Origin of the sequence: Klebsiella sp. JB_Kp031 (assembly GCF_040064295.1) — a bacterium.
Lineage (GTDB): Bacteria > Pseudomonadota > Gammaproteobacteria > Enterobacterales > Enterobacteriaceae > Klebsiella > Klebsiella quasipneumoniae.
On the sequence record NZ_JBEAJW010000029.1, the window covers coordinates 57,672 to 114,239 of the forward strand.

The following is a 56,568-nucleotide window of genomic DNA, read 5'->3' on the forward strand; positions in this document are numbered from 1 at the left end:
CCGACAACGGCTGGCCGGCCTTTATTCCCGCGTTTACGCCGCCGATCCCGGCCAGCAACGATCCGTTTGGCCAGCTGACCCACTATTTCACCCGCTACCGCGATGCCCTGCTCAACGCCGGCCATAGCGACGAGGTGGTGAACCATTGCCTCTCGTGGACCACCCACACCTGGCAGTGCGTCCATATCGCCCCCACCGACGAGCAGGCCCGCGAGGAGATGCTGCAGATCATGGGCTGGTACCAGCAGGCCATCGACCGGGAATATGAGTACAACAAGCGAGCGGAAGAGTTTAGCGGCGTTACGCTGCACCGCCATCCGGACTGTTTCAGCGAAGAGTGGATCAAAACCTGGTGCCTGTACGGCAGCCCGGAGACCGTCGCCGAGGAACTGGAACGCCATCAGCGGCTGGGCATCGGCAACATGCTGCTCGGCTTCACCAACGGCCCGCTGACCGAGGAGCGCCTGCGCCTGAGCCAGCAGTCGATCACGTTGTTCGCGGACCAGATCCTGCCGCGCTTTCGCTAATCCAACCGGGAGATCCTGCTATGAATAAGCCTGCTTTCTCACGCCCGCCGCTGCTGATCGGCATCGGCGGCACCACCCGCCCGGGCTCCAGCACCGAGCGCGCCCTCGCCGCCGCGCTGGCCCACGCCCGCACGCTCGGCGCGCAGACCCAGCTTTTCGGCGGCGCTGAACTGGCGGCCCTGCCGCCGTTTAATCCGGAAGTGACCACCCGCACGCCGCAGGAGACGGCATTTGTGGAAGCCGTGCGCCAGGCCGACGGCATTCTGCTGGCCTCGCCGGGCTACCACGGCGGGGTGTCTGGTCTGGTGAAGAACGCCATCGACCTGCTGGAAGATTTGCGCGGCGACAGCCGGGTCTATCTTGATGGCCGGGCGGTGGGCTGCATCGTCACCGCCGCCGGCTGGCAGGGTTGCAACACCACCCTCGGCGCCATGCGCGGGATCGTTCACGCCCTGCGCGGCTGGCCGACTCCGCTGGGGGTGACCCTCAACACCGCCGGCGTGTCGCTGTTCGACAGCGAGGGCCGCTGCACCGACGACGCGGTCCAGCGCGCGCTGGCCACCGTAGCCGAACAAGCGCTGGCCTTCGCCCCCGCCGCCCCCTTACGGAGACATGCCGATGCCTGCGCTCAGTCTGTCGCTTAGCGTTGCCGAAAAAGCGCGGCTCACCGCCGGGATGGGGATGTGGTCCACCCACCCTATCCCCCACTCCACGCTGGGTTCAGTCACCCTGTCCGACGGCCCGATGGGGATCACCGGCGGCCGGGTTGACGAGCGGGATATTGCCCTGCTCAGCCCCTGCGGGCTGGCGCTTGGCGCCAGCTGGGACCGCCAACTGGTCAGCCGGGTTGGCGGCGTCATCGGCGAGGAGGCGCTGCGCACCGGAACACAGGCGCTGCTGGCGCCTAACCTGAACCTGTTGCGCAGCCCCCTTGCCGGCCGCGCGTTTGAGCTTTTCGGCGAAGACCCGCGGCATATCGCCGAGCTCGGCGCGGCGTGGATCGACGGCGTCCAGCGTCAGGGGGTGGGCTGCATCGTCAAGCATATGGTCTGCAATGATTCGGAAACCGATCGGCGGACCATGAACGTGGTCGTCGATGAAGCCACCCTGCGCGAAGTCTATTTCTGGCCGTTCGAAGTGGCGGCCAGCCGCGGCGTCTGGGGCATGCTGACCGCCTATAACCGGGTGAACGGGATCTATTGCGCCGAGCAGCATCAGGCCATCAGCCAGTGGCTGAAGCGCGATCTCGGCTGGGACGGGCTGGTGATGTCCGACTGGTTCGGCACCCAGAACGGCCCGGCCAGCTTCCGCGCCGGGCTGGATCTGGAGATGCCGGGCCCGGCCCGCCATATGGGCGAGCGACTGCTGCCCGCGCTGATGGATACCGACAGCGACGCCCGGCGGCTGGACGATGCCGCCGTCCGGCTGGCGCGGCTGGCCGAACGGGTCAGCCATCCCCTGCCCTGGGATGGCTCTGCCGCCGCCGAGGCGCAGCGGCGTCACACCCTCGAAGAGGCGGCGGCGGCGGGGTTTGTCCTGCTGCACAATCGCCAGCGGCTGCTGCCCCTCGCCGCGCAGGCGGGACAGCGGCTGGCGGTGATTGGCCCCAACGCCACAACGCCCTGCTTCCAGGGCGGGACCTTTGCCAGAGTGGCGCTGATGCCGGGGCTGATCTCTCCTCTGGAGGCCATTCGCCAGCGCTTTTCCGCCGCTGGGGTCGAAATAAGCTATGCCCAGGGGGTGGAGAGCGATTACCGCATCCCACCTCTGCATCATTTGCCGCTGCGCACCGCCGCCGGCGAGCGCGGCCTGGACGTTGCCTACGCCACCGCTGACGGGGGCGTGGTTCATCAGGAGGTGCGCGACGCCTCCTCGCTGATCTGGTTCCGCGATATGCCGGGCGTCGGCGACATGCTGCGCCTGACCGAACGCACCACCGTGACGGTAAGCTGCCAGTTCACCGCGCCGGTGAGCGGCCGCTACGGCTTCTGGATCGGCGGCACCGGGGAGATCGCCCTCCAGCTGAACGGCGAGCGCGTGGCGACCTTCAACGGCGAGGCGCTGGAGGGGGATATCATGGGCAAGCTGATGCAAGCCCCGCATACCCGTCTTGAATTTCCGCTGCAGGCGGGGGAAAACCTGACCTTCCGGGCCGAGATGGCGCTGGGCAGCAGTATCGCCCACGGCATCTGGTTCGGCTGCCAGCCCCCGCAAACCATCGACCTGCTGCAGCAGGCGGTCGACCATGCCCGGGCGGCCGACAGCGTGGTGCTGGTGATAGGCGAAACGGCCGATGCCGGTCTGGAGAGCATCGACCGGGACGCTACCGCGCTGCCGGCGCATCAGGTTGCCCTGATCCGCGCCGTCTGCGCGGCGAACCCACGGACGGTGGTGGTACTGAATGTCGCCCATCCGGTGGATACCGGGTGTCTGGCTGACGCGGCGGCGGTGATGGTCGTCTGGTATCCTGGCCAGGAGTTTGGCCCGGCGCTGGCCTCGGTGCTGGCCGGGGATCGTGAGCCTGGCGGTCGCCTGCCGGTCACCTTCGCCCAGCGCCTGGACGACTATCCGGTACGCAGTCTGACGCCGGACGCCGCGGGGGATCTCTGGTATCACGAGCGCCAGCAGGTAGGCTATCGCTGGTTTAACGCCCGCGAACGCCCCGCCGCCTGGGCCTTCGGCCACGGTCTGGGGTATGCTGATATCACCCTGAGCGCCGCTGCGCTGACAGGCGACAAGGTGGACGCTCTGCAGCTGAGCTGCCGGTTGGAAAACCGCGCCGCCCGCGCCGGGAAAGCAGTGGTCCAGCTCTACATGCGGGGGCCGGAGACGGCCTGGTCGGCGCTGGCGGAGTTTGCGGCGGTCAACGTCCCGGCGCACGACGAGGCCGCCCTGACCCTTGTCCTGCCGCGTCACGCGCTGCAGCGCTGGCAGGTGCCTGCCCAGGAATGGCACCTGGCCAGCGGCCCCTGGCAGCTGGCGGTGGGTTTCGCCAGCGACGATATCCGGGCAACCTTTGACTTCGTGCTAACTCCCGACGGGAAAATCAGCCACCGGGGCTAAGCCCGGACCGATGGCAAAGAGGGTCGGCAACGTGCCGGCCCTCTTTTTTTGTTCCTGCGCCAGCCGGTTCGCGATAAAAAAACCGCCCGGCGGCAGCGTACCGACGGGCGGGATTAAAATCCTCGGGCGGTCTGTGTCAGAAGTTCCAGTACATCGAGGACTGCCAGAGGACCGCCGACTCATGCTTCGGCACCAGCGTCGGGTTATCCTGCCAGGTGATACCGTTGATCCAGTAAATACCTTTCGTCACGCGCAGGGCGTGCGACAGGGAGATGGCGTTGATGCTCTGCGGCGCCTCCATTCCCGCCTCGCCGACATAATCGCGGAACTTCTTACTGATAAAGGAGCGGGTGTAGCCCAGCGAGGTCATATCCTGCTCTCGGCCGGGAAACAGGCCGATGTCAAAGAAGGTCACCTGGAAGTCGCTGGTGTAAGCATTGCGATCGTCCGGAGCATAGTCCGCTTTCACATCGAGATACAGCCCCAGCGGAAGCCCCTTTTTCGGCTGGGTCAGCTGCATGGTGTTGGCGACGTAGAACGCATAGTTACTGCTGCTGTCGCCGGGCTGGTCAAAATACTGGTAGTGCGAGGTGTTATAGATAGCCCCGGCGCGGAACCACAGCGAGCGCTGCGACTCGCCCGCCGCCTGCTTAAAGCCAAACTCGTTTACCAGGATCGGGTTGGCGCCATCGACGTGCCATTTCAGCCCCGAGGGGTTCTGCTCCACGTCGTCGAGGTGTCCGGCAGGCGACATACTGCGGCTGACGGCAAAGTTGTTATAGAATTTCTTATCGCTGTCGCGGACGATGGCGGTGAAGGTCGGCGTCGGCGCATTGAGGCTGATCCCCACCTGCACCGGTATCACGCTGGTCGGCCCCAGCGCGGCTGAGGAGGAGTTGCCCCCCAGCACCATGCCGTAAAACTGACGAATTAACGGATAAAAACCATACTGCAGCTCCAGCTGGCCGTTTAATAAGGGCTGGTTCACCGCCAGCACCGCAATATTATGCAGTTCCGGATAGCTGTCATGATAATTCGAGGTCGCCCACTGGGGAGAAAAAGTAAATTGCGCGTCTTTGCTAAAACCAATTCGACTTAAATCATAGGTGACGTTCAGCGACATATTTTGTGACCAGGTAAAATTCTGCCCGGCATATTGTTGCGGGTCGGCGGACTGGCCTTTCAGATCGTACATCACCATCGGGTTCCAGCTTAACTGGACACCCCAGCCACGGTCGGCCAGCGCGCTGCGAAAGCCGCCAATATCGCCGATGAGCGATTCGCAGGTCGACGGAGGGCTGACAACCTGCGCTGAGCGGGTATTCAGTTTATCCAGTTGCTCACAGGTCCAGGTATCGGCCAGCGCGGTGCTGGAGAATATCGCCAGCGTCAGCGCCGAAAGTGGAAAAACTATTTTCTTACTTACGTCGGTACAGCAGAGACTCATAATAAACCCTCATTTTTATTTTTTGCAGGTAAGATGCGCCATATCGTGAAAAATAAATTGGTCACAATATGTTTATTAACAGGGATTAATTAGGCTGAAAGTTAACGCTAAATAAGGTGTACGCTTTTTCTAAATAATGGCCTCCCCTTCCCGCCGGAAGACCGGCGGGCGTGTGGTAATGATGTCGTCAGGTGAAATTAACGAGCCAGAGCGCGGCGGCCCCCCATCCGGGCGCTGGCGATACCCGTCGCGCCGGCGATAGCCAGCGTCAGCAGCGCAAACAGCAGCAGGCTGTCCTGCATGCTGCCGGTCATGCCATTCAGCAAGGTCATCAGAACCGGGCTGATGAACATGCCGAGGAAAAAGAAGGTGTGCCAGATGCCGATCCCCGTCGCCCGGTGCGGCGCCGGCAGGGCTTTCATCATCCAGGCCAGCATCAGAGGGATCAGCATTCCGTTACCGACCTGCGCGACGAACGCTGCCGCCACGCCGGCCAGCGGATTGTGGGCCACGGCGATAAACAGCAGCCCGAGGCCAAAAATGGCGTAAAAAAGGAAAAACTGCCTGTCGACGCGCTGCCTGGCGTTGCGGCCATACAGCCAGGCGCCCAGCGGCACGCCGACGCCGGCAACGGCGGTAGCGATGCCAATCTGGCTGCTGGAGGTCAGCCCGAGCTGACTGAACACCTGGCTTATCTGCAGCGGTTCGAGAAAATAGAGGATCGCGCTGGCGAGGGTAATCAGGCCGATCGCCGCCATTTTGCGCCGTGGAAAAGCGACAGCCTCCTCGCCAGCGACACTGTCCACGCGACGGCGCGTCGCTGGCTCTGCGGTGAACAGACACAGGCCGATAAAGACCGGGATCGCCAGAACATACAGGTAGATCGGACCATACCAGCCCAGGGTTCCCAGCAGGCCAGCCCCCAGCACGATCAGCGTCGACAGTATCGACCCTATGCCGCTCTGCACCGCCAGCCATTTGCTACGCGCCTCACCGGTAAAGTAGTCGCCAATCAGCGCATTGGCGGTGGTAAGAATAAAGGCGTCGGCAATACCCATCACCAGCCGCGCCAGCAAAATGGCATACAGATCGTCGAGCATCACCGGCAGCAGGCCAAACCCTGCGTACAGAGCGGTGGCAGCAATCAGCAGGCGGCGACGGCTCAGGCGATCGCCTACCATCCCCGCCAGCGGAGCCAGCAGCGCCATGCTCGCCGCCGGTATGGTGATGATCATCGGCACCAGCAGCTGGGCGTGCGGCTGCGCGGCAAAATGACTGAACAGGAGCGGCATCACCGGCAGCATGGTCAAGGTCCCCATGATCGGCAACAGTGCCGCCAACATCAGTAACATCGCCTGTACGGCCCCCGCCTCGCGCGGGGTTGCTGAAACTTTGTGCATCACCATCTTCCGCTCTCCGTCACTGCTCTTTATTTAGAATATGAATTACAGTTCTATTTTTTATCGGTAAAGAAAGGCGTTTTACGCCCCGGCTTAATGGCTGGAAACGCATCAGCGAACTCAGCACATATACCGTTCTACCCTACCGGATGCAGGTGGCATGGACTGCGATTGCTATCACAATTAATACAATGCATTCACATTAAATTAACATAATCATCGACGCCTTCAGGCGTCGACAATCGCCACCGCGCGAATAAACCCGGCCGAGCCGCGGCGGATCTTGTAGGGAAAACAGCTCACCCAGAAGCCGTGGTCGGGAAGCTGCTCCAGGTTACTCAGCTTCTCCATTTGCCCATAGGCGATCTCCCTGCCGGCTTTATGCCCCTCCCAGATCAGCCCGGCGTCGCCGCTGGCCTGAAAGCGTTCGCGGGTAAAGTGGAAGGGTGCATCCCAGCTCCAGGCGTCGGTGCCAACCACCCGTACCCCCTGCTCCAGCAGCCACAGCGTCGCCGCCCGGCCAATGCCGCAGCCGCGCTGCAGGTAATCCGGCTGGCCGTAGCGGGCGCCGGCCGCGGTATTGATCAACACAATATCCAGCGGCGACAGGCAATAGTCTATTCGCGCCAGCTCGCGCTGCAGATCCTCCGGCTGCAGGATCGCCCCGTCGGCGACATGGCGAAAATCCAACCGGACGCCGGGGCGCAGGCACCACTCCAGCGGCAGCTCATCGATGCCAAACGCCGGTTCGCCGCCGTTGGTGGTCGAGCTGTAGTGCCAGGGGGCATCCATATGGGTGCCATTGTGCGGCGTCACGGTCAGGCGCTCCGAGGCCCAGGCCTCCTCTCCCGGCATCTGCGCTTTTTCCAGCCCCGGGAACATCGCCGCCATTTCCGGCCATCCCTGCTGATGATCCTGATACTCAATGTTCGGCAGCAGCGGCGGCGGATCGGTCCAGGGATTGTTGTCCAGGGTGACGGAGAGGTCGACCAGCCGACGCCCCTGTAAAAGATTGATCATGGTTTACTCCGTTAACATCACAACGTGTTGATCCAGTACGCCAAACAGCGGCCGGCCATCGGGGGCGTGGGCTTCCATCGTCACCCGCTCCCCTGGGGATAAAAACGGCGTGCGCGGCTCGCCGAAGGCCAGCATCTCTATGGCCCGCACCTCGGCGATACAGCTGGCGCCGCGGCTGGCATCCGGCCCGGACACCGTGCCGGAACCCACCACCGTCCCGGCGCGCAGACGGCGGGTCTGCGCCGCATGGGCAATCAGTTCGCCAAAATGGAAATGCATCTCGCTACCCGACTGGCAGCCAAACGGCTTGCCATTGCGGGTCACCTGCAGCGTCAGCGCCGCCCGCCCGTGCTGCCAGGCCTGCCCCAGTTCATCCGGGGTAAGGGCCACCGGTGCAAAGGCCGAGGCGGGTTTGGCGTGAATAAAACCAAACCCGGTCTGCATCTCGCGCGGCGCCAGCGCCCGCAGACTGATATCGTTAAGCAAGACGATCAGTCGGATACAGCTCAGCGCCTGTTGCGGCGAGCAGCCCTGCGGCACCTCGTCGACGACTACCGCGAACTCGCCCTCAAAGTCGAGGCCATCCTCGACCCGGCGGCAGACTATCCCGGCGTGGGGGGCAAGAAAGTCGTCCCCGCTGCCCTGATACATCAGCGGCGTCTGGTCGGCGCCGGCAATCGGCGGCAGGTGAAAGGCCCGCTGCATACGCTCGCCATGGCTCAGGAAGGCCGAACCGTCCAGCCACTGCCACGCCCGGGGCAGCGGCGCCAGCAGGCGCCGGGGATCATAGGGCTGCGCCGCCGGATAGCGGCGCGCATTGAGCGCCTGATAGCGCGCCTGCAGCGCAGGCCACACCCGCGCGGCCTGCTCCAGCGCCTGCTGAAGCGTCGGAGCGATGTCCGCCGCATCGGCCATCAGCGTCAAATCGCCCGAGACCACCACCAGGCAGCCGTCGCGTTCACCGTTATCTCGTGTTGCCAGTTTCATGACCTGCCTCCTCCAGCAGACATAGCCAGCCGTCGGCGTCCACGTCGCCAGCCAGCGGACTCAGACGTTGGCCAGCGCAGGCGCCCTGCACGCAGAGGCCGCTGTCCGGCATAAAAATCGCCCCGTGGGCGAAGCAGACCAGCCGGTCGCCCCGGGCGTTGAGAAAAGCGTCCTGCCGCCAGTTCATCGGGGTATCGAGATGCGGACAGCGGTTGCGCCACAGATAGAGCGTTCCCTGATAGCGGCAGGCAATCACCGTCGCCTGCCCGCTGCCCGTGGGGTCAAATCCCCGCGCCTGGCCCTCAGCCAGGCTGTCGGCACGGCACAGGCGAACCATCAGCGGGCGTTATCCGGACCGGGGGCCCACTTCTCGCGATACCCCAGCAGGAAATATTGCGAGTTATCGGCCCCCGGCAGCGCTTCGCGCGGCTGCCAGTGGTCATCGTGCTGATCCATATCGGCGTCGTATTCGATATGACACCCGAGCGGGCTGTTGAAATACCAGAACCAGTTCGATCCCAGCTGATGGCGCCCCGGTCCCCAGAAGGTCTGATACCCCTTCTGCTGAAAGCGGCTGCCGGCCATCATCAACTCGGTGGGCCCGCCGAGGTGGAAGGTAAAGTGTTCAATGCCGGTCATAAACGGCGGGGCCTGGATCAGAAACAGGGTATGGTGATCCTGGGTGCCGGCGGGTCGCAGGAAGGGGCCGACGTGGGTGAAGCGATCGGTACAGACAAAGCCCAGCCGTTGATAAAAAGCTTCCGCACGCGCGGCGTCCGGCACAAAATAGACCACATGGGAGAGCGAACGCGGCTCCGCCGCCATGTCGGCGCTGGCCCCGGTCTGATTGACCGGCCGCCCGGCGCGATCCCCCGGAGCGTTGATTTTCTCACCTTCCCGCTGCAGCGGCTGGCGCTGGCTGACGCGAAACCCGAGGGCAAAGCCGGCATCATCGACGCAGCGCAGCACGCCGTCGGCGCCAAGTTTCACCTCGCGATCGCGGCGCAGCGTCTCGGCAATAGCCTCAAGCGTGGCGCTATCCGCCACGCCATAGACGGTTTCCCGCAGCTGGCTGCCGCTGGGCAGCGCCGCGGGCAGCGACGGATCGTCACGTCCCCGCAGCAGCACCCCGGTGCCATCCAGCGCGCTAAAGAAACCGTTCTCCTGCTCGCGTAAACCGTAGTCAATAAGAAACTGTCGACAGCCCGCCAGGTCATCGACGCCAAATACCAGATAATCCGGACCAAGAATATTCATCGCGGTTGTTCCTTATGCGTGTTCAGGCCACCCGGCCGCCGAGGGCTTCCGCCACCCAGTCAGCGATGTAGTGCCCGGCGTTAATCGAGTTGTCGAAGCTGGAGTGCTGCACACCGCCCTCGCGGTCAGTAAAAATTTTCAGCTCGCGGCGCGGACTGTTCACCAGCTGGTCGTAGGTGCGCTGCGCCCATTTCACCGGGATCTGCGAGTCCTTTTCACCATGGGTGACGAGGAAAGGCACCCGTATGCGGTCGAGAATGCCGTCGAGATGGACGTTCTCCGCGATGCGCATAAAAGCGTCGATATCCTCACCCCCCCACACCCAGCGCACGTGCTGCCAGTAGTGTGGTACCGGAAAATCCCCTTCGCGTTCGCGGCGGCGCTGCTGCACCTCTCGCCAGTCGTGATTGGCGCCCCATACCACGCCGCAGGCGAAGCGCGGCTCAAACGCCACCGCCCGCGGGCAGTAATAGCCGCCCAGCGAGACCCCTTCCATGCCGATGCGCCCGGCATCCACCTCCGGGTGCTGTTCCAGCCAGTCAACGATGCGGCTGGCCCAGTGCTCGCTGTCATAGCGGGCCTGCATGTCGTGAAGACGTAGCGCTTCGCCGGTTCCCGGCTGGTCGACCACCAGCGAGGAGACGCCGCGCCGCGCCAGCCACTGCGGCAGCCCAACCAGATATTTCATCTCTTTGGTGGAGTCGAGACCGTTGACCTGCACCAGCAGCGGCGCGCGGCCGGTCATCCCTTCGGCGCGGACATAAAGCGCCGACAGGGTTTTGCCCTCGTAGGGGATAGTCACCCGCTGACAGTTAGCATGGGTATGGTGCAGCCCGGCGGCAAAGACATCGAGAAAGCGGCGGTACAGCGCCTCGCGGTCCGGCGCGCCATGCGCCTGCAGGCGCTCGCAGGTCAGGTAATAGTTGGCCGCCCGAAGATACTTCTCGCCTGCCGACAACCGCCGTCCCCGCGCTTCATCTTCGCCCGCCAGCGCGCATAATTTATCGGCCATGCGGGACCAGGTTTCCCGGAATGCGCGGGTGCCTTCGGCGTCGGGATGCTCGGACGCGGCCAATAGCGGCGCGCACATCTCTTCGATCTCACCGATGCGGGCGCCCATCTCGATGGAGAGATCCACCGACAGGTTCCAGACATAGTTTTTAGGGAAATAGCGAAACATAGGGTCATCCTTCAACATTCAGTCGCAATCGCTGTAGCGCAGGCACTGTCACATAAAGCACCTGCGGGCGACCAATCATGTCTCAGGATGTCAGGTATCGACGGGAACAATACCAGTGGGTTAGCGTGCGCTGGCGACGATTTTCGCTTTCAGCCAGCCGAAGATAGGATCGTTATCCAGCGAGCGGTGCCAGCCGATAAATTCGCGCATCACCGGCAGCGTCACCGGGACCGGGAAAAGACGCAGCGGCAGCATCGCCGCGTACTGCTCCGCCAGCCGCCGGTGCAGCGTGGCGATCCGCGAGGTGCCGATCAGCAGCTGCGGAACGCAGTGGTAGCTGTGGGTCACCACCTCGATACGGCGGCTGAGCCCCGACTCGGCAAACAGATTGCCCTCCAGCCCCGGCTGTCGCTCGCGGCCAAAGACCACCGACACGTGCCCCAGCTGTTGCCAGGCATCGAGGGTCAGCGCCTCGCCGGTGTGGGGATTGTCCGCCCAGGCCAGGCAGACAAACTCTTCGTCAAACAGCGCTTCGGCGGGATGGTCGGCGGCCATAAAACGCTCCGGCGCCACGATGATATCCAGCTCGCCGCGGTTGAGCATGCCGGTGGACTGGGCGTCCGGCGAGAAAAACTCAAAGGTCATATTCGGCGCCTGCAGGTGTACCGCCTGCAGCGCATCCTTCAGCATCACGTTGATCACGTAATCCGAGGCCATAATGCGGAAATGGCGCTTGCTGGTTGCCGGCTCATCCACCGGCCGGCGGGCAATGGAGGTCTGAATTTTCATCAGCACGTCGCGGACCGGCTCCCGCAGCTCTTCCGCCAGCGGCGTGGGCCGCATCTTTCTGCCCACCTGGGTGAGCAGATCGTCCTCAAAGTAGGTGCGTAGCCGGTTGAGCACCCCGCTGGTGGCAGACTGGGTCATATGCAACCGGCCCGCGGCGCGGGTGATGTTCTGTTCATCAAGTAACACATCCAGTGCCACCAGTAAGTTCAGATCAAGATGTTGGTAACGCATGGGTCCCCCGGCGAGAAATGGCGTGCTTATCCTGTGGCTTGATTTAACTTTTCTGCAACTTTTTGTTTTCAATTTCCACGGCGATATCGTTTTTTGCGATAGCGATCATTCTTTATCGCGATTAGTCAGCGCGCCGCTGGCCTGGTTAACGTCCTCTACTCTGTACCCTGGAGAAAACAGCTACGATGAACATCAATAACGTATTAATCGTTGGCGGCGGCATCGGCGGTCTGTGCACCGCCATCGCCCTCCGCCAGGCCGGCGTCGCCGTCGATGTCGTAGAGATCCAACCGCAGTGGCGGGTCTACGGCGTCGGTATCATTCAGCAGAACAATGTCGTGCGGGAAATGCAGCGGCTTGGGGTGCTGGAACGCTATCTGGACGCCGCCTGGCCGTTTGACAGCGTCTCAGTGCACACCCTGAGCGGCCACCAGCTGGCCAGCTTTCCCGGCCAGCGGCTGGCGGGTGAACAGTTCCCGGCCAACGTCGGCATCTCCCGCCTGGCCCTGCACAACGTCCTCTGTTCCACCGCCCGGGAGCTGGGGGTCCGACTGACCACCGGCGAGAGTATTGACGCCTTTCGTCAGGTTGACGATGCCGTGGAGGTGAGCTTCAGCCGCGGCGGCCAGGGGCGCTACGATCTGCTGGTAGGCGCCGACGGGATCTACTCCCGGGTGCGCGGCATGCTGTATGGCGAGCGCTATCGTCCCCGCTTTACCGGTCAGGGCGTTTGGCGCTACAACTTTCCGCGTCCGCCGGAGGTGGACCATCTGATGTGCTTTATGGGCGAGAGCTGCAACTGCGGGCTGGTGCCGCTGGGGGAAGATCTGATGTATCTGTTTATCACCTCCCACGAAGCGGATAACCCCCGCTACGCCCGCGATCAGCTGGCGGCGGAGATGCGCCGCCGTCTGCCGCCCGGCGCGGGGTTGCCGGGCAGCCTGCACGCGCATATCGTTAACAACGACGAGGTCGTCTATAAGCCGCTGGAGGAGCTGTTCGTCGACGATCCCTGGTATCAGGGACGTGTCGTACTGGTGGGCGACGCGGTTCACGCTACCACCCCGCACCTCGGTCAGGGGGCGGGCATGGCGATTGAGGATGCCATCGTGCTGCGCGAAGCGCTGCAGCAGACCGACAGCGTCGCAGCCGCGCTGGCGCATTTTGACGCCCGCCGCCGGCCGCGCTGTCAGCAGATCTGGGCCGCCTCGCTGCAGGTGGGCGAGAGCGAGATCCACCGCGATCGCCATTTTGACCGCCAGCAGGCGATCGGCGATATGATGACCCTGACGGCGAAGCCGATATAAGCCCTGCCCGGCGCCCTCCGCCGGCCACGCTGGCGGATTATTCCCCTGTTCATTGGCCGGCACGATCGCCATCGCATCCCCCTTTCACCAGGCGCTGATCTGCCTGCACAAACTCTCCACCATCACGATTGCGGAAAAAACCATTAAAGCGAATCGCTAACGACCGCGCCGCCAGGCGAGCTGTCCACACCTGCGGCGCCTAACCCTGTGGATAACCTGGAGGCAGTTGTCCGGCAGCCGCAGCCCGGGCGGGCTACCGGCTGCCGTTCGTTTTTTGAACAGGGAAACCGCCCCCGCCGGGCAGCGCGCTTAGGGCGAAAACCGCCACCACGGCGGAGGAAAGCGCCCGCCCCGCTTAATAATTCCACTTCGGCCGCGCCACCGTGTTTTTCTTCAGCAGATCGCGGAACGCTTTCAGATAGGGTTCATTACTGCGCCCGCGCTTACAGATGGCCGAGAACGGCGACTGAAAGCCAAACTCGTTGGGCAACAGCACCCGCAGGCGGTTCTCTTTGATCCACGGCCAGGCGTAATGCTCCGGCAGATAGCCAATATATTTCCCCGAGAGGATCAGCAGCAGCTGGGCGTCGACGGTCTCAACGGTGGCGCTGCCTTTGCTGAAGCCCCGACGGCGGAGATCGCTGGTGTTCCAGTAGCTGCGGGTCACCAGCGGGCACTGGCTGATCTGCTCTTTATCGAGCTGGCGGCTGAAGAACATCGGGTGCAGATCGCTGCAGTAGAGCCAGTGCTGCTCGCGGTACAGCGGCTCGCTGATGATGTTATGCACCTGCGAGTTGTAGCTGCCGATGGCCAGGTCGATATGGTTGTTCAGCACCCCGTTCAGTTGCTCCGCCGGGGTGCGAATAATCAGTTTGATATGCACATGGGGAAATTTGTCGCTGAAGCTACGCAGAACCACCGGCAGCGAGAGCGCCGTTTCGGTCTCGATGGAGTCGAGCGTCGAGATGCACAGGGTGCCGCTGTGCTCCCCTTTAAGCAGGGCCGACTGCCGCTCCAGCTCATTGAGTTCGCTCAGCACGCGGATCGCCTGCTGTAAAAACTGCTGACCTTTCTCGGTCAGGGAAAAGCCGCCGCGCCCGCGCTGACAGAGGGTGAAGCCGAGCTGTCCCTCCAGTTGCGACATCGCATTGCTGATGGCGGAGACCGAAATGCCCAGCTCCTGCTGGGCCCGGCTGTAGCTCTCCAGGCGCGCCACCGCCTCGAAAACCTGCAGCTGGCGAATATTGAGGCTGGCGTCATTATGCATCGTATTTAGTTCACCAATAAATGAACTGAGTATTTACGCCAGACGATGTAAAGTCCAGCGCGGGTTGCGCACTATCTCTCCTGTTACGTTTCATCCGTCAGATTCAGGAGCAGACATGGATAACCTCTTTCACCAACCGCAGGGTGGCAATGAGATGCCACGCTTCGCCGGCCGCGCCACGATGATGCGCCTGCCGTTTATCGAAGATTTACAGGGACTTGATGCGGCGTTTGTCGGCATTCCGCTGGATATCGGCACCTCGCAGCGCTCAGGTACGCGCTACGGACCACGCTATATTCGCGCCGAATCGGTGATGATCCGTCCGTACAATATGGCGACCGGCGCCGCGCCGTTCGACTCGCTGTCGGTGGCCGACATCGGCGATGTGCCGATCAATACCTACAGTTTGCTCAAATCGGTGCAAATTATCGAAGATTACTACACCGGTTTGAATAGTTATCCGCTGATCCCCCTCACCCTCGGCGGGGACCATACCATTACCCTGCCGATCCTGCGGGCGCTGACCAAAAAACATGGGCCGGTGGGGCTCATCCATGTCGACGCCCATACCGACACCAATGATGAGATGTTCGGTGAGAAAATCGCCCACGGCACCACCTTCCGCCGCGCCGTTGAGGAGGGACTGCTCGACCTCAAACGGGTGGTGCAGATTGGCCAGCGCGCCCAGGGCTACGCCGCCGGCGACTTCCAGTGGGGCGTTGACCAGGGCTTTCGCCTGGTGCAGGCGGAGCAGTGCTGGCATATCTCGCTGGCGCCGCTGATGGCCGAAGTCCGCCAGCAGATGGGCGACGGGCCGGTGTATCTCAGTTTTGATATCGACAGCCTCGATCCCATCTGGGCTCCGGGAACCGGCACGCCGGAAGTCGGCGGTCTGACCTCCATTCAGGCGCTGGAGATCGTCCGCGGCTGCCGCGGCCTGAACCTGATTGGCGCCGATCTGGTCGAGGTCTCGCCCCCCTACGACGTGAGCGGTAATACCTCCCAGCTGGCGGCCAACCTGCTGTACGAGATGCTCTGCGTCCTGCCCGGCGTGAAGTACGCCTGAGGAAGCCGCCATGGAGCTGAAATGCTTTCGCACCCTCTGGGGAGTGACGACCCCCTGGCCGCAAACGCTGGATGAACTGCAGCGCGTCGGCTGCTGTGGTATCGAAGCCCGCGTCCCGTTGACGGCGGAGGAGCGGCGGCAGCTCGCCGACCGCCTGCAGGCGTCGGGGCTGGAGTATATCGCCATCCTCTTCAGCGGCGGTGGGGTGCTCCCCGCCCAGCATGAAACGCCGGAACAGCATCTGGCGCGCCTGCAGACCCGCTTCGCCGAGGCCAGCGGCCTCAACCCGCGCTTTGTCAATCTGCTGGCGGGCAACGATCGCTGGCCGCTGGCGCAGCAGGTCGATTTTCTCGGCAAGGCGCACGAGCTGGCCGCCGGGTTTGGGTTGACCTGCAGCTTTGAAACCCATCGCGCCACCTCGCTGTACAGCCCGTGGCTCACCCTGGAGATCGTTCAGCAACTTCCCCAGTTGCGCTTTACCGCCGACATCAGCCACTGGGTGGTGGTTAGCGAGCGCTTGCTGGATGACCCCTGCGATGACTTCAGCGCCTTTATCGACCGCGTGCATCACGTGCAGGCCCGGGTGGGCTACGACCAGGGGCCGCAGGTGCCGCACCCGGCGGCGCCGGAGTATCAGCCGGCGCTGGCCTTTGCCGAGCGCTTCTGGGAGCAAATCTGGCATTCACAGCGCCGGCGCGGCTATCAGCAAACTACCCTGACGCCGGAGTTTGGCGCCGACGGCTATCTGCACCACCTGCCGTTCACCAACGTTCCGGTGGCCGATCTCTGGTCGCTCAACGCCTGGATGGCCGCGCGCCAGCAGGCCCACTTTCAGCAGTTTTTAACGCTCACTGAACAGGAACCGCAGCCATGACCGCCGTGAAGCACGCTTTTACTGAACTCCCGACCATCGATATCCGCGATCTGGCCGGCGACGATCTCGCCAGGCGCCAGGCGGTGGCCGACGCCATCGGCCGCGCGGCGCGCGAGGTAGGCTTTTTCTACATCACCGGCCACAGCATCGACCCGGCGCTAATCGCCGGCGTCCGCGCGGCGGCGAAGCAGATCTTCGCCCTGCCGATGGAGGAGAAGATGAACTACTACATCGGCCGCTCCAAAAGCCATAAGGGCTACGTCCCGGAAGGAGAAGAGATCTACGGCGCCGGCAAGCCGGACCATAAAGAGGCGTTCGATATCGGCTTCCAGGCGGCGGACGACCATCCGCTGGTGCTCGCCGGTACACCGCTGATCGGCGCCAACGAGTGGCCCGATCTGCCGGATTTCCGCGCGCGGGTGCTGGCCTACTACGATGCGGTCTTCGCCCTCGGCCACCGCCTGTTCGACGCTTTCGCCCTCGCGCTCGGCCTGCCGGAAGGGTATTTCAAACCGATGGTGACCTGCCCGCCGGCTAAGCTGCGGCTAATCCATTACCCGTTCGACGCCAGCGTCGAAGATGTTCCCGGAATTGGTGCACACACCGACTATGAGTGCTTCACCCTGCTGCTCGCCGACCAGCCCGGGCTTGAAGTGCTCAATGAAGAAAGCGTGTGGATCGACGCGCCTCCCGTCACGAACGCCGCCGGAGAAGAGGCGTTCGTGATCAATATCGGCGACATGCTGGAAGTGCTCAGCGCTGGCACATTTGTTGCTACAGCCCACCGGGTGCGCAAAGTGCCGCAGGAGCGGTACTCCTTCCCGCTGTTTTTCGCCTGCGATTACCACACGCTGATCCGCCCGCTACCGACCTTTCTGGCCGCCGGCGAAGCCAGCGAATATCAGGAGCTCAGCATCGGAGAGCATATGTGGAGCCAGGCCCTGCAAACCTATCGCTACCTGCGCGAAAAGGTCAATCGCGGTGAACTTCAGCTACCGGAGCGCGCGCGCGGCACCAATACGTTTGGCCATTTGAAAAAACAGGCTCAGCAAAAAAACCCCTAACCACCCGTGAGGATCCATGATGACTAGCACCCTGAAAAAAATCTCGCGCCGTGTCGCGCTTACCCTCGCCGTCAGCGCCTGTTTTTCCCCTGTCACCCAGGCGGCGGAACTGCTGACCGAGGGCGTCTTTAAGGTGGGGATGGAGGTCACCTACCCGCCGTTTGAGTCCTATGACAGCAATAACAACATCGTCGGTCTCGACCCGGATTTCGCCGCGCTGATCGCCCAACATCTGCAGGCCAAACCGCAGCTGATCGACACCAAGTTCACCAGCCTGATCCTCGGCATCGGCAAGAAATATGATGCGGTGATCTCCGGGATGTACGTGACGCCGGAACGCCAGAAACAGGCCGACGCCATCCCTTACGCCCTCTCCGGCGCGTCGATCATCGCCCTGAAGGGCGGCGCGGTGCAGCCGAAAACCGAAGATGAGCTGTGCGGTGTGAAGGTCGGCCTGCAGGCAGGCACCACCTGGGTGACCAGCCTGAAAAAACACTCCGATGAGTGGTGCCTGAAAAACGGTAAACCGGCCATCACCATTCAGGAGTTCCCGACGGCGCCGGAAGCCTCGCAGGCGCTGCTGTCGAAGAACATCGGCGCCCAGCTTGAGATTGCCCCGGCGGCGCAGATCATCGTCGACAAGAGCCGCGGCCGCCTGGGGATAAGCTCTACGCGCCTGGTCTACCCGCTGCCGCTGGGGATCTACGTCGCCAAAGGTAACACCGAGCTGGCGGAGGCGATTAAGGCCACCCTGGCCACGCTGAAAGCCAACGGCCAATATGCCGCGCTGATCAAAAAATACAACTTAGAAAGCATCGATTAAGACAATAAGCACTGCGCAACAGGAGTCGGTATGGCGTTCGATTGGGGATACTTTTTTTCACTGTTTAGCATTGGAGCATTCTGGCAGGCGTGCGTGACCGTGATCGTGGTCAGCACCTTGTCCTGGGGGATCGGCCTGGTGGTCGGTTTTCTGTTAGCCTGCGCGAAGCTCTCCGCGCCGCGCTGGGTCAAGATCCCCGTCGAACTCTATATCTGGTTTTTTCGCAGCGTGCCGCTGATGGTGCTGCTGGTGTTTGTCTACAACCTGCCGCAGCTGTTTCCGGTGACCCAGCCGCTACTCGGGGTGCCGTTTATCGCCGGGCTGGTGTCGATGACCGTCACCGAAGCGGCCTATATGGCGGAGATCCACCGCGGCGGCCTGCTGTCGGTGGCCAAGGGGCAGAGCGAGGCGGGCCATGCGCTGAGCTTCAGCTTTATCGGCATCCAGCGGCTAATTATTATTCCTCAGGCGTTTCGCATCTCGCTGCCGACGCTGATCAATGAATACATTACCATCATTAAGCTGAGCTCGATTCTGTCGGTGGTCTCCTTACCCGAGCTGCTGCTCACCGGCCAGCGCTTGTACGCGCAAAATTTCCTCGTGATGGAGACGCTGCTGGCGGTGGCGGTGTACTACGTCATGGTGGTTACCGTCTTCACCTGGCTGTTCCGGGGGCTGGAGAATAGCCTCGATATTCAGCGCAAGCGTCCGCAAACCCTCAGCGAGGCGGAATGCCAGGCGCTGCGCCAGAGCCTGCCGGCGCTGACGGAGGAGATCAAAACTCCGGCCGTCAACGGCGCGCCGCCGGCGCTGGATCTGCGGGGCATCCGCAAATCCTGGGGTCAGCATGAGGTGCTGAAAGGCATCGACCTACAGGTGGAGAATGGGGAGGTGATCTGCATCATCGGCCCGTCCGGCTCAGGCAAAACGACCCTGATCCGCACCATCAACGCCCTCGAAAGTATTGATGGCGGGGAGATCATTCTCTACGGCGAGGACTACCTGAAAGGCGGAGCCATCGTCGATAAACGCCAGATGCGCGCCGGGGTGCGGCGTATCGGCATGGTCTTCCAGAGCTTCAACCTGTTCCCCCACCGCACGGTGCTCGACAACGTGATGCTGGCTCCGCGCTACCACCAGCTGCTGGATCAGCCGGTCGCCCGCGAGCAGGCCCTGGCGCTGCTCGACCGCGTCGGTCTGCTGGCCCACGCCCACAAATACCCCGGCCAGCTCTCCGGCGGCCAGCAGCAGCGCGTGGCGATCGCCCGGGCGCTGGCGCTGAAGCCGGACATCATGCTGTTTGACGAACCGACCTCAGCGCTGGATCCCGAGCTGGTGGGCGAGGTGCTGAAGGTCATTCAGTCGCTGGCCCGCGAAGGCATGACCATGCTGATTGTCACCCACGAGATGGATTTTGCCCTGTCGATTTCCGACCGCGTGGTGCTGATGGAGAACGGCGTGGTGCAGGCCGACATCGCCCCGCAGGTGATCCGCAGCCCGCTGGAGGCCCCTTCTCTGCAACGAATCCGTGAATTTATGGGAGTACGCTAAATGGCAACTGAGCAACACCTGCGCCAGCAGCTGGCCGCCGCCTACCGGCTGGCGGCGCTGTTCGGCTGGGAGGATACCCTCTACACCCACTTCTCCGTGCGCCTGCCCGGCGATGGCGAGCCGCGTTTTTTAATTAACCCCTTCGGCATGATGTTTGACGAAGTCACCGCCAGCAACCTGATCGTGGTGGATATGCAGGGCAAGGTCGTAGAGGGCGAGGCGCCGGCTAACTCGGCGGGCTTCACCATCCACAGCGCGGTGCATATGGCCCGGGAAGACGCCCACTGCGTGATCCACACCCATACCCTGCCGGGGATGGCGGTGGCCGCCTGCGAGGACGGCCTGCTGCAGCTCAACCAAATCAGCACCGAGTTTTACCAGCGCGTCGGCTACCATCCCTATGAAGGGGTGGCCTTTGACCTCGACGAACGGGCGCGCATTCAGCGCTCGCTGGGGAATAACATCGCCATGATCCTGCAGAGCCACGGCCTGCTGTCGGTGGGCCGCACCGTGGCCGATGCGTTTTACATCATGTACTACCTGAACCGCGCCTGCGAGATCCAGATGGCCACCGCCCAGCTGGCGGCCCTCAGCCCGATCCACACCATCGCCCCGCACCTTAGCCAGCACGCCTGCGAGCAGCTGATGGGCGTGGAGCATGAACGTCAACAGGTCTGGCAGGCGTGGTTGCGCCGTCTTGACCGTCTCGATACTTCTTACAAAGACTAACGCCTATGTCCGATATCACTATCGTGGTGGATTGTAACGACGCGGATTTCGCCCGCGATATCTGCGCCGCCCTGCAGCAGTTTCCCGACGTCACCGCGCTCCTGCCCCATCACCAGGCGGCGCGCGGCGCGCAGTACGCCAGCTGCTGGTTCCCTAGCCCGCAGCTGTTGACCCGCTCGCCAGGGCTGAAGCTAATCCAGGCCGCGTCCGCCGGGGTCGATCATCTGCCGCCCGCGCTGTTCGCCAGCGATATCCCGCTGTGCCGGGTGATCGATGAGGACTTTCGTCACGGCATGTTCGAATATGCCCTGTGGGGCGTGCTGTGGTTCCAGCGTTATTTTGACCGGGCGCTGGCCCACCAGCGGACCCAAACCTGGAAGCTCTATCCCCAGCGCGCCGCCGCCGACTTCCATATCGGCATTATGGGACTCGGCGAAATTGGCGGCTATATCGCCGACCAGCTGGCCCGCCTTGGCTATCGGGTCTCCGGCTGGTCGCGCAGTGAGAAGCAGCTGGCTGGCGTCACCTGCTACCGCGGCGAGGAGGCGCTCGACAGCTTCCTCGGGTCGCTTGACGGGCTGATTAACCTCCTGCCCCTCACCGCGCAGACCCGGGGTATTCTCGCCGCGCCGCTCTTCAGCCGGCTTCCCGCCGGGGCGGTGTTAATCAACTGCGGGCGTGGAGAGCATATGGTCAATGAGGATGTGCTGGCGGCGCTGGAGAGCGGCCAGCTCGCCGGAGCGGTGCTCGACGTCTTCCCGCAGGAGCCATTGCCGGCGGACGATCCGCTGTGGCGCCATCCGCAGGTGGTGATCACCCCGCATATGGCCTCTGCGGCCCCTGCCGAGGTGATCGCCCGCCAGCTGCTGGAGAACATTCAGCGCCAGCGTCGCGGGCTGCCGCTCAAAAACCTGGTCAATAAGCACGCCGGTTACTGATCCTCACCGATACCGCCGCTGCTACGCTTAATGGGAGATCCACAACCAGAAGGCAGGAACATGAAGATTGATTTATCGGGGAAAGTCGCGCTGGTCACCGCCTCCACGGCGGGTATTGGCTTTGCTATCGCCAAAGGCCTGGCGGAGAGCGGCGCAGAGATCATCCTTAACGGGCGCAGCGAGCAGAGTGTGAACGCCGCGATCGCCCGCTTGCAAAATGAGGTGCCGGGGGCGAAAGCGCGCTCCGCCGTCGCCGACCTCAGCGGCGCCGACGGCGCGGCACAGCTGCTGCAGGCCGTGACCGGCGTCGATATTCTGGTCAATAACGCCGGGATCTACGGCCCGCAGGATTTTTACGCCACCGACGACGCGACCTGGGAAAACTACTGGCAGACCAACGTCATGTCCGGCGTGCGCCTGTCGCGAGGGCTGCTGCCGGCGATGGTCAGTAAAGGCTGGGGGCGGGTGGTGTTTATCTCCTCGGAATCGGCGCGCAATATCCCGGCGGACATGATCCACTATGGCGTCACCAAGACCGCCCAGCTGTCGCTGGCCCGCGGCCTGGCGAAATATGTCGCCGGCAGCGGAGTGACCGTTAACAGCGTGCTGCCGGGGCCGACGATTTCCGACGGCTTTGCCGAAATGCTGAAAGACGAAGTGGCGAAAACCGGCCAGTCGCTGGAGGAACTGGCGAAAGCGTTTGTCATGACCCATCGTCCGAGTTCGGTGATCCAGCGGGCGGCCTCGGTGGAAGAGGTCGCCAATATGGTGGTTTACGTCTGCTCGCCGCAGGCGTCGGCCACCTCCGGCGCCGCGCTGCGCGTTGACGGCGGCGTGGTGGATGATATTCTCTGACGCCTCTCATTCAGGGGAGTCCCCCTCCCCTGTCGCCTTTCCCGGCGCTAAAAAGCGCAAAATGTTAAAAAACAGCCGCAAAGTCGCACAAAGTGAACAGGAACATGTATTCCCAAAACTTATGATATTTGTTTTAACTATAAGTTGTGGTGTTAATGTCTCTGTTACGAAGCTTGCTTTTCTTTCTCGGCGCGGCGGTCGCAGCCGCTCTCGCGGTACTCTGCCTGTGGGTGGATATTCGGGTATTTGGCAACGACATCCCGGAGGTGTCGCTGACTGAAGTGGTGCAGGAGAGCGTGCTGGCCGTCATCGTACTGGTTCACTTCCTGCTGGCGCGCAACTACCCCCACTTACGCTACAGCAATATCCTCATCGGCGGCTTCTTCCTCGCCATGCTGATCCGTGAGCTGGATGGCCTGTTTGATTTACTTTCCCATGGCAGCTGGGTGTGGTTTGCCCTGCTGGCCACCGCGGGGTCGCTGCTGGCGCCGCTGCGCCATCTGCGTCAGACCCTGTCGCAGCTGGCGGCTTATACCCGCACGCCCTATTACGGCATGATGATCAGCGGCCTGCTGGCGATTCTGGTCTTCTCGCGGCTGTTCGGCATGCACGGCCTGTGGTACGCCGTACTGAATGAGAACTTCGCCCGGGTGGTGAAAAATACGGTGGAGGAAGGCAGCGAGTCGTTTGGCTATATGCTGTGCCTGACCGCCACCCTCGGCTACGCCTGCTACTTCCGCGGTCTGGCGCGACAGGCGCTGTCGCCGCAGGGCTGACTGCGGCCGATAACCACCGCCGGACGCGCCCGCCGGCGGTGACGCGCCGCCGCGTTAACCGCGAATTTTCCATTTCCGTTTGAGAACCTCTTTGTCCTGGCTATCCAGCCACTGGTTCACTTTCTCCAGCAGCGCCGGATTATCTTTACTCATCATATACACCTTATCGCTGGCGGTGCCGGCGAACGGCGTCTCGTTGGCGACGCAGAACACACCGGGTTCTTTGCTCTGGTAATAGTCGCCTTCGATCAGATCGGTCACCATCATATCGGCCGTTTTCTGCCGCAGCGCCTCCAGATTATCGACGTTGTTCTGTACGCGAATAATCTGCGCCTGCTTAATATGCTCATCGACAAAGCTCTGGTTTGTGCCGCCAGGGTTGACGACCACCTTCACCTCCGGACGGTCAATCTTCTCCAGCGATCCAAGCCGTGGCGCAGCCTGACAGTTGGCTAAGGCGATTTTACCGTTCGCCACCACCGGGTGGCTGAGGGCGAAGTCCTTCGCCCGCGCCGGCGTCTGCGTCACGCCGCCCATCGCAATATCGAATTTGTCCGCCTGCAGATCGGCGGCGAGCGCGGGCCAGCTGGTGTAGACGAAGCTCACCTTCAGCCCCAGCGTGCGCCCGAGATCGCGGGCCATGTCGACGTCATAGCCCTGCAGCTCGCCGGCGGCATTGCGAAACGCAAGCGGGGCGTAGTCGCCCGGCACGCCGACCTTCAGTTCACCGCTGCGCTCGATGGTTTGCATATCGCGCGCCTGGGCGCCGCAGGTCATTATCGCCAGCGTCAGCGCCAGCCCCACCGTCAGTTTCATCTCGCCATCCTTATTGTTATCGGGTTTGCGCGCCGGGGTGGCGGGCCGCTTCTCAGTCAGCACCCTCCGCCGCGCGTAACAGGGAATTCATCCTATTTTTAAATTCCGGGACATACAACCCGGCGTGGCGGTTGCCGATCGCAAATCTGACAACGAAACAGGGCTATCGCCCGGTGAATGATTTCTCATCCGCCGGGCGTAGCCTTACGCCAGCGATCGTATTTTCCAGCCTGACGTGATGTCGAAATCAGGTTCAAAAACAGCAGCAGGAAAAATCTAACTCATTGTATTAAAATAACAAAACATTTTATCTCGCGATATCCCCCCTTCCACTCTGGTCATTGTCCGTCTTATTTACTCCGCTATTTCCCCACGCTAATATCCCGGTAAAGCGATAATAAATAACATGCGCAGATTATTTCCAGACGTAAATAAATTGGTAAGTTAAATAAATTAATTAAAAACATATCCAGTGCAAATAATTCCCCCCTGACGCGGCAGAATTCATGCTCTGGCGATCTGTTTTATCGGCAATACAGAAGGAAAGAAAATGAAATTAATCTCGCTGTGTCTGGCGACATTGGTTGCCGGACTGGTTGCCGGCCCGGTTGGCGCGGCAGACGGCACGCTGAACTTTATCGGTAAGGTTGTGAACGGGGCATGCAAGCTTGAGGGAGCGGGCGACAACGAGGTCATCAACGTCAGCATGGGCGACATTCCGCTGTCGCGGCTGAAAAACAGTCAGTCTGGCACCGGGCCGGCGGTAGGTGTCGATATTCGCGTCAAAGATTGTGAGAAAGGCACCTACTATATTGTGGTGGATGGCCCCACCCCCACCGGCATGCCTGAACATCGCGTACTGGCCCTCGACGGCCGCGGCAAGCCGGCCGGCAACGTAGGAATTCTGCTCACCGACCGTACAGGCACTCCGCTCAGCCTCGATGAACGCATCGATCCGCAACACGATCCCCGCATTGAGATCCCGGTGGACGGCGGCTCCGGCACCTTCAGGCTCAAAGCTTTCTACTACACCTGGGATAAAGCCCACATGGATCCTGGCGACGGCAACGCGACGGCCCGGTTTACCATTATGCAGGAATAGCTTTCCGGTCAGGGATGAAACGTCGACGTAAAGGAAGCGATCATGAAAACTCAGGTGGCTGTTTTGCTCAGCGCATTGGCCTTTCAGGCCTGCGCCGGGATAACCATTAATGCCTCACGGGTGATCTATTCAGGAAAAGACAAAGTCGCCAGCCTGAATATCAATAACCGCAGCAGCACCCCCTATAAAGTGCAGATCTGGCTGGACGCCGGGCTCAATGCCTCGCGCGTCGGCCTGCCGATGGTGGCGACGCCGCCGCTGGTCTATTTATCGCCGCAGCAATCCGCCCAACTGCGCTTTATCTATCTCGGCAGCGGGCTGCCCGACGATCGGGAAAGCCTGTTCTGGGTCAATATCCAGGAGACGCCGCTGACCGCCGGCGACAATCATACGCTGCAATTTGTCGTCCGCACCCGTCTGAAGCTGTTTTATCGTCCACCCGCCATCGCCACCACCCTCGTCAAAGAGGTGCAAAAGCTGCAGTGGCAGCAGAGCGGCAATAACCTGCGCTTGACGAACTCAGGCCCTCTGCATATCACCCTGGTCAACGGAGCGCTGATCGATAATAAAGGCCACCTCTCGCCGATGAGAAACGTGATGCTCCGGCCCTACAGCAGCCATACCGTAATGACCACCGACAGCGCTCGCCTGTACCAGTTGAACTATATCGACGACTACGGCGCGGTAGTGCCGATCCCGCTGCAGGGCAGTCTGCCCCCGGGGCCAGGCTAGTTATACTCCAGGGCGAAGGTCACCATGCTGTTGGCCGTGCCCGCCGCCACGGTGGCGTCGGTTTGCACATACTGCGCGTTAAAATTGATAGCCTCGGCGGTCCCGGCGCTGGCGCCGGTTACCCTTTTCAGGATCGGCAGATTGCTGGCCTCATTGATCTTAACGCTGGTGCCGTCGGGCACCGCCGCGCCGGGGTTATTGCCGTAGGTCAGCTTCACGCCGACGCCGCTGGCGCTGTTGCTGACCTGGCTCAGCGCCAGGGTATCGCTCTCCACGCTCACGCCGAAAAAGCCGATGCGCACGTCGGTCGGCGTCGGACAGAACACCGGGATCGAAAAGCGCTTCGCCTGGCCGCCGGTGCTCCCTTTACCGTGAAACTCCGCCCGGTTTACCGTGCCCAGAGTGACCTGGATCGACGACGTCGTCACCTGACAGCTACCGCTGCTGCCGATGTCCACGTTCAGGGCAGCCATATCGATACTGACCGGCGCGCTGGCGACATAGCTGGCGCTGCCGCTGGCCTGCTGCTCAATGGTCATCTCCCCCACCTGCGGCAGCGACGGCGAGTTAGTATGCGTCCCGTCCGCCAGCTGCACCGTCCCGGTTTTATAGAAGGTCACCGCGATCCTGACCGTGGTTTGCTGCTGCGTCATCAGCGCCGGGAGCATCGCGCTGTCGCACACCACCACCGACTCGCCGCCCGCGGAGTGGCTGCCGTCGATAGCGCGCATCGGGCCGCCCGCGCACTGAAAGCTGAGCGAGTACCCGATGCCGTCGATGGCGCTGGGGTAGACGTGCTGTCCGTTAATCACCACCGGCGCGCCGCCGGTTTTCAGCTGCTTATAGACGATGCGTTTGGCGCTCGCCGTCGGCAGCTGCAGGTCGCAGGAAAAAGGGATCCCACTGCCGTTATCCGCCATCGCGCTGGTCATCTGGGTATTGATCGGCAGCGTGGGTAAATACTTGATATTGGGAATATTGACCGTGGTCTGACCGATATTCGCGCGGCAGGTTTCCGCCCGCACGCCGGGAAGATAACCGCTCAGCGTCAGCAGAAAGAGGAAAGGAAGTAGACGAAAAACAGATTTCATAGCCGCCTCAGCGTGTCTGGCACAGTCCGGAGACGGTTTTCACCGTGTTCAGACTCTGCTGTGGGTTATCCGGAAGATGAAAATGCAGCCTGCAGCTCTGCGACTGGTTGTTCACGACCCAGCTCACCGCCAGGGTCCCCTCCTGCGGTACACCGCTGAGGTACACCTGGCCGCCGTCAGCCACCATGCCGCCCGGCGCATTGCCGCTCTCCTCCGCCGTGACCAATTGCGCGCTGGCGCCAAACGGTAACGGCCCCTGGGCATTGCGGAGGGTAAACAGCACCCGGTTGCCAATGTGGGTCCGGTAGTTGGCCATCACCACCGCGCCGCCGCCGGGGATCACCGTCTGACCCTGCTGGTCGACGTCGGTATCATCCGCCATCGACTCCGTGTCGAGGGTAATGACATTTTTCCGGTAGGTGGTCAGAGACGGCACCACGGCATAGCCGCGCCAGTCGGTGTGCACATTGTTGCCGTTTTGCACCGCCACGCCGGCAGCCCCCGGCGCGCGGACGATGGCGAAGCTCTCGCCCACCGTCTGACCGAAGGTCACGCCGTGCGGATGCGCGACCACCGAGCCGGCGCCTCCCCAGGTCAGCTGATTACTGGCGGCGTCATGGCGATAGCCGAGCTGCGCGTTGCCGAAGCCGCCGTGGTAGTCCAGGGCGACGCTGCTGTTGGTGCCCCGCCCCTGGTTGCCGTAGCCCTGCTGAACCGAGTAGAACAGGTTCGGCCGCGTCGGCACCGCGCCATACAGCGACACCTGCTGCGAGGTATAGCCATTGCTGTCCGAGGTGGTGTTGTAGCTCACCGCGCTGTCGGACAGCGGACCGCCCAGCGGAATATTGATATTGAAAGACCAGGAGCGGTCATTTTTTTGCTGGCCGCTGGCGCGGGTGTAGTAATAGCCCACGCCCCAGGAGATCCCTTTCCAGGCGCTGTAGAATCCAAGATGCACCGTCTCATCCCGACTCTGCCGGTGCCAGTATTCCTGCGACCAGGCGGAAACCGCCAGACTGCCCAGACCGCCAAGGCTTTGTGACACCGAGATCTCTTCCCGTCGGCGCCGGTTGTCCACCTGCCCCTGCGCGCTTTCCAGGGCGCTGGCTTCGGCAAAATCGTAATAGCCGCTGGAGGAGTAGCGATAGCTGGCGAGGCTGAATGCGGTGCCCGAGCTGACAAAATTTTTCTGATACTGAGCGCGCAGCGAATGGCCCGCATAGCGCTTACCCGACGGGGTACGGGTGACGGCCTGGGTGACGTCGCCTCCCAGCGATCCGAATTCGCCGAAGCCGCGGCCCAGGCCCAGCGCCCATGACTGATAGTCCTGGGCCAGCTGCGTGCCGCCGTAGAGGGTAAATCCCGCCGACAAACCATAGAACAGGGTGCCCTGCAGGAATTCCGGCGAGCGCACCGAATCCGCCCCGGAGTGGTAGCGGCCGGCGCTGAGGCTGAATTTGCCTCGCCCTTCGCGCAGCATATACGGCACGGCGGAATAGGGTTGGGTAAAGGTGCGCACCGAACCATTGCTCTCGGTCACCTTCACCTCCAGATCGCCGCTCTGCGAGGTGGGATAAAGATCGCTGATGGCGAACGCCCCCGGCGACACAAAGGTTTCGTAAATCACATATCCGTGCTGGGAGACGGTCACTTTGGCATTGCTGTGCGCCACGCCGCGAATGGTAGGGGCAAAGCCACGCTGGCTGTCCGGGAGCATCTCATCGTCAGACATCAGCTGTACGCCGCGAAACGGAATGCTGTCAAACACGTCGCCGGTGGTGTAAGTATCGCCGATCCGCAGCAGACTCTTCAGCGAGCGGACGTCCCGCTGCAGCCAGGTGCTCTGTGAATCCCAGTGTCGGCGCTGCTGGTCGTACTGCATTGAGGAGACGTTGCGCAGCCGCCAGGCGCCCAGGTTCACGCCGCTGCGTAAATTGAGATAGTTTGAGCGGCTGCTCTCCCCGTCATCGGCGTTCTTGATTTGCGCGCCGGAAAAGTAGTAATCGACAAACGCGGCCGGCACGCCATCGTCCCAACGCGAGGGATCGACATAGCCGCGGCTTTGCACGTTCATCGCGGCCTGGGGAATACTCAGCGTCAGGCGCTGGTTAGCGAAGGTGAAGCGGCTGCTGGCGTCGGGAATAAACTTCTCGATCCGGGTGAAGGTCTCACCCTCATGCAGCGTTTGAAAAGCCGGAAACGCGCTAACGTTAACCCCATACTCCGCCAGCTGCCCGGGCGTCAGCACCGGCTGCAGCTTCCCGCCATCGTCAATAAACGTAATATCGGCCTGGCCCAGCTCCTGGTCATTAACCACCACGGTGACAGGGTAAGTCCCCGGCTGCTGTCCGCCGGGTTTGGCGAAGTAGTGCAGATCGGAGGTTTGCTGCTGCGGGTCGGCAAACTCCAGCGCCGCCGGGTCAAAATAGTCGTCAGCCAGCGCCCGGCTCAGCGGGCTGAGACAACAGATCATCGTCGGCAGCGTCGCCAGCGCCAGCGCCCGTCCGGCGGTGACGGGCAACGCGGCATACTCCCGCACCCTGGCTGTTGTTATTCTTTTCATGCTGGCGCCGTCCGGTAAGCTCATTACAAAGGGGAATTACTGCTGGGCGAAATCGCTGACGCCGCCGTAGTCGTTAATCGCCCGCCATTTGACGGTGCCGTGCCCGCTCACCGACCACGTTTTCTGACCGAAGGGGGCCACCATGCCAGGGTCGTCGATTGCCTGCCCGCCCACCGCGACGGAATAAAAAGAGACAAAATAGGGAGTGGGGTTTGCCACCGTCAGATGACCGCCGGACTGGCTAAACTTCAGCTGCTGCCAGGCTTTCGCCGGGTCGCCCGCCAGGCCGTTGGGGCGATAGAAGATTTTGAATTTCGACTTAATATTGACCTGCAGCTTGTTCACCTCGCCCTGGGGCGTCGGGGCGATACTTTTGACGTTCAGCCAGTAGAGCGATTCACGGTCGCTGGGCAACGAGGCGCCAATAAAGTTAATGCGCAGGACGTTATTTTGCTCCGGATCGAGACGGAACAAGGGCGGTGTGACAATGAAGGGCACCCTGGCCTTATCGTTTTCCGCGTAATTTTCCACCCATGACTGCACCAGATAGGGCGTATGGGTATCGGCATTAGTGACTGAAATAGCAGCTTCACGCTTCCCTTCCTGATAAATCACACGGGTTCCACCCATGACAATACCGGCCTGCGCTGCCGTGGAGCACAGCAGAAAGGCCGCAACGGCAATTATTTTCTTCATCATGACTTACCATCAGGCAAAGGTTGAACAGACAATAAAATAAAGCAGTAAATAACAGAGCCAGTACCCGTCGGGATAATTAGCAAAAACAACTATACCGTCACGAATATATTTCATGACTTCATGACAATTATCTCTTTAGCTATCTGCAATTAATCAGGACACAATGAACTGACTCTGAATAACGTGCAATATGATTAGTTATAAATCATATTGAAATTAGCCGTACCGTCGGCTTTACCTGCCGTCACGGTCGCCGCGGTGGAGACATAGTCGGCGTAAAACTCGAGGTCGGCAGTGCCGGTGCCGCCGCTGGAACCCGGAGTGACCGTTTGTTTTGCGGTCGTTTTACCGAGGCTGACCGCCGTCGTCTGATCGTGCTCATACAGCTTAATGGCTACGCCTTTGGCGCCGCCGTTGATGGCCAGCAGGGAGGTATCCGTCTGTTCACGCGCGCCGTCAAACAGCACGGCGACGGTAGTCACGCTGGCCGGGCAATCTTTCACTTTGATATGGAAAGGAGTTTTCGTGGTTTCGGCGCCGGTGCCGGTAAAATAGTTGCTGGCCCATTTGCCCAGATCCACAGGCTGGCCGGAAGAATTACTATCGACGTTGCAAGAGCTGTCGGTGATCGACCCATTGAAGGTGATCTGCCCGCCGGCGCCTTGCGCACTGGTGCCCGAGTTTGGATTAATGGTATTGGCCGCAGTAGCCTGGAAGGCGACGCCAGAAAGCAGCGCCCCTATGAGGATGGTGATAAAGCGAGGTTGTTTTTTCATTATTTATCTCATCGTTAACGAATATATTTTCCATCATCGCTAATAGCTCCATAGCTATCGCGAAACGGCTCGTCAGCTCCTCCCTGTAAATGTTCATTGCGTTCCTTCCGCAGGATAGTAGGCACACGTTCTCTCCACTCTGCTTTATTTCGCCAACAGATGGCCATGAATGACAAGCAGAAGAAAAAAGAGTTATTTTGATGTGCGAAATAAATATATTACCCGAAGTATCAAAAGGCAACCTGAGGAAATGTTAATTGTAGGTTAACAACTGTATTCGCCATAAACTTAATTTTTGAAATAGCTTTTCAATGTTAATTTACATATCTATACAAAAGAAATTTAAATACCTTTAAACAACAACAGGTCAATTCCATTAACAAATTTAAAGATAAGTGTTCAAAAAGTCGTCTTGTTTTATTGTGCGCTTGCCGGGCAGCACCAAAAAATTAGGAATTTTCCTGGTATTAATATTCATCATTTCTACACAAACGACGCAAAGACAGTCAGCCCCCATCCGATAATTTCTTGTTCTGGAAGTGTTTTTATTTTCAAGTGAAAGTAGTTATATCAGTGATGTGAATATATTGCCGTTGCCGCCGATACAAACCCATCGTTTGCATGGGGTTATTTTGAAGTAAAAAAAATCCGCAACCCGAATGGATTGCGGACTGGGGATCAATCAGAAATGAGATGGACTTCAGAACAGGCCCAGCGGTGCGGTGCCGTAGCTCACCAGCAGGTTTTTGGTTTGCTGGTAGGCATCCAGCGCCATCTTGTGCGTTTCCCGGCCGACGCCGGACTGTTTATAGCCGCCGAACGCCGCATGCGCCGGATAGACATGATAGCAGTTGGTCCATACGCGACCCGCTTTTATGCCGCGGCCCATGCGATAGGCGAGGTTGGTATCGCGCGTCCACACCCCAGCGCCGAGGCCAAACTGGGTCTCATTGGCGATAGCCAGCGCTTCCGCTTCGTCCTTAAAGGTGGTCACCCCGATCACCGGCCCAAAGATCTCCTCCTGGAAGGAGCGCATATCGTTGCGGCCTTTAATTAGCGTGGGCTGAATATAAAAACCATTATCCAGCGCCGGCGCGATAGCCGCCCGCTCGCCGCCTGTCAGGATTTGGCCGCCCTCTTCCCGGGCAATCTGAATATAGGAGAGGATCTTGTCGAACTGCTGGCGGGAAGCCTGGGCGCCGATCATGGTGTCGGTATCTAACGGATCGCCGCGGCGGATCTGCGCCACCTTCTCCATGACCCGCGCCATAAAGGGCTCATAGATGGATTCATGGATCAGCGCCCGCGACGGGCAGGTACAAACCTCACCCTGGTTGAAGAAGCCGAGCACCAGCCCCTCCACCGCCTTCTCAATAAACTCCTCTTCTCCCTCCATCACATCGGCGAAGTAGATATTGGGCGATTTGCCCCCCAGCTCGACGGTGCAGGGGATAATATTCTCCGCCGCGCAGGCGAGAATATGCCGCCCGACCGGCGTGGAGCCAGTAAATGCCAGCTTGGCGATACGTTTGCTGGTGGCCAGCGCCTCGCCCGCCTCTTTGCCGAAACCCTGCACCACGTTCAGCACCCCGGCCGGGAACAGATCGCCGATCAGCTCCAGCAGCAGAGTAATACTCAGCGGCGTCTGTTCCGCCGGCTTGAGCACCACGCAGTTACCCGCCGCCAGGGCCGGGGCCAGCTTCCACGCGGCCATCAGCAGCGGGAAGTTCCACGGGATAATCTGACCGACAACCCCCAGCGGTTCATGGAAATGGTAAGCCACCGTGGTTTCATCAATCTCGGCGGTACTCCCCTCCTGGGCGCGCAGGCAGCCGGCGAAGTAGCGAAAATGATCCACCGCCAGCGGCAGGTCGGCGTTCAGCGTTTCGCGGATCGGTTTCCCGTTGTCCCAGCTCTCCGCCACCGCCAGATATTCCAGATGCTGTTCAATACGATCGGCGACCTGCAGCAGCAGCCGGGAGCGCTGCTGCACTGAGGTTTTGCCCCACGCCGGCGCCGCACGGTGGGCGGCGTCGAGGGCGAAGTCAATGTCTCTGGCATCCGACCGGGGAAACTGCGCAATGTTGCTGCCGTCTACCGGGGAGGTATTCATAAAGAATTCACCGCTCAGCGGCTCGACAAATTTACCGTCAATAAAGTTGCCGTAAGCGGATTTAAATGAAACCAGGGCGCCGGGCTGGCCAGGGTGTGCATAACGCATCGCAAATCTCCTTCTGTAGGGTTGAGACGCAGCGGCATATTGATTTTTTAAACTTGCCGCCGAACGCTTCTCACTTTGCAGGGGTTATGCCAGTTTTTTATTTACTTTAAATCTTTTTATTTATTAATAGGTTGCCTTCACTAACTGGGCAGATGGTCAGCCACTGTTGCACGGGTTTCCACTTATGTGTTGCAAATCGCAACACCAAATAAACCAAATAGCTACAATATTGCAACACAGCAACATCGACCCAGAGGTGCCCTGTGCCAGGCAATCCCTTTCTTCTCGCACCAGAGGTTAACGCCAATCCCCTGCTGAGCGATTCATGGTCTCGCTGCCAGCGCTACGGTCTGGATCCCGCTACCGAGGATTTTCCCCGCCTCGACGCCGGCGAGCTGGCGGATCGACTCGCCAGCCACCGCAGCCTGCAGCAGTTGGCGCAGCCGGTGGTGGAATCCCTGTCGCGCCAGGTGGCGGACCTGCAGTCGGTGGTGATCCTCTCCGACCCCGGCGGTCTGGTGCTGCACACCGTCGGCGATACCCAGGCGATGCAAAAGGCGCAGCGCGTGGCGCTGGCGCCCGGCAATCTGTGGAGCGAAAGCGGGCGTGGGACCAACGCCATCGGCACCGCGCTGGCGATTGACGACGGCTGCGAAATCGATGGCCGTCAGCACTTTCTCACCCGCAACCAGAATTTGTACTGCGCGGCGATGCCGCTCCAGCGGCCGGACGGAAGTATCGCCGGCGTGCTGGATATCTCCGGCCCGGCGGATTTTCCCCACCAGCATACCTTTGGCTGGGTGAAAGCAGCGGCAAAGCAGATTGAGTATCTGTGGGTGAAGCAGAGCCTGCATCCTGAGCAGTGGCTGATGAGCCTGCACCGGCAGGTGGACAAGCTCGACAGCGTCGAGGAGCTGCTGCTGGTCTTTTCCGATAACGTCCTTACCGCCGGCAACCGGCTGGCGATGCGCGAGTTCGGCCTGAGCGCGGCGCAGTTTGGCCAGCTCACCTTTGCGTCGCTTTTTCCGACGCTGACGCAAACGGCGGTCAGCGTTCCTCTGCCGCTGACCACCCCGCAGGGTCGCTATCACTATCGCCTGCGCGAGCCCACCCGCCGCCGGGTGGCGGTGAGCGCCCCGCCGGCCATGCAGCTCCCCTTCACCAGCCCGCGGGAAGGCGAAAAGCTGCTCCGGCTGCTTAACGCCGGCATCGCGCTCTGTATTGAGGGGGAAACCGGCAGCGGCAAAGAGTATGTCAGCCGCACGCTGCACCAGCACAGCCGCTGGCGCAGCGGTAAATTCGTCGCCATTAACTGCGCCGCCATTCCGGAATCGCTGATCGAGTCCGAGCTTTTCGGCTACCAGCCAGGGGCGTTTACCGGCGCCAGCAAAAACGGCTATATCGGCAAAATCCGCGAAGCCGAGGGCGGGGTGCTGTTTCTTGATGAGATCGGCGATATGCCGCTGGCGCTGCAGACCCGCCTTCTGCGGGTACTGCAGGAGAAAGAGGTTGCCCCGCTGGGCGCCAGCCGCAGCGTGCCGGTGAACTTCGCCTTGATCTGCGCCACGCACCGCAACCTGACCCAGCGGGTCAGCGCCGGCGAATTCCGCGAAGATCTACTGTGGCGCCTGCGGGAGTATGCCCTGGCGCTGCCTCCGCTGCGCGAGTGGCCGGCGCTGGAAACCTTTATCGCCACCCTGTGGCGCGACCTGGGCGGCGCTTCGCGCCGGGTGACGCTGTCCACCGCGCTGCTGACCCACCTCAGCCTGCTGCCGTGGCCGGGAAACGTACGCCAGCTGCAGAGCGTCCTGAAGGTGATGCTGGCCCTCGCCGATGAGGGCGACACATTAACGCCCGATGCGCTGCCGGAGACTTATCGCACCGCGCCTGCGCCGCTGCCGCGCGGGGGATTGCAGGCCCATGACGAGCAGTTGATTGTCGATACCCTCGCCAGAGTCAACGGCAACGTCAGCCGGGCGGCGCAGATGTTGGGCATCGCCCGCAGCACGTTATACCGTCGCGCCGCCCGTGCCGGACGGCCACGCCGCTGAGACTATGGCGTAAAGCGCGCCGGCAGCCAGGAGAACATCCGCCGGCTGACGGCCTCGCACAGCAGCACCAGTCGTGGGCCGACCGCCTGCCAGACTCGCTTCGCCACGATGACCCCACCGACGGCGACCAGGGCCGCGCCCACCATATCCAGCGGAAAATGCACCCCAAGATAGATCCGCGACCAGGCCACCGGCAGCGCGGCCAGCAGCATCAGCAGGCCAAGCGCCCGCAGGCGCAGCGACAGCAGCGCAAACGCAGCACTGAACATTACCGTACCGTGATCGCTGGGAAAGCTGTTATCCGCCGGATGGCTTATCCAGGTATGGCCGAGGGGGATCATAAACGGCCGCGGATGGAACCAGAGCGTCCCGCACACCATCCCCAGCCCGAGGGAAATGATCACGGCCAGGGTCATAAACAGCGCCTGACGATGTCCCTCACGGCCACCGAGAAACCACAGGCCGAGCGCGATCGTCGGCATCATAAACACAATGCCATTGGCGCAAAAACTGGCCAGCGACAGCAGGCCATCCGCGGCGCCAGGCTGCGCGTTAAGCGCGAAAAAAACAGATTGATTCAGGGTTTCCAGGGCGTTCATGGCGATAGCTCTCAGTCGTCATCTTTCTGTCATTATCGCCCGGACGCCTTAAGATACCCTTAACCGCTGGGCGGTGTGCTTTTAGCAAGGCGCAGTCCTTCCCGCAGGGCATCGATCGCCACCCGCGTTTTTTGCGGCAGCCACGGCCCTTCCGGCCACACCGCGTGGATAGCGAAACGCACACGGTCGCTGGGCGCCAGAACCTGCTGCAGCGTCCCGTCGGCGAGCGCCTGCGCCACCAGCCAGTCCGGCAGCCAGGCGATGCCCATTCCCTGCTGCGCCGCGGCGGCGATGGCGGCAAAGTCATCCTGCACCAGCCACGCCTCCGGGGTGAAGCGCACTTCGCCCTGCTGCGGGTCGTAAAGTTGCCATTTTTGCAGCTGACCGTTATGCAGATAGCCGAGGGTGCGGTGCTCGCTCAGCCCGGCGATGGTCTGCGGCGCCGGCTGGCGGCGCAGGTACTCCGCCGCCGCGCACAGCACCATGCCATGCTCCCCCAGCGCCCGCGCCCGTAGCGACCCGGTATCGGCCAGGCTCCCGATACGCACCGCGAGATCAAACCCCTCTTCCAGCAAATTGACCTGCCGGTCGCTGTAGTGGAGCTCGAGCTTCAGCAGTGGATAGCGCTGACTCAGGCGGAACAGCAGCGGCGCCACGCAGCGCTGGCCAAACAGCACCGGCAGCGAAATCCGCAGCCGTCCCTGCACCTCGCCTTTGCCGCGCTGCAGCGCTTCTTCGGCCTCGCGAATGCGACCCAGCGCCTCCCGACACTGGTGATAAAATTGCTCTCCCTCTTCCGTCAGCAGTTGCCTGCGGGTGGTGCGCTGGAATAGCGCCACGCCGAGACGCGCCTCCAGCCGGGCAATGGTTTTCCCCACCGCCGATCGCGTGACGTGGAGGATCGTCGCCGCGCTGGCAAAGTTACCGCTCTCGACCACCGTGACAAACACCGGGATCGCGTTCAGATCGTCGCGCACAGATTGGTTCCTTACGGGATACAATAGCGGAAAATAATGTCACTCCAGAGAGAAAAAAGACAGTGTTAGTCTCTGCCTCTACCCTTTACCTGAGGCACTTATCATGGCTAACGTTCTGGTATTAAAATCCAGCATTAATGGCGAAACATCCCTGACCAATCAGCTGATTAACGAATTTCTCGCGGCGCGCCAGGCGGCGGGTCACCCCGATCGGATCCGCGAACACGATCTCAGCGCCATGGCGCTGCCGACGCTGGATGGCGCGCTGTTCGCCGCCCTGCGCGGGGCGGCGGATCCGCAGCCGGCCATCCGCGCGGCGGTTGCGCTCTCCGACCAGCTTATCGCCGAGTTAAAAGCCAGCGACCTGCTGGTGATCGGCGCCCCGATGTATAACCTCAACGTCCCGACCGACCTGAAGAAATGGTTCGACCTCGTGGCGCGGGCGCGGGAAACCTTTCGCTACACCGACAGCTGGCCGCAGGGGCTGGTCGAGGGCGTCCGGGCGGTGGTCGTCAGCAGCCGCGGCGGTATTCACCAGGGCGAAAGCACCGACGCCGTCACCCCCTATCTGCGCGCAGTGCTGGGGCTGATGGGGATCCATGAGGTGGAGTTTATCTATGCCGAAGGGCTGGATAACCGCCCGCACGGTCGCGACGCCGGGATCGCCAGCGCCCGTGCGCAGATAGCCGATCTCGCCGTTCCGGCCTGAGTCACGGGAAAATGTGCTGGCGCTGGCGGTCTTTTTATTTTAGAGTTATCTAAATTTAGAAAAAGCTAAAATACATGACTACACCTGAAGATCTGCAGGCCCGCGCCGGAGAAGCCGCCACGCTAATGAAAGCGATGAGCAATCCTCACCGATTGCTGATCCTGTGCATGCTGTGCGACGCGCCGCGGGCCAGCGCCGGTGAACTCGCCCGCGCCACCGGCCTGAGCCCTTCCGCCACCTCGCAGCATCTCGCGCGGATGCGTGACGAGGGGCTGATCGACAGCGAACGCGACGCTCAGCGTATCCACTATTTCATCACCCATCCTGCAGTACAGCAGGTGATCAACACGCTGAAAACGCTCTATTGCCCGTGAGGAGCCTATGACCATCGCCACCTTAACCCCTGCCGAAGCCCGGGCGCAGATTGCCCAGGGCGCGAGACTGATAGATATCCGCGATGCGGATGAATACGCGCGCGAACATATTCCCGATGCCGAGCTGGTGCCGCTCGCCGCCCTGAACGGCGGCGCGACCCTAAACGCCCGGGCCGGCGAGCGCGTGATCTTTCATTGCCAGGCCGGCTCCCGGACGCAGAATAACGCCATTCGTCTGGCCGCCGCTGCCGCGCCGGCGCAGGTCAGCCTGCTGGCGGGTGGGATTCAGGCGTGGAAAGCCGCGGGGCTCCCGGTTGAGGAAGATAAATCGCAACCGCTGCCGCTGATGCGCCAGGTGCAAATTGCCGCTGGCGTTCTGATTTTACTGGGGGTGCTGCTGGGCTATACCGTGAACGGCGGCTTTTTCCTGCTCAGCGGCGCGGTCGGCGCCGGGCTCACTTTCGCCGGGGTGACCGGCTTTTGCGGCATGGCGCGCCTGCTGGCGATCATGCCGTGGAACCGGCGCCAGGGGAGTTAAAACGCACTCCAGATAAGCCAGGCAATGCCGCCGAAAAGCAGCCATTTGACGATGTAATAGACCGTCTTATTCCATTTTTTCAGCCGCTTGCCGACAATACGGATCTGGTAGATATAGCGAAATGCCCGGTTAATTCCGCCGGTGCGATCGCTGGCGTCGTTGGGCGCCGAGGCGGCGCTCATCAGATAGCGCCCCAGCCAGTGGTTGACCTTCTGCGCCCAGCGGTAGCGCATCGGCCGTTCAATATCGCAGAACAGAATCAGTCGATTCTCACCGCTGGTATTTTCTGCATAGTGGATATAGGTCTCGTCAAACAGCACGCCTTCCCCGTCGCGCCAGCTGTAGCGCTGACCATCCACCTCGATAAAGCAGCGGTCATCGTTCGGCGTCGCCAGGCCAAGATGAAAGCGCAGGGAACCGGCGTAGGGGTCGCGATGGCGCGGCAGACGGCTGCCGTCCGGCAGGGTGGCAAACATAGCCGCTTTTACCGACGGGATATCCCGCAGCAGCGCGGTAGTTTGCGGACAAAGCTGGCTGGCGGAAGGATGGGCATCCTCATACCATTTCAGATAAAAGCGTTTCCAGCCGGTTTTAAAAAATGAGTTAAATCCGGCGTCATTATATTTATCGGCCGCTTTAATCTGCTCCAGTTGCTGGAGGCGGATCCCTTCTTCGCGAATAACCAGCCAGTTCTGCTGCAATATCGCCAGCTCGGGAAACATCTCCGGGCGCAGATAAGGCGTATTCGGTACGCGGGAAAATAAATACATAAATCCATTCAGCGGCGCGGTAAATGTGGAATGGTCGGAGAGCTGTCGCCAGAAACGATAGCGCACCCGTCCGCGGTAATGGACATACAGTACAGCAATAACAATGATCAACAGAATGATATACTTCATGGTGTCTTTCCTGACCTGATTGGTGGTAACCCTACCCTCGCCGTCCCCCCTTCTCAGCGGCGGTATGGCGCCAGCAAAACATTAACAACTCTAATACATATACCTCCAAATTGTTTTAACAAAAAACAGCACACCCGGTGTTCAGTGAACGGGCGTTGAGCTATGGTTTAGGTTCATACGTAGTATTAACAGTGAGGAGTGAATGATGTTTTCTGTCGGCGATCTGGTGCAACCGCGTGCGGGCGGGCCAAAACTGAAAGTGATCGAAGTGCAGGGCGAGGATCTGGTGGTGGTTCAGGCCGCGCAGGAGCAGGGAGAACGCTATACGCTGAAGTCAGACGAGGTGACGCGATATCAGGAAGAGGGAGACTTCGGCGTCTGCTGAAGCTCCCTCGCTGCAGGTCATAAGGCCAGGCCGGGCGGTGGGTCTTCCCCGCCGTCGTGGCGCTGGCCGAATCGGTTTTAAATTAAAAAGCTGTCCAGCGATTTCCCCTCGGCGACCGCCAGGGCAATCGGCTTCGGCATTCTTCCCTGGCCGGTCCAGGTTTTCTCGGCGCCGGTATGATCGGTATAACGATATTTCGCCGGGCGCGGTTTCCGCTTTTTACCGCCCGCCATCGGCGGCTGAATATCGGCCACCAGCTCGTCAGGAGAAATACCGTCGGCGCGCATCAGCTCAAGCCAGGTATTCACTTTTTCCTGATATTCCGCTTGCTGCTGTGCCGCCAGCTGCTGTTGCGTACGTATTTCTTCAGTGACGATCCTGAGCTTTTCCAGCATCTCTTCAAGCACGTCAATGGAGAATTCACGGGACAGCGCGCGCAGTGAACGGATATTATTCAGTTTGTGTAACATTGAAGACATAAAATTAAAAAATTCCAAATAGCAAATTAAAAGACACAACGCGGCAAGTGTAATAGAAACGTTTATTTATTTCCAGCCTGCGGTTGTCCAGATAAATATATTATGCAGAGAGTAAATCTCTTCCGCCTGCCCTATATCGGAAAATCCCCGATTCTTTTTCGCCAGCGCGGGCCAACGAGACCATGAATAAATAAAAGCGGCGGATAGTGAGATAGGAAAATATATTCAGCAGGCGATATTACCTTTATGGTCAGCGGCTTATCCTCTTATCGTCGGCGGATGCGCTGGCCCTCTCCACACGGCCTAATGAATAGTTACCCAGCCAGGCAGAATAAAACGCCACACGTCACTTTAGAATTTTTCACCACAAAAACCGGCATAATGGCATAAAAACATCTAAACGAGACTCTCATCACAGGCTAACGCGATTTTGCGCCACGGCGAGTGCTCAGACGCCGCCTCCCTGGTCAAACACCATGGCAAAACACCACATAACCACCTGAAAATAAACACATTTAATGAAAGCAGCAATAAAAGTAGCGTAACGGGCAGAAAACCAACCGTCGCAGAGTATTTTATCGACAAAAAGGCAATAAATAAAAATTTATAGCTAGTTGCCACTTTTAATGCAGAGATATACTCTACGCACATCAAAACAGGCAGCCCAAAAACGCTATACCAACGCGCATTTTTCGGCGTTCTTGACTTCATTTTCGAGGAGCACTCCGATGTTCTCTGCGCACTCCCGCTTGCGGCACGCGGTTGCAGACACCTTTGCGATGGTGGTTTACTGCACCGTCGTCAACATGATGATCGAAATTTTTCTCTCTGGTATGACGTTTGAGCAGTCGTTATCGTCGCGTCTGGTGGCGATCCCGGTCAACATTATTATCGCTGTTCCTTACGGGATTTATCGCGATTTCGCCATGCGTCAGGCCCGGCGCATCACTCCGGCCGGCTGGATGAAAAATATGGCCGACGTGCTGGCCTACGTGACCTTTCAGTCGCCGGTATATGTCGCCATTCTGTGGAGCGTGGGTGCGGACTGGCACCAGATTGTCGCTGCGGTGAGCTCGAACCTGGCGGTATCGATGATGATGGGCGCCGCTTACGGCTACTTCCTCGACTATTGCCGCCGCCTGTTCCGCGTGGCTCCCTACCAGCAGGCAAAAGCCTGACCGACACGTTAACAGCGACTGGCTCTGCCAGTCGCTTCCTCCCGCCAGCCGATTTCGCCCGGGCCTTTATCCAGCGAATTAATTCGTCGACATGGCCGGCTTAGCTTCGCCAAATAGCCCATTCAGAAAACGCTCAAGCGCCATGCGTGAGCTAAATCCGTGCGGAATTCCATAATGCTGCTGCGCATCCCCGGCTAAATACAGCGGAAACTGTTCATAATGGTCGCAGGTTTTGATATCTGAAGCCGGTTCAGCCAGCATATTGCTGCGCTCTTTTAACGCCGGATGAATAACTAACGCTGTTCGCCCCATGCGCGCTTCGCGGTTCACATAAACATAATTATCGCCGCGGCGATAGCCGTACGCTTTTTGCGTCACAACATCCATGGTGAAGCCGGCTTTTTCAAGAACACGCGCCACCTCATCGGGTCTTAAATACATACTGATTCCTCGTTATCTTTTACCGCACATTGACCTTACCTTATTCATTAAGGGCAGTGCTTTCGGAATATTCCAGAAACCACAGTAGTAAGCATAATTCAAAATCTTGTCCTACACTTACTCACTCGATGGAATTAAGGGAGATAACGATGGCTAACCATGTGAACCGCAACAATTTTGACGATAACGCCGAAGATATTCATAACGATGTCAGCCAATTAGCGGACACGCTGGAAGAGGTGCTGAAATCGTGGGGCAGTGACGCGAAAGAGGAAGCGGAAGCGGCGCGTGCCAAAGCGCAGTCGCTGTTAAAAGAGACCCGCGCTCGCATTAATGGTCACAACCGGGTGCAGCAGGCGGCGCTGGATGCGCGCCAGGCAGCATGTGATGCGCTGGGCTGCGCCGATACCTACGTGCGCAATAAACCGTGGCACAGCGTGGGCGCCGCCGCCGCCGTCGGGGTATTTATTGGCGTATTGCTCAATTTACGTCGATAATAGCTATAGCGTTTGCTGCCGCCGCGCGATAAGCGTGCGGAAGCCCGCCTGCTTCACGGAAAGCAATGAAGATAACAAATACGCGTCAGCCCCTGCGCGCCTCTGGCCGCAGGGGTTTTTTACGCACCATCGGGGGGGACGCCGCCGACGCCGATCGCCTCCCCCAGCCGCCGGGCCAGCGCGCCAGCCATTGCCGGCGAGCGAATATTGGTAAAACTCATCAGTAATCCCCCCTCGCCGGTATGGCGCATCCGCCAGTCGCTCAACGCCTGTACCGCCAGCCCGGCCGCCACCGCCCGTTGGGCCAACAGGCGATCGTCGCCGCTAACCGGCATGACCAGCTGAATCCCCCCTTGCTGCGGCGTAACCTGAAAGCCCTGCGCCTGCAGAGCAGACTCCAGCCACTGCCTGCGCTGACTGTAGCTGGCGCGCATTTTTTTCAGATGACGCCAGAAATGGCCCTGCTGGATAAAATCCGCCAGCGTCTGCTGCCACAGGGTGGGAACCGTACAGGGCTGGCGCTCCACGGTCTGCTGAAAGCGCGCCGCCAGCGCGCTCGGCACCACCAGCCAGGCGGTGCGCAGCGCCGGAAACATCGACTTGCTGAAGGTGCCCGCGTAGATGACCCGCTGGGGCGCATCAAGGCTTTTCAGCGGCGGCAACGGTTTGCCGCGATAGCGAAACTCGCTATCGTAATCGTCCTCAATGATCCATGCGTCACGCTCCGCGGCCCATGCCAACAGCTGGCGACGCCGGGGCAGCGACAGCGCCACGCCCAGCGGACTCTGATGCGCCGGGGTGAGCAGGGCAAACCGCGCCTGCGGATGATGGCGCTGGCCCCAGGCGATATCCATCCCCTCGTCGTCCACCGGGATCGCATCCACCACCAGTTGCCCGGCCTCGACCACCGGGCGGATAAAGGGATATCCCGGATCTTCCATCCACATATGCTGCCCCGGCTGTGCCAGAGTACGCAGGATCAGGTTCATAGCGGTGGCATAGTTGCCGGCGATCAGCACCTGCTCCGGCTGACAGTCGATACTGCGCGACAGGCGCAGATAGTCGACGATCGCCTGACGCAGAAGCGGGTCGCCGCCGGGATCGCCGGGCGCCAGATCGAACCGCGACTGCGTGCGCAGCCGGCGCCCCATCACCCGCGCCCACAGCCCGCGCGGAAAGAGATCCAGCGCCGGGAGCCCCATCTGAAACGGCAACGGCTCCGCCGGCGCGGCAGGTTGCGCTGGCATTACCGGCGCCAGCTGGCGCGGACTGAGCCGTTCGCTGACAAAGGTTCCCGCCTGCCCGCGTCGCTCGAGCCAGCCCTGAGCGACCAGTTCGCCCCAGGCGTTTTCGATGGTTGCCCGGGAGACGCCCTGCTCCTGGGCAAACACCCGGCTGGCGGGCAGACGGCTGCCAGGAGCCAGTTCGCCCCGTTCAATGGCGGATTTCAGCTGGCGGGCAATACGCTGATAGAGAGGGAGGTGGCTGGCTTCCATTATGGTCTGCTTTTTTCATCACAATATGGCTATCTTTTGCAGTCCATTATAGTGCTATTTTGGCTGCCGTCTTAGAGAGGAGAACACCATGAGCCAATTACGTCAGCCATTCAGTGAACTAAGCCCGGAAGTCTATAAAGGGCTGGTGCAGGCCAGCCTCGCGCTGGAGAAAAGCGAACTGGGCAGCGCCCTGGTGGAGCTGGTCTATTTACGCGTGTCGCAGATCAACGGCTGCGCCTTCTGCCTTGAGAAGCACAGCCAGGCGCTGCGCAAGGGCGGCATGGCGCAGAGCAAACTGGATGCCCTGGCCGGCTGGCGGGTGAGCGACCATTTTACCCCTGCTGAACGCGCGGCACTGGCGTGGGCCGAGTCGGTCACCGACATCGCCGCCAGCCATGCGGAAGATGAGGTTTACCTGCCGCTGCGCGAACATTTTACCCCGCGTCAGATAAGCGATCTCACCTTCGCTATCAGCCTGATGAACGCCTTTAACCGCCTCGCCGTCGCCATGCGTCTGTAGTTTCGCGCAACCTTCCCCCTCCTCCGCCTGGCCATCCCGGAGGGGGAATCCTTTGCTAAAAACGCTATATATTGAGTGGTTGAAGTTTTAAATAACTACATCTAGCATTTCCTTATTGAATGGCCCACAACGTTCGACGCTACGTTTAGCGCCGTGCTGTTATCTTAAATGGAAATACGAATCATGCGCATTATTATTTACACTCGAAATGACTGCGTGCAGTGCCATGCCACCCGGCGAGCCATGGAGAGCCGGGGACTGGCCTTTGAAATGGTCAACGTCGACCAACAGCCGGATGCCGCCGACATCCTGCGCGAGCAGGGATTTCGCCAGCTGCCGGTGGTGATCGCCGGCGACCTGCGCTGGAGCGGCTTCCGCCCGGATATGATCAATCGCCTGCGTCCCTCCGTCGCGGCGGCCAGCGCATGAGCCTCATCGTCTACTTCTCCAGCCGTTCGGAGAACACCCATCGCTTTGTGCAGCGCCTGGGGCTGCCGGCGGTGCGCATCCCGCTGAACGAGCGTGAACATCTGCAGGTAGACGAGCCCTACATTCTCATCGTTCCCAGTTATGGCGGCGGCGGCACCGCCGGCGCCGTGCCGCGTCAGGCGATCCGCTTTTTAAACGACGTACATAACCGTCGACTGATCCGCGGGGTGATTGCCGCCGGCAATCGCAACTTTGGCGACGCCTGGGGGCGCGCCGGGGATGTCATCGCGCAGAAGTGCGCCGTGCCCTATCTCTACCGCTTCGAGCTGATGGGAACCCCCGACGATATCGATAACGTACGCAAAGGAGTCAGCGAATTTTGGCAACGACAACCGCAGAACGTATAACCGCCGCCGTGGATTTTCACGCCCTCAATGCGATGCTGAACTTATACGACAGCGAGGGCCGCATCCCGTTTGAGAAAGATCGCCAGGCGGTTGAGGCCTTTATGGCGACCCAGGTTCAGCCCAACACCCTCGCCTTTGCCAGCCAGGAGGATAAACTCAGCTGGCTCGTCCGCGAGGGCTATTACGATCCGCAGGTGCTGGCCGGCTATGACCGCGGGTTTGTGTTGGCGTTGTTCGACCATGCCCGGCGCGCCGCGTTTCGCTTCCAGACCTTCCTCGGGGCCTGGAAGTTCTACACCAGCTACGCGCTGAAGAGCTTTGATGGCAAACATTACCTCGAGGATTTCGCCGAACGCAGCGTAATGGTGGCCCTGACGCTGGCCCGGGGCGATGAACAGCAGGCGCGGCAGCTGACGGAGGAGATACTCAGCGGCCGCTTCCAGCCGGCTACCCCCACCTTCCTCAACGCCGGCAAACAGCAGCGCGGAGAGCTGATCTCCTGCTTCCTGCTGCGCATTGAGGATAATATGGAGTCCATCGGCCGGGCGGTGAACTCGGCGCTGCAGCTGTCGAAGCGCGGCGGCGGCGTGGCCTTTTTACTCTCTAACCTGCGCGAGGCCGGGGCGCCGATCAAGCGCATCGAAAACCAGTCCTCCGGCGTGGTGCCGGTGATGAAGATGCTGGAGGATGCCTTCTCCTATGCCAACCAGCTCGGTGCCCGCCAGGGGGCGGGGGCGGTCTGGCTGCACGCACACCATCCGGATATTTTGCGCTTCCTTGATACCCGGCGTGAAAATGCCGATGAGAAAATCCGCATCAAAACCTTGTCGCTGGGGGTGGTGATCCCTGATATCACTTTCCAGCTGGCGAAAGAAGACGCGCAGATGGCGCTGTTCTCGCCGTATGATGTCGAACGGCTGTACGGCAAACCCTTCGCCGACTGCGCCATCGGCGACCTCTATCCGCAGCTGGTGGCCGACGAGCGGGTGGGCAAACGCTGGATCCGCGCCCGCGACCTGTTCCAGCGCCTGGCGGAGATCCAGTTTGAATCCGGCTACCCGTACATCATGTTTGAAGACACCGTGAACCGCGCCAGTCCAGTGGCCGGGCGGGTCACCATGAGCAATCTGTGTTCCGAGATCCTGCAGGTCAGTACGCCGTCCGCCTATAATGAAGACCTCAGCTATGCCCATATCGGGGAAGATATCTCCTGCAACCTCGGCTCGCTGAATATCGCCCATACCATGGACTCGCCGGATTTCGGCCGCACAATCGCCACCGCGGTGCGCGCCCTGACCGCCGTGTCCGACATGAGCCACATTCAGTCGGTCCCTTCCGTGGCGGCCGGCAACGCGGCCTCCCACGCCATCGGCCTGGGGCAGATGAATCTGCACGGTTACCTGGCGCGGGAAGGCATTGCCTACGGCAGCCCGGAGGGGCTGGACTTCACCAATATCTACTTTTACACCGTGACCTGGCACGCGCTGCACACCTCGATGCTGTTGGCTCGCGAGCGCGGTCAGCGCTTCGCCGGCTTCGAGCAGTCGCGCTACGCCAGCGGGGAGTACTTCGACAAATATCTGCATGAGGAGTGGCAGCCGAAAACCGCACGGGTCCGCGCGCTGTTCGCCCGCGCCGGCATCTCCCTGCCCGACCGGGAAAGCTGGCGCCAGCTGCGCGACGACGTCATGCGCTATGGCATTTACAACCGCTATCTGCAGGCGGTGCCGCCCACCGGCTCGATCTCGTACATCAACCATGCCACCTCCAGCATTCACCCGATCGTCTCGAAGATTGAGATCCGCAAAGAGGGGAAAACCGGACGGGTGTACTACCCCGCGCCGTTTATGAATAACGAGAATCTGACCCTCTATCAGGATGCCTACGAGATAGGGCCCCAGAAAATCATCGACACCTACGCCGAGGCGACGCGCCACGTCGATCAGGGGCTGTCGCTGACCCTGTTCTTCCCCGATACCGCCACCACCCGCGATATCAACAAGGCGCAGATCTACGCCTGGAAGAAAGGCATTAAGACGCTCTACTACATCCGACTGCGCCAGCTGGCGCTGGAAGGCACTGAAATTGAAGGCTGCGTGTCCTGCGCGCTGTAAGGAGATCAGGATGACTCATTTAACGCGCGTCAGCGCGATCAACTGGAACCGCATCGATGACGATAAAGATCTGGAGGTGTGGAACCGTCTCACCAGCAACTTCTGGCTGCCGGAGAAAGTGCCGCTGTCGAACGACATTCCCGCCTGGCAAACCCTCAGCGCGGCGGAGCAGCAGTTGACCATTCGCGTTTTTACCGGGCTGACCCTGCTCGACACCATTCAGAACACCATCGGCGCGCCGGCGCTGATGGCGGACGCCCTGACCCCGCATGAGGAGGCGGTGCTGTCGAACATCAGCTTTATGGAAGCGGTTCATGCTCGCTCTTACAGCTCCATCTTTTCCACGCTGTGCCACAGCAAGGAGGTGGATGCCGCCTTCGCCTGGAGCGAAAGCTGTGAGCCCCTGCAGCGCAAGGCGCAGCTGATGCTGGGCTACTATCAGGCCGACGAGCCGCTGAAGAAAAAAATCGCCAGCGTGTTCCTCGAATCCTTTCTCTTCTACTCCGGCTTCTGGCTGCCGATGTACTTCTCCAGCCGGGGAAAACTGACCAACACCGCGGATCTGATCCGCCTGATCATTCGCGATGAAGCGGTGCATGGCTATTACATCGGCTACAAATATCAGAAAGGACTGGAGATCGTCAGCCCCGGCAAGCGCGAAGAATTGAAAAATTTCGCCCTCGATCTGCTGATGGATCTTTACGACAACGAGCTGGCCTACAGCCGGGAACTGTACGGCGAGAGCGGCTGGTTCGACGACGTTAGCGCTTTCCTGTGCTACAACGCCAACAAAGCGCTGATGAACCTCGGCTACGAGGCGCTGTTCCCGGCGGAGATGGCGGCGGTTAATCCAGCGATCCTCGCGGCGCTGTCGCCCAACGCCGATGAAAACCACGACTTTTTCTCCGGTTCTGGCTCCTCCTACGTGATAGGAAAAATGGAAGAGACCGCCGACGACGACTGGGACTTTTAACCGTACTTTCACCAGGAATATCGCGACCGAATTCCTGGTGATCTATTTCGCAGAAAAGTGGGTTCATCTGTCAAATATTCTCTCCATGGCCTAACCGTCATCATCCCGTCATATTTAGCAGAAAACTGGTCTATTTCAGTCGAATTATCCAGAGATAATCAAAAAATATTACCCACAACAAATTACCGCTCAGCCCTTATATCACGGGGGCTGCGCCGCCATGTCCCTCACTCCATTTTGCCGAGAGTTTGTCATTAAGGGTTGTCACAGAATCTGAGTATGTTAGGGTGTAAAAAGATCATAATCACCATTGGGTACCGTATCGCAATAAACAAATAACAGGAACTTCTCTATTGCATGGCAATTAAATTAGAAATTAAAAATCTTTATAAGATATTTGGCGAGCACCCTCACCGTGCTTTCAAATATATTGAGAAAGGACTCAACAAAGCGCAAATACTGGAAAAAACGGGGCTGTCGCTTGGCGTCAAAGACGCCAGTCTGGCCATTGAAGAAGGCGAGATATTCGTCATCATGGGGCTCTCCGGTTCGGGGAAATCCACCATGGTTCGCCTTCTCAATCGCCTGATTGAACCCACCCGCGGCCAGGTGCTGATTGACGGGGTCGATATCGCGAAAATGTCGGACGCCGAGCTGCGCGAGGTGCGTCGTAAAAAAATTGCGATGGTTTTTCAATCCTTTGCACTGATGCCGCACATGAGCGTGCTCGACAACACGGCGTTTGGCATGGCGCTTGCCGGCGTCCCGGCCGCTGAGCGAGAGCAAAAAGCGCGGGAAGCGCTGCGGCAGGTGGGGCTGGAGAATTATGCCCACGCCTGGCCGGATGAACTCTCCGGCGGGATGCGTCAGCGCGTCGGTTTAGCCCGCGCCCTGGCGATTAATCCCGATATTCTGTTAATGGATGAAGCCTTCTCCGCGCTCGATCCGCTCATTCGCACCGAAATGCAGGATGAGCTGATCAAATTACAGGCTAAGCATCAGCGTACCATTGTCTTTATTTCCCATGACCTTGATGAAGCCATGCGAATTGGCGATCGTATCGCCATTATGCAAAATGGCGAAGTGGTCCAGGTCGGTACTCCGGATGAAATATTGAATAATCCGGCCAATGATTATGTCCGCACCTTCTTCCGCGGCGTCGATATTAGCCAGGTCTTCAGCGCCAAAGATATTGCCCGTCGTAGTCCGGTCGGCCTGATTCGTAAAACGCCAGGTTTTGGCCCCCGCTCAGCGCTGAAATTATTACAGGATGAAGACCGGGAATATGGCTATGTCATCGAGCGTGGTAATCGCTTTGTCGGGATTGTGTCGATCGATTCTCTGAAAACCGCGCTCAGCGCCGGCCAGGGGATCGAGGCGGCGCTGATTGACGCCCCGCTGGCGGTGGAGGCGCAAACGCCGCTCAGCGATCTGCTCTCCCACGTCGGCCACGCCCCGTGCGCCGTCCCGGTGGTGGATGAAGAACAACAATATATTGGCATCATTTCCAAACGAATGTTGCTCCAGGCTTTAGATCGCGAGGGGGTGAATCATGGCTGATCAAACCAATCCGTGGGACAGCGCCCCGGCAACCGACAGCGCCGCCCAGGCTGCAGACGCCTGGGGTGGCGCTTCTACTGCCGCGCCGACCAATGGCGGCGGCGCCGACTGGCTGCACAGCGCCCCGGCGCCGCAGCCGGAACAGTTCAATATCATGGATCCGTTCCATAAGACCCTGATCCCGCTCGACAGCTGGGTGACCCACGCCATCGACTGGATCGTGCTGCACTTCCGCCCGTTGTTCCAGGGGATCCGCGTGCCGATCGACTACATTCTCAGCGCCTTTCAGCAGCTGCTGTTGGGAATGCCGGCGCCGGTGGCGATTATCGTCTTCGCGCTGATCGCCTGGCAGATCTCCAGCCTCGGCATGGGAGTCGCCACTCTGGTATCGCTGATTGCCATTGGCGCCATCGGCGCGTGGTCGCAGGCGATGGTCACCCTGGCGCTGGTCCTCACCGCCCTGCTGTTCTGCATGATCATCGGCCTGCCGCTGGGGATCTGGCTGGCGCGCAGTCCGCGGGCGGCGAAAATTATCCGCCCACTGCTGGATGCCATGCAGACCACGCCGGCCTTCGTCTACCTGGTGCCGATCGTAATGCTGTTCGGCATCGGCAACGTGCCCGGCGTGGTGGTGACGATTATCTTCGCCCTGCCGCCCATCGTCCGTCTGACCATCCTCGGGATAAACCAGGTGCCTGCGGATCTGATCGAAGCGTCGCGCTCATTTGGCGCCAGCCCGCGACAGCTGCTGTTTAAAGTTCAGCTGCCGCTGGCGATGCCCACCATTATGGCCGGGGTTAACCAGACGCTGATGCTGGCCCTGTCGATGGTGGTGATCGCCTCGATGATCGCCGTCGGCGGTCTTGGCCAGATGGTGCTGCGCGGCATTGGTCGCCTGGATATGGGCCTGGCCACCGTCGGCGGCGTGGGGATCGTGATCCTGGCGATTATTCTTGACCGCCTTACCCAGGCCGTCGGCCGCGACGCCCGCAGTCGCGGCAACCGCCGCTGGTACACCACCGGCCCGCTGGGGCTTCTCACTCGCCCTTTCTGTCGATAAGTCGATAACAGCGCCGCTCCCCGGCACCAGCCGATGCCGGGGGGCCGCCCTTCCCGTTAAACAATAAGAGGAACCACCATGCGACATAGCACGATGATGGCCACCGCCGCCTTTGCCACCCTGATCGCCACCAGCGCCTTCGCCGCCGACCTGCCGGGCAAAGGCATTACCGTCAAGCCGGCCCAGAGCACCATCTCCGAAGAGAGCTTCCAGACCCTGCTGGTCAGCCGCGCGCTGGAGAAGCTTGGCTACACCGTCGAGAAACCGAGCGAAGTGGACTATAACGTTGCCTATACCTCGATTGCCGCTGGGGATACCACCTTCATCGCCACCAACTGGCAGCCGCTGCACGATGACATGTACGCCGCGGCGGGCGGTGATAACAAATTTTACCGCAAGGGGGTATACGTCTCAGGCGCCGCCCAGGGCTATCTGATCGACAAAAAAACCGCCGAGCAGTACCACATCACCTCCATCGATCAGCTCAAAGATCCGCAGATCGCCAAACTGTTTGATACCAACAACGACGGTAAAGCGGACCTCACCGGCTGCACCCCTGGCTGGGGCTGCGAAGCGGTGATTAACCACCAGATTGACGCCTATGGCCTGAGCAAAACCGTCACCCATAACCAGGGCAACTACGCGGCGATGATGGCCGACACCATCGCCCGTTATAAAGAGGGTAAACCGGTGCTCTACTACACCTGGACGCCGTACTGGGTTAGCGACGTGCTGAAGCCTGGCAAAGATGTCGTCTGGCTGCAGGTGCCGTTCTCCTCCCTGCCGGGCGAGCAGAAAAACATCGATACCAAACTGGCCAATGGCGCCAACTATGGATTCCCGGTCAACACCATGCACATTGTCGCCAACAAAGCCTGGGCGGAGAAAAACCCGGCCGCCGCCACTCTGTTTAGCGTCATGAAGCTGCCGATCGCCGACATCAATGCCGAGAATGCGATGATGCACGACGGCCATGCTTCTGAAGCCGACATTAACGGTCATGTTGATGGCTGGATCAAGGCCCACCAGCCGCTGTTCGACAGCTGGGTGAAAGCCGCCCTCGCCGCGCAGCAGTAACCCGCTCCCGGATAAGGCCCGACGCCTTATCCGGGCCCCCTTCCCCGCCTTTCATCCCGTCTGGGTCAGGGAAAAGCGGATTGCGGGCATTTTCATAGTGTTAAGGCGCGTCGCGCTCTGTTAAGGTGGGGACATCGGTCAATTTGCCACCTTCACATGGATCCAGCGATAAGTTATTCATATGGAAAACCCCGCGCCCTTAACCTGTGCCTTATCTGAACGCGTCGCCACCGTCGGCGAAGGCATTAAAGACAGTCTCCCCATCGTCATCAGCTACCTTCCGGTGGCATTCGCCTTCGGACTCAATGCCACCCGGTTGGGTTTCACCCCGCTGGAAAGCCTGTTTTTCTCCTGCATCATTTACGCCGGCGCCAGCCAGTTTGTGATCACCGCCATGCTGGCCGCCGGCAGTTCGCTGTGGGTCGCCGCCCTGACGGTGATGGCGATGGACGTACGCCACGTGCTGTATGGCCCCTCGCTGCGCAGCCGCATCCATACCGCGCTGAACAAAAAGAAAACCGCCCTCTGGGCCTTCGGCCTGACCGATGAGGTTTTCGCCGCCGCCACCGCCAGGCTGGTTCGCGACAACCGCCGCTGGAGCGAAAACTGGATGCTCGGTCTCGCGTTCACCTCGTGGGCATCCTGGGTGTGCGGCACGCTGGCCGGCGCCTGGTCCGGCAACGGTTTGCTGGTGGACTATCCGGCGGTGGAAGCCGCGCTCGGCTTTATGCTGCCGGCGCTGTTTATGAGCTTCCTGCTGGCCTCTTTCCAGCGCCAGCAATCCCTGTGCGTCACCGCGGCGCTGGCGGGCGCCCTGGGTGGCATTCTGTTATTTTCCATTCCGGCGGCGATCCTTGCCGGGATTGTTTGCGGGTGTCTGACGGCGCTGGTCCAGGCCATGCTGAAGGGGATGCCGGATGAACAGTGAGGTCCTTCTGCTCGGGGTGATTGTCGGCGGCGTGAACTATCTGTTTCGCTATCTTCCCCTGCGTCTGCGCGCGGGCCATGCCCGGCCTGCCCGCCGTGGCCCGGTCAGCGTGCTGCTGGATACCATCGGCATCGCCTCGATTTGCGCGCTGCTGGTGGTCTCCAGCGTGCCGGAGATCCTCGCCGATGCCCATCGTCTGGCGCCGACGCTGATCGGCTTCCTGGTGCTGGGGGGCGCCTTCTGGAAAACCCGCAGCATTATTATCCCGACCCTCCTGTCGGCGTTGGCCTACGGTCTGGCCTGGAAAATCGCCAGCGGGCTCTAAGCTTTACGTATCAATTTTGGTCAATAATTCATTTGATTTATTTGTCACAATAGTTATTATATCGGCTGTAATTAATGAGGTCATACCCAAATGGATAGTTCGTTTACTCCCATTGAGCAAATGCTCAAGTTCCGCGCCAGCCGCCATGAAGATTTCCCGTTCCAGGAGATTCTGTTAACTCGTCTTTGCATGCATATGCAAGGTAAGCTGCTGGAAAATCGCAATAAAATGCTCAAAGCGCAGGGAATTAACGAGACATTATTTATGGCGCTGATTACGCTGGAGTCGCAGGAAAACCACAGCATTCAGCCGTCCGAGCTGAGCTGTGCGCTGGGCTCGTCGCGTACCAACGCCACCCGTATCGCTGATGAACTGGAAAAACGCGGCTGGATTGAACGCCGCGAGAGCGATAACGATCGTCGCTGTCTGCATCTGCAGCTGACCGAAAAGGGCCATCAGTTTTTGCGTGAAGTCCTGCCGCCGCAGCATAACTGCCTGCATCAGCTGTGGTCTTCACTCAGCACCAGCGAAAAAGATCAGCTCGAACATATTACCCGCAAACTCCTGAGCCGCCTTGACCAGATGGAAGAAGAAGGCGTGCTGGCGGACTCTCTACGCTAAGGGCGGCGTCGCTCAGCCCATTTTTACGTTGCAAGGAAAACAGCCAGGCCAGCAGATCTCTGCTGGCCTTTCTGATAAACAGGTCGGCTCAGCCGATGTGAAATAATAAGATCGTGGAGAATAACATGAGCGCAAATGCGGAGAGCCAAACCCCGCAGCAACCAGGCAGCAAAAAAGGGAAGCGTAAAGGCGCCCTTCTGTTGCTGACATTGCTCTTCATTATTATTGCCGTGGCATATGGGATTTACTGGTTTCTGGTACTGCGTCACTACGAAGAGACCGACGATGCCTACGTGGCAGGGAACCAGGTACAAATTATGGCCCAGGTCTCGGGCAGCGTGACCAAAGTCTGGGCTGACAACACGGACTACGTGCAGAAAGGCGATCCGCTGGTCACCCTCGATCAGACCGATGCCCAACAGGCGTTTGAGAAAGCCAAGACGCAGCTGGCCGCCAGCGTGCGTCAAACCCGTCAGCAGATGATCAACAGCAAGCAGCTGCAGGCGAATATTGACGTCAAAAAGACCGCCCTCGCCCAGGCGCAGGCTGACCTGAACCGCCGTATCCCGCTGGGCGCGGCGAACCTCATCGGCCGCGAAGAGCTGCAGCACGCCCGCGACACCGTCGCCAGCGCGCAGGCCGAGCTTGACGTGGCCATCCAGCAGTACAACGCCAACCAGGCGATCGTGCTGGGTACCAAACTCGAACAGCAGCCGGCGGTGCTGCAGGCGGCGACCGAAGTGCGTAACGCCTGGCTGGCCCTGCAGCGTACGCAGATCGTCAGCCCGATTAGCGGCTACGTTTCCCGTCGCTCGGTACAGCCTGGCGCGCAGATCGGCACCACCACGCCGCTGATGGCGGTGGTTCCGGCAACTAACCTGTGGATCGACGCTAACTTTAAAGAGACCCAGCTGGCGCATATGCGCATTGGCCAGCCGGCCACGGTCATCAGCGACATCTATGGCGATGACGTGAAATACACCGGCAAGGTGGTTGGTCTGGATATGGGGACCGGGAGCGCCTTCTCCCTGCTGCCGGCGCAGAACGCCACCGGTAACTGGATCAAAGTGGTACAGCGTCTGCCGGTCCGCATCGAACTGGATGAAAAACAGCTGGCGGAACACCCGCTGCGCATCGGCCTCTCGACGTTGGTAGAAGTTAACACCACCGATCGCGATGGCGAAATGCTGGCAAGCCAGGTGCGGAGCTCCCCGGTCTACGAGAGCAACGCCCGCGAAATCGCTCTCGATCCGGTCAATAAGCTGATAGACGAGATCATTCAGGCCAACGCCGGATAATTCGGGGTGAGTGTAATGCAACAGCAAAAACCGCTGGAAGGCGCGCAGCTGGTCATCATGACCATTGCGCTGTCGCTCGCGACGTTCATGCAGGTGCTGGATTCCACTATCGCCAACGTGGCGATCCCGACCATCGCCGGTAACCTTGGCTCATCGCTGAGCCAGGGGACCTGGGTCATCACTTCGTTCGGGGTCGCTAACGCCATCTCCATTCCGATCACCGGATGGCTGGCCAAGCGCGTGGGCGAGGTGAAGCTGTTCCTGTGGTCCACCACCGCTTTCGCCATCGCCTCCTGGGCCTGCGGCGTCTCCAACAGCCTGACGATGCTGATCTTCTTCCGCGTCATTCAGGGGATTGTTGCCGGGCCGCTGATCCCGCTGTCGCAAAGTCTGTTGCTCAGCAACTATCCGCCGGCGAAACGCTCTATCGCCCTGGCGCTGTGGTCGATGACGGTGATCGTCGCTCCCATCTGCGGCCCGATCCTCGGCGGCTATATCAGCGATAACTACCACTGGGGATGGATCTTCTTTATCAACGTGCCCATTGGCGTGGCGGTGGTGCTGATGACCCTGCAGACCCTGCGCAACCGGGAAACCAAAACCGAACAGCGGCGTATCGACGGCGTCGGCCTGGCGCTGCTTATCATCGGTATCGGTAGTCTGCAGGTGATGCTGGACCGGGGCAAAGAGCTGGACTGGTTCTCCTCCAATGAAATTATCATTCTGACCATCGTGGCGGTGGTGGCGATAAGCTTCCTGATCGTCTGGGAGCTGACCGACGATAACCCGATTGTCGATCTGTCGCTGTTTAAGTCGCGCAACTTCACCATCGGCTGCCTCTGCATCAGCCTGGCCTACATGCTCTACTTCGGGGCCATCGTGCTGCTGCCGCAGCTGTTGCAGGAGGTCTACGGCTACACTGCGACCTGGGCCGGCCTGGCGTCAGCGCCGGTGGGGGTGATCCCGGTCATTCTGTCGCCGATTATCGGCCGCTTTGCGCATAAGCTCGATATGCGGCGGCTGGTCACCTTCAGCTTTATCATGTACGCCGTCTGCTTCTACTGGCGCGCCTGGACCTTCGAACCGGGGATGGACTTTGGCGCCTCGGCGTGGCCGCAGTTTATCCAGGGCTTCGCGGTGGCCTGCTTCTTCATGCCGTTGACCACCATCACCCTTTCCGGCCTGCCGCCGGAGCGGCTGGCGGCGGCGTCGAGCTTGTCGAACTTCACCCGTACCCTTGCTGGCTCCATCGGTACCTCGATCACCACCACCCTGTGGACCAACCGCGAGGCGCTGCACCATGCGCAGCTCACCGAATCGGTGACGCCGTTCAACCCCAACGCGCAGCAGATCTACGATCAGCTGCAGGGGATGGGAATGACGCAGCAACAGGCGTCCGGCTGGATAGCACAGCAGATAACCAACCAGGGGCTGATTATCTCCGCCAACGAAATCTTCTGGATCTCAGCGGCCATTTTCATC

General features: G+C 60.5%; 54 protein-coding genes and 2 pseudogenes (2 of these 56 running past the window's edge). 35 read left to right on the forward strand and 21 right to left on the reverse strand.

Going from position 1 to position 56,568, the window contains the following annotated elements; translation table 11 throughout:
- The 3 genes in view from ABLV64_RS13540 to ABLV64_RS13550 are tightly spaced (at most 20 nt apart) and all read left to right on the forward strand, a layout consistent with a single transcriptional unit that may run on beyond the window.
- A protein-coding gene (locus ABLV64_RS13540) for an LLM class flavin-dependent oxidoreductase (RefSeq protein ID WP_135722328.1) crosses the window boundary here: on the forward strand, positions 1–527 show its final stretch. The gene continues 568 nt to the left of window position 1, outside the view; the window shows 527 of its 1,095 coding nt (coding positions 569–1,095); the start codon falls outside the window, past its left edge; its stop codon occupies positions 525–527.
- Between the two features lie 20 nt (positions 528–547).
- Positions 548–1,171 (forward strand): NADPH-dependent FMN reductase, encoded by a 624-nt coding sequence (locus tag ABLV64_RS13545; RefSeq protein WP_109882703.1) that lies wholly within the window; start codon positions 548–550, stop codon positions 1,169–1,171.
- Positions 1,146–3,590 carry a glycoside hydrolase family 3 C-terminal domain-containing protein gene (locus ABLV64_RS13550; protein WP_348843347.1) on the forward strand — a complete coding sequence of 815 codons (2,445 nt, stop codon included), beginning with the start codon at positions 1,146–1,148 and terminating at the stop codon, positions 3,588–3,590. The genes ABLV64_RS13545 and ABLV64_RS13550 overlap by 26 nt, the downstream gene beginning before the upstream one ends.
- Before the next feature lie 136 nt (positions 3,591–3,726).
- Here ABLV64_RS13550 and ABLV64_RS13555 read toward each other — a convergent pair whose 3' ends face one another.
- From ABLV64_RS13555 to ABLV64_RS13590, 8 genes are all read right to left on the reverse strand, one after another.
- Entirely contained in the window at positions 3,727–5,037 is a 1,311-nt protein-coding gene (locus tag ABLV64_RS13555; protein ID WP_043521376.1) for a carbohydrate porin, read from the reverse strand.
- Between the two features lie 197 nt (positions 5,038–5,234).
- On the reverse strand, positions 5,235–6,437 hold the full coding sequence (locus ABLV64_RS13560; RefSeq protein WP_348843348.1) for an MFS transporter: 1,203 nt from the start codon (positions 6,435–6,437) through the stop codon (positions 5,235–5,237).
- A 228-nt stretch (positions 6,438–6,665) separates the two neighbouring features.
- A complete protein-coding gene (locus ABLV64_RS13565) occupies positions 6,666–7,457 on the reverse strand; it encodes a cyclase family protein (RefSeq protein WP_057213233.1) in 792 nt (263 codons plus the stop codon).
- Positions 7,458–7,460: 3 nt separating this feature from the next.
- On the reverse strand, positions 7,461–8,444 hold the full coding sequence (locus ABLV64_RS13570) for a fumarylacetoacetate hydrolase family protein (protein ID WP_060656647.1): 984 nt from the start codon (positions 8,442–8,444) through the stop codon (positions 7,461–7,463).
- Complete coding sequence (locus ABLV64_RS13575; RefSeq protein WP_057213229.1) at positions 8,422–8,781, reverse strand: Rieske 2Fe-2S domain-containing protein; 360 nt, start codon at positions 8,779–8,781, stop codon at positions 8,422–8,424. The genes ABLV64_RS13570 and ABLV64_RS13575 overlap by 23 nt, the downstream gene beginning before the upstream one ends.
- Positions 8,781–9,701: a VOC family protein gene (locus ABLV64_RS13580; RefSeq protein WP_043521370.1), complete on the reverse strand. Its 921-nt coding sequence runs from the start codon at positions 9,699–9,701 to the stop codon at positions 8,781–8,783. The genes ABLV64_RS13575 and ABLV64_RS13580 overlap by 1 nt, the downstream gene beginning before the upstream one ends.
- Before the next feature lie 22 nt (positions 9,702–9,723).
- Complete coding sequence (locus ABLV64_RS13585; protein WP_048295393.1) at positions 9,724–10,881, reverse strand: prolyl oligopeptidase family serine peptidase; 1,158 nt, start codon at positions 10,879–10,881, stop codon at positions 9,724–9,726.
- 120 nt (positions 10,882–11,001) lie between these two features.
- Positions 11,002–11,901 carry a LysR family transcriptional regulator gene (locus ABLV64_RS13590; RefSeq protein WP_048325423.1) on the reverse strand — a complete coding sequence of 300 codons (900 nt, stop codon included), beginning with the start codon at positions 11,899–11,901 and terminating at the stop codon, positions 11,002–11,004.
- A 185-nt stretch (positions 11,902–12,086) separates the two neighbouring features.
- Here ABLV64_RS13590 and ABLV64_RS13595 point away from each other — a divergent pair, with 185 nt between their 5' ends.
- Positions 12,087–13,208 carry an FAD-dependent oxidoreductase gene (locus ABLV64_RS13595; protein ID WP_217324733.1) on the forward strand — a complete coding sequence of 374 codons (1,122 nt, stop codon included), beginning with the start codon at positions 12,087–12,089 and terminating at the stop codon, positions 13,206–13,208.
- Positions 13,209–13,563: 355 nt separating this feature from the next.
- Here the strand turns inward: ABLV64_RS13595 and ABLV64_RS13600 are convergent, their stop codons facing one another.
- Complete coding sequence (locus ABLV64_RS13600) at positions 13,564–14,475, reverse strand: LysR family transcriptional regulator (RefSeq protein WP_004205760.1); 912 nt, start codon at positions 14,473–14,475, stop codon at positions 13,564–13,566.
- 115 nt (positions 14,476–14,590) lie between these two features.
- Here ABLV64_RS13600 and speB point away from each other — a divergent pair, with 115 nt between their 5' ends.
- The 9 genes from speB (at position 14,591) to ABLV64_RS13645 (ending at position 23,151) form a co-directional block, all read left to right on the forward strand.
- Entirely contained in the window at positions 14,591–15,541 is a 951-nt protein-coding gene (gene speB / locus ABLV64_RS13605) for an agmatinase (protein WP_004205758.1), read from the forward strand.
- A 10-nt stretch (positions 15,542–15,551) separates the two neighbouring features.
- Complete coding sequence (locus ABLV64_RS13610) at positions 15,552–16,415, forward strand: TIM barrel protein (RefSeq protein WP_004205756.1); 864 nt, start codon at positions 15,552–15,554, stop codon at positions 16,413–16,415.
- The gene (locus ABLV64_RS13615) at positions 16,412–17,479 is read left to right on the forward strand and encodes a 2-oxoglutarate and iron-dependent oxygenase domain-containing protein (protein ID WP_217324731.1); all 1,068 of its coding nucleotides are present in this window, start codon (positions 16,412–16,414) and stop codon (positions 17,477–17,479) included. Before ABLV64_RS13610 ends, ABLV64_RS13615 begins: the two co-directional genes overlap by 4 nt.
- A gap of 19 nt (positions 17,480–17,498) precedes the next feature.
- A complete protein-coding gene (locus ABLV64_RS13620; protein ID WP_016161662.1) occupies positions 17,499–18,302 on the forward strand; it encodes an ABC transporter substrate-binding protein in 804 nt (267 codons plus the stop codon).
- Between the two features lie 30 nt (positions 18,303–18,332).
- Positions 18,333–19,853, forward strand: a complete 1,521-nt coding sequence (locus ABLV64_RS13625; protein ID WP_004205751.1) for an amino acid ABC transporter permease/ATP-binding protein — start codon at positions 18,333–18,335, stop codon at positions 19,851–19,853.
- Positions 19,854–20,582 carry a class II aldolase/adducin family protein gene (locus ABLV64_RS13630; RefSeq protein ID WP_004205749.1) on the forward strand — a complete coding sequence of 243 codons (729 nt, stop codon included), beginning with the start codon at positions 19,854–19,856 and terminating at the stop codon, positions 20,580–20,582.
- Positions 20,583–20,587: 5 nt separating this feature from the next.
- A complete protein-coding gene (locus ABLV64_RS13635; protein WP_004205747.1) occupies positions 20,588–21,520 on the forward strand; it encodes a glyoxylate/hydroxypyruvate reductase A in 933 nt (310 codons plus the stop codon).
- A gap of 60 nt (positions 21,521–21,580) precedes the next feature.
- Positions 21,581–22,375 (forward strand): SDR family NAD(P)-dependent oxidoreductase, encoded by a 795-nt coding sequence (locus tag ABLV64_RS13640; protein WP_004205744.1) that lies wholly within the window; start codon positions 21,581–21,583, stop codon positions 22,373–22,375.
- 155 nt (positions 22,376–22,530) lie between these two features.
- The gene (locus ABLV64_RS13645) at positions 22,531–23,151 is read left to right on the forward strand and encodes a hypothetical protein (RefSeq protein WP_004205741.1); all 621 of its coding nucleotides are present in this window, start codon (positions 22,531–22,533) and stop codon (positions 23,149–23,151) included.
- 54 nt (positions 23,152–23,205) lie between these two features.
- On the opposite strand, the pseudogene ABLV64_RS13650 reads toward ABLV64_RS13645, so the two are convergent.
- Positions 23,206–24,058 (reverse strand): annotated as a pseudogene (locus ABLV64_RS13650) (transporter substrate-binding domain-containing protein).
- Between the two features lie 459 nt (positions 24,059–24,517).
- On the opposite strand from ABLV64_RS13650, the gene ABLV64_RS13655 reads away from it, so the two are divergent.
- Positions 24,518–25,069: a fimbrial protein gene (locus ABLV64_RS13655; RefSeq protein WP_004205737.1), complete on the forward strand. Its 552-nt coding sequence runs from the start codon at positions 24,518–24,520 to the stop codon at positions 25,067–25,069.
- A 42-nt stretch (positions 25,070–25,111) separates the two neighbouring features.
- Positions 25,112–25,801, forward strand: a complete 690-nt coding sequence (locus tag ABLV64_RS13660; protein WP_004205735.1) for a molecular chaperone — start codon at positions 25,112–25,114, stop codon at positions 25,799–25,801.
- Here ABLV64_RS13660 and ABLV64_RS13665 read toward each other — a convergent pair.
- From ABLV64_RS13665 to ABLV64_RS13685, 5 genes are all read right to left on the reverse strand, one after another.
- Positions 25,798–26,892, reverse strand: coding sequence for a fimbrial protein (locus tag ABLV64_RS13665; protein ID WP_032456492.1), 1,095 nt, complete (start codon positions 26,890–26,892; stop codon positions 25,798–25,800). The genes ABLV64_RS13660 and ABLV64_RS13665 overlap by 4 nt on opposite strands.
- A gap of 7 nt (positions 26,893–26,899) precedes the next feature.
- Positions 26,900–29,455 carry a fimbria/pilus outer membrane usher protein gene (locus ABLV64_RS13670; protein ID WP_348843349.1) on the reverse strand — a complete coding sequence of 852 codons (2,556 nt, stop codon included), beginning with the start codon at positions 29,453–29,455 and terminating at the stop codon, positions 26,900–26,902.
- A 36-nt stretch (positions 29,456–29,491) separates the two neighbouring features.
- Entirely contained in the window at positions 29,492–30,154 is a 663-nt protein-coding gene (locus tag ABLV64_RS13675; protein ID WP_348843350.1) for a molecular chaperone, read from the reverse strand.
- Between the two features lie 194 nt (positions 30,155–30,348).
- Positions 30,349–30,930, reverse strand: a complete 582-nt coding sequence (locus tag ABLV64_RS13680) for a fimbrial protein (RefSeq protein WP_064150752.1) — start codon at positions 30,928–30,930, stop codon at positions 30,349–30,351.
- A gap of 700 nt (positions 30,931–31,630) precedes the next feature.
- Positions 31,631–33,151, reverse strand: a complete 1,521-nt coding sequence (locus tag ABLV64_RS13685) for an aldehyde dehydrogenase family protein (protein ID WP_004205728.1) — start codon at positions 33,149–33,151, stop codon at positions 31,631–31,633.
- A gap of 263 nt (positions 33,152–33,414) precedes the next feature.
- On the opposite strand from ABLV64_RS13685, the gene ABLV64_RS13690 reads away from it, so the two are divergent.
- Positions 33,415–35,202 (forward strand): sigma-54-dependent Fis family transcriptional regulator, encoded by a 1,788-nt coding sequence (locus tag ABLV64_RS13690; protein ID WP_348843351.1) that lies wholly within the window; start codon positions 33,415–33,417, stop codon positions 35,200–35,202.
- Positions 35,203–35,204: 2 nt separating this feature from the next.
- Here the strand turns inward: ABLV64_RS13690 and ABLV64_RS13695 are convergent, their stop codons facing one another.
- Positions 35,205–35,801, reverse strand: a complete 597-nt coding sequence (locus ABLV64_RS13695) for an undecaprenyl-diphosphatase (protein ID WP_004205726.1) — start codon at positions 35,799–35,801, stop codon at positions 35,205–35,207.
- 59 nt (positions 35,802–35,860) lie between these two features.
- A complete protein-coding gene (locus ABLV64_RS13700; RefSeq protein ID WP_017900622.1) occupies positions 35,861–36,778 on the reverse strand; it encodes a LysR family transcriptional regulator in 918 nt (305 codons plus the stop codon).
- A 103-nt stretch (positions 36,779–36,881) separates the two neighbouring features.
- Between ABLV64_RS13700 and ABLV64_RS13705 the strand changes: the two genes are divergently transcribed.
- From ABLV64_RS13705 to ABLV64_RS13715, 3 genes and pseudogenes are all read left to right on the forward strand, one after another.
- Positions 36,882–37,487 (forward strand): NAD(P)H-dependent oxidoreductase, encoded by a 606-nt coding sequence (locus tag ABLV64_RS13705; protein ID WP_004205724.1) that lies wholly within the window; start codon positions 36,882–36,884, stop codon positions 37,485–37,487.
- A 74-nt stretch (positions 37,488–37,561) separates the two neighbouring features.
- A complete protein-coding gene (locus tag ABLV64_RS13710; RefSeq protein WP_049115872.1) occupies positions 37,562–37,861 on the forward strand; it encodes a metalloregulator ArsR/SmtB family transcription factor in 300 nt (99 codons plus the stop codon).
- Between the two features lie 7 nt (positions 37,862–37,868).
- Positions 37,869–38,415, forward strand: a pseudogene (locus ABLV64_RS13715) (rhodanese family protein).
- On the opposite strand, the gene lpxO reads toward ABLV64_RS13715, so the two are convergent.
- Positions 38,396–39,298: a lipid A hydroxylase LpxO gene (lpxO, locus tag ABLV64_RS13720; protein WP_004205722.1), complete on the reverse strand. Its 903-nt coding sequence runs from the start codon at positions 39,296–39,298 to the stop codon at positions 38,396–38,398. The pseudogene ABLV64_RS13715 and the gene lpxO overlap by 20 nt on opposite strands.
- Positions 39,299–39,503: 205 nt before the next feature.
- On the opposite strand from lpxO, the gene ABLV64_RS13725 reads away from it, so the two are divergent.
- Positions 39,504–39,683 (forward strand): hypothetical protein, encoded by a 180-nt coding sequence (locus ABLV64_RS13725; protein WP_004205721.1) that lies wholly within the window; start codon positions 39,504–39,506, stop codon positions 39,681–39,683.
- Between the two features lie 77 nt (positions 39,684–39,760).
- Here ABLV64_RS13725 and stpA read toward each other — a convergent pair whose 3' ends face one another.
- On the reverse strand, positions 39,761–40,162 hold the full coding sequence (stpA, locus tag ABLV64_RS13730) for a DNA-binding protein StpA (RefSeq protein WP_004205720.1): 402 nt from the start codon (positions 40,160–40,162) through the stop codon (positions 39,761–39,763).
- A gap of 728 nt (positions 40,163–40,890) precedes the next feature.
- On the opposite strand from stpA, the gene alaE reads away from it, so the two are divergent.
- On the forward strand, positions 40,891–41,340 hold the full coding sequence (gene alaE / locus ABLV64_RS13735; protein WP_004205719.1) for an L-alanine exporter AlaE: 450 nt from the start codon (positions 40,891–40,893) through the stop codon (positions 41,338–41,340).
- Positions 41,341–41,418: 78 nt separating this feature from the next.
- Here alaE and ABLV64_RS13740 read toward each other — a convergent pair whose 3' ends face one another.
- Positions 41,419–41,781, reverse strand: coding sequence for a DUF2002 family protein (locus ABLV64_RS13740; RefSeq protein ID WP_004205718.1), 363 nt, complete (start codon positions 41,779–41,781; stop codon positions 41,419–41,421).
- Between the two features lie 149 nt (positions 41,782–41,930).
- Between ABLV64_RS13740 and ABLV64_RS13745 the strand changes: the two genes are divergently transcribed.
- Positions 41,931–42,278 carry a DUF883 family protein gene (locus tag ABLV64_RS13745; RefSeq protein ID WP_004205716.1) on the forward strand — a complete coding sequence of 116 codons (348 nt, stop codon included), beginning with the start codon at positions 41,931–41,933 and terminating at the stop codon, positions 42,276–42,278.
- A gap of 119 nt (positions 42,279–42,397) precedes the next feature.
- Here ABLV64_RS13745 and ABLV64_RS13750 read toward each other — a convergent pair whose 3' ends face one another.
- Entirely contained in the window at positions 42,398–43,774 is a 1,377-nt protein-coding gene (locus ABLV64_RS13750; protein ID WP_017900620.1) for a PLP-dependent aminotransferase family protein, read from the reverse strand.
- A gap of 88 nt (positions 43,775–43,862) precedes the next feature.
- On the opposite strand from ABLV64_RS13750, the gene ABLV64_RS13755 reads away from it, so the two are divergent.
- The 13 genes from ABLV64_RS13755 to emrB form a co-directional block, all read left to right on the forward strand.
- A complete protein-coding gene (locus tag ABLV64_RS13755; RefSeq protein WP_004205714.1) occupies positions 43,863–44,294 on the forward strand; it encodes a carboxymuconolactone decarboxylase family protein in 432 nt (143 codons plus the stop codon).
- Positions 44,295–44,477: 183 nt separating this feature from the next.
- A complete protein-coding gene (gene nrdH / locus ABLV64_RS13760; RefSeq protein WP_004205709.1) occupies positions 44,478–44,723 on the forward strand; it encodes a glutaredoxin-like protein NrdH in 246 nt (81 codons plus the stop codon).
- On the forward strand, positions 44,720–45,130 hold the full coding sequence (gene nrdI / locus ABLV64_RS13765) for a class Ib ribonucleoside-diphosphate reductase assembly flavoprotein NrdI (RefSeq protein ID WP_004205706.1): 411 nt from the start codon (positions 44,720–44,722) through the stop codon (positions 45,128–45,130). Before nrdH ends, nrdI begins: the two co-directional genes overlap by 4 nt.
- A complete protein-coding gene (nrdE, locus tag ABLV64_RS13770; RefSeq protein WP_049115875.1) occupies positions 45,103–47,244 on the forward strand; it encodes a class 1b ribonucleoside-diphosphate reductase subunit alpha in 2,142 nt (713 codons plus the stop codon). Before nrdI ends, nrdE begins: the two co-directional genes overlap by 28 nt.
- 10 nt (positions 47,245–47,254) lie before the next feature.
- Entirely contained in the window at positions 47,255–48,217 is a 963-nt protein-coding gene (nrdF, locus tag ABLV64_RS13775; RefSeq protein WP_004205704.1) for a class 1b ribonucleoside-diphosphate reductase subunit beta, read from the forward strand.
- 357 nt (positions 48,218–48,574) lie between these two features.
- Positions 48,575–49,777: a glycine betaine/L-proline ABC transporter ATP-binding protein ProV gene (gene proV / locus ABLV64_RS13780; protein WP_002914328.1), complete on the forward strand. Its 1,203-nt coding sequence runs from the start codon at positions 48,575–48,577 to the stop codon at positions 49,775–49,777.
- On the forward strand, positions 49,770–50,837 hold the full coding sequence (gene proW, locus ABLV64_RS13785) for a glycine betaine/L-proline ABC transporter permease ProW (RefSeq protein ID WP_023290754.1): 1,068 nt from the start codon (positions 49,770–49,772) through the stop codon (positions 50,835–50,837). Before proV ends, proW begins: the two co-directional genes overlap by 8 nt.
- A 78-nt stretch (positions 50,838–50,915) precedes the next feature.
- Positions 50,916–51,914 (forward strand): glycine betaine/L-proline ABC transporter substrate-binding protein ProX, encoded by a 999-nt coding sequence (gene proX, locus ABLV64_RS13790; protein WP_017900617.1) that lies wholly within the window; start codon positions 50,916–50,918, stop codon positions 51,912–51,914.
- Positions 51,915–52,095: 181 nt separating this feature from the next.
- Positions 52,096–52,842: an AzlC family ABC transporter permease gene (locus tag ABLV64_RS13795; RefSeq protein ID WP_004205700.1), complete on the forward strand. Its 747-nt coding sequence runs from the start codon at positions 52,096–52,098 to the stop codon at positions 52,840–52,842.
- Positions 52,832–53,167: an L-valine transporter subunit YgaH gene (ygaH, locus tag ABLV64_RS13800; RefSeq protein WP_004205699.1), complete on the forward strand. Its 336-nt coding sequence runs from the start codon at positions 52,832–52,834 to the stop codon at positions 53,165–53,167. The genes ABLV64_RS13795 and ygaH overlap by 11 nt, the downstream gene beginning before the upstream one ends.
- A gap of 90 nt (positions 53,168–53,257) precedes the next feature.
- Complete coding sequence (gene mprA, locus ABLV64_RS13805; RefSeq protein ID WP_002914337.1) at positions 53,258–53,788, forward strand: transcriptional repressor MprA; 531 nt, start codon at positions 53,258–53,260, stop codon at positions 53,786–53,788.
- Positions 53,789–53,913: 125 nt separating this feature from the next.
- Positions 53,914–55,086, forward strand: a complete 1,173-nt coding sequence (gene emrA, locus ABLV64_RS13810; protein WP_004205697.1) for a multidrug efflux MFS transporter periplasmic adaptor subunit EmrA — start codon at positions 53,914–53,916, stop codon at positions 55,084–55,086.
- Positions 55,087–55,101: 15 nt separating this feature from the next.
- A protein-coding gene (gene emrB, locus ABLV64_RS13815) for a multidrug efflux MFS transporter permease subunit EmrB (protein WP_002914342.1) crosses the window boundary here: on the forward strand, positions 55,102–56,568 show its 5' portion. 72 nt of this gene lie beyond the right edge of the window; only the first 1,467 of its 1,539 coding nucleotides appear in the window; it begins with the start codon at positions 55,102–55,104; its stop codon lies off the right edge, out of view.

Coding starts and splice junctions, on each gene's coding strand:
- ABLV64_RS13750 (WP_017900620.1), bottom strand. CDS start 43,774: ATGGAAGCCAGCCACCTCCCTCTCTATCAGCGTATTGCCCGCCAGCTG.
- lpxO (WP_004205722.1), bottom strand. CDS start 39,298: ATGAAGTATATCATTCTGTTGATCATTGTTATTGCTGTACTGTATGTC.
- ABLV64_RS13710 (WP_049115872.1), top strand. CDS start 37,562: ATGACTACACCTGAAGATCTGCAGGCCCGCGCCGGAGAAGCCGCCACG.
- ABLV64_RS13585 (WP_048295393.1), bottom strand. CDS start 10,881: ATGTTTCGCTATTTCCCTAAAAACTATGTCTGGAACCTGTCGGTGGAT.
- ABLV64_RS13575 (WP_057213229.1), bottom strand. CDS start 8,781: ATGGTTCGCCTGTGCCGTGCCGACAGCCTGGCTGAGGGCCAGGCGCGG.
- speB (WP_004205758.1), top strand. CDS start 14,591: ATGGATAACCTCTTTCACCAACCGCAGGGTGGCAATGAGATGCCACGC.
- ABLV64_RS13655 (WP_004205737.1), top strand. CDS start 24,518: ATGAAATTAATCTCGCTGTGTCTGGCGACATTGGTTGCCGGACTGGTT.
- emrA (WP_004205697.1), top strand. CDS start 53,914: ATGAGCGCAAATGCGGAGAGCCAAACCCCGCAGCAACCAGGCAGCAAA.
- ABLV64_RS13570 (WP_060656647.1), bottom strand. CDS start 8,444: ATGAAACTGGCAACACGAGATAACGGTGAACGCGACGGCTGCCTGGTG.
- ABLV64_RS13660 (WP_004205735.1), top strand. CDS start 25,112: ATGAAAACTCAGGTGGCTGTTTTGCTCAGCGCATTGGCCTTTCAGGCC.
- ABLV64_RS13680 (WP_064150752.1), bottom strand. CDS start 30,930: ATGAAAAAACAACCTCGCTTTATCACCATCCTCATAGGGGCGCTGCTT.
- ABLV64_RS13590 (WP_048325423.1), bottom strand. CDS start 11,901: ATGCGTTACCAACATCTTGATCTGAACTTACTGGTGGCACTGGATGTG.
- nrdF (WP_004205704.1), top strand. CDS start 47,255: ATGACTCATTTAACGCGCGTCAGCGCGATCAACTGGAACCGCATCGAT.
- ABLV64_RS13610 (WP_004205756.1), top strand. CDS start 15,552: ATGGAGCTGAAATGCTTTCGCACCCTCTGGGGAGTGACGACCCCCTGG.
- ABLV64_RS13670 (WP_348843349.1), bottom strand. CDS start 29,455: ATGAAAAGAATAACAACAGCCAGGGTGCGGGAGTATGCCGCGTTGCCC.
- ABLV64_RS13595 (WP_217324733.1), top strand. CDS start 12,087: ATGAACATCAATAACGTATTAATCGTTGGCGGCGGCATCGGCGGTCTG.
- ABLV64_RS13550 (WP_348843347.1), top strand. CDS start 1,146: ATGCCTGCGCTCAGTCTGTCGCTTAGCGTTGCCGAAAAAGCGCGGCTC.
- ABLV64_RS13615 (WP_217324731.1), top strand. CDS start 16,412: ATGACCGCCGTGAAGCACGCTTTTACTGAACTCCCGACCATCGATATC.
- ABLV64_RS13695 (WP_004205726.1), bottom strand. CDS start 35,801: ATGAACGCCCTGGAAACCCTGAATCAATCTGTTTTTTTCGCGCTTAAC.
- ABLV64_RS13645 (WP_004205741.1), top strand. CDS start 22,531: ATGTCTCTGTTACGAAGCTTGCTTTTCTTTCTCGGCGCGGCGGTCGCA.
- stpA (WP_004205720.1), bottom strand. CDS start 40,162: ATGTCTTCAATGTTACACAAACTGAATAATATCCGTTCACTGCGCGCG.
- ABLV64_RS13725 (WP_004205721.1), top strand. CDS start 39,504: ATGTTTTCTGTCGGCGATCTGGTGCAACCGCGTGCGGGCGGGCCAAAA.
- ABLV64_RS13580 (WP_043521370.1), bottom strand. CDS start 9,701: ATGAATATTCTTGGTCCGGATTATCTGGTATTTGGCGTCGATGACCTG.
- proV (WP_002914328.1), top strand. CDS start 48,575: ATGGCAATTAAATTAGAAATTAAAAATCTTTATAAGATATTTGGCGAG.
- ABLV64_RS13620 (WP_016161662.1), top strand. CDS start 17,499: ATGACTAGCACCCTGAAAAAAATCTCGCGCCGTGTCGCGCTTACCCTC.
- nrdI (WP_004205706.1), top strand. CDS start 44,720: ATGAGCCTCATCGTCTACTTCTCCAGCCGTTCGGAGAACACCCATCGC.
- ABLV64_RS13625 (WP_004205751.1), top strand. CDS start 18,333: ATGGCGTTCGATTGGGGATACTTTTTTTCACTGTTTAGCATTGGAGCA.
- ABLV64_RS13795 (WP_004205700.1), top strand. CDS start 52,096: ATGGAAAACCCCGCGCCCTTAACCTGTGCCTTATCTGAACGCGTCGCC.
- ABLV64_RS13565 (WP_057213233.1), bottom strand. CDS start 7,457: ATGATCAATCTTTTACAGGGGCGTCGGCTGGTCGACCTCTCCGTCACC.
- nrdH (WP_004205709.1), top strand. CDS start 44,478: ATGCGCATTATTATTTACACTCGAAATGACTGCGTGCAGTGCCATGCC.
- ABLV64_RS13630 (WP_004205749.1), top strand. CDS start 19,854: ATGGCAACTGAGCAACACCTGCGCCAGCAGCTGGCCGCCGCCTACCGG.
- ABLV64_RS13685 (WP_004205728.1), bottom strand. CDS start 33,151: ATGCGTTATGCACACCCTGGCCAGCCCGGCGCCCTGGTTTCATTTAAA.
- ABLV64_RS13640 (WP_004205744.1), top strand. CDS start 21,581: ATGAAGATTGATTTATCGGGGAAAGTCGCGCTGGTCACCGCCTCCACG.
- ygaH (WP_004205699.1), top strand. CDS start 52,832: ATGAACAGTGAGGTCCTTCTGCTCGGGGTGATTGTCGGCGGCGTGAAC.
- alaE (WP_004205719.1), top strand. CDS start 40,891: ATGTTCTCTGCGCACTCCCGCTTGCGGCACGCGGTTGCAGACACCTTT.
- mprA (WP_002914337.1), top strand. CDS start 53,258: ATGGATAGTTCGTTTACTCCCATTGAGCAAATGCTCAAGTTCCGCGCC.
- ABLV64_RS13675 (WP_348843350.1), bottom strand. CDS start 30,154: ATGATGAAGAAAATAATTGCCGTTGCGGCCTTTCTGCTGTGCTCCACG.
- ABLV64_RS13545 (WP_109882703.1), top strand. CDS start 548: ATGAATAAGCCTGCTTTCTCACGCCCGCCGCTGCTGATCGGCATCGGC.
- ABLV64_RS13740 (WP_004205718.1), bottom strand. CDS start 41,781: ATGTATTTAAGACCCGATGAGGTGGCGCGTGTTCTTGAAAAAGCCGGC.
- ABLV64_RS13600 (WP_004205760.1), bottom strand. CDS start 14,475: ATGCATAATGACGCCAGCCTCAATATTCGCCAGCTGCAGGTTTTCGAG.
- ABLV64_RS13665 (WP_032456492.1), bottom strand. CDS start 26,892: ATGAAATCTGTTTTTCGTCTACTTCCTTTCCTCTTTCTGCTGACGCTG.
- ABLV64_RS13555 (WP_043521376.1), bottom strand. CDS start 5,037: ATGAGTCTCTGCTGTACCGACGTAAGTAAGAAAATAGTTTTTCCACTT.
- ABLV64_RS13635 (WP_004205747.1), top strand. CDS start 20,588: ATGTCCGATATCACTATCGTGGTGGATTGTAACGACGCGGATTTCGCC.
- ABLV64_RS13705 (WP_004205724.1), top strand. CDS start 36,882: ATGGCTAACGTTCTGGTATTAAAATCCAGCATTAATGGCGAAACATCC.
- ABLV64_RS13755 (WP_004205714.1), top strand. CDS start 43,863: ATGAGCCAATTACGTCAGCCATTCAGTGAACTAAGCCCGGAAGTCTAT.
- ABLV64_RS13745 (WP_004205716.1), top strand. CDS start 41,931: ATGGCTAACCATGTGAACCGCAACAATTTTGACGATAACGCCGAAGAT.
- proW (WP_023290754.1), top strand. CDS start 49,770: ATGGCTGATCAAACCAATCCGTGGGACAGCGCCCCGGCAACCGACAGC.
- ABLV64_RS13560 (WP_348843348.1), bottom strand. CDS start 6,437: ATGCACAAAGTTTCAGCAACCCCGCGCGAGGCGGGGGCCGTACAGGCG.
- proX (WP_017900617.1), top strand. CDS start 50,916: ATGCGACATAGCACGATGATGGCCACCGCCGCCTTTGCCACCCTGATC.